We start from the raw sequence: 56158 nt of genomic DNA, 5'->3' as shown, positions 1-56158 counted from the left end.
TCTACGGCGGGCCGGCCGAGCACTGGGTCGGGCGCGGCACGGGCGTGGACGACGAGGGCTTCCGGCGCAAGGTCGCGGCCGTCGAGGCGGCCATCGCCCATCACGGCGGCCACCTCAAGGACCCGCTCGAGGTGCTGCGCCGCCTCGGCGGGCGGGAGATCGCCGCCATGGCGGGGGCGATCCTCGCGGCGCGCCTGCAGCGCATCCCGGTGGTGCTCGACGGCTACGTGGCGACCGCGGCGGCCGCGATCCTCCACGCGATCCATCCCTCGACCCTCGACCATTGCATCGCCGGCCATCTCAGCGCCGAGGGCGCCCACCAGGACGTGCTCGCCCGCCTCGGGAAGGTCCCGCTTCTGGCCCTCGGCATGCGTCTCGGGGAGGGATCGGGCGCGGCGCTCGCCGCGGGCCTCGTGAAGGCCGCGGCCGCCGTGCATCGGGACATGGCCACCTTCGGCCAGGCGGGAGTCTCCGAGCGCCTGTCGTGAGACGGTTCGGCCATCGCCCGCGATCGGGCGGAATCGCCTCCGTGCTCGTCGCGCTGGCGCTGGCCGGCGCGGCCGGGCTCGCCCTGAAGCCGGGCGCGCGCGCTCTCGAGGGCCGGGCCCAGGTGACGGACGGGGACACGATCCGCATCGGCGAGGCGCGCATCCGCCTCAAGGGCATCGACGCCCCCGAGATGGAGCAGCGCTGCTCCCGGGCGGGCCGCTCCTATGCCTGCGGCGAGACCTCCCGCCGGGTGCTGATCGATCTCGTGTCGGGACAGGTCGTGCGCTGCCGCGCCACCGGCCGGGACCGCTACCAGCGCATCCTCGCCCGCTGCACGGTGAACGGCCGCGACATCGGCGCCCGCCTGGTGGAGGACGGCTGGGCGGTCTCCTACGGGCGTGATTACGAGCCCGAGGAAACCCGCGCCCGCAGCCGCTCCGCCGGGCTGTGGGAGGGCGATTTCGAGCGGCCGCAGGACTGGCGCCGGCAGCACAGATAGGCCGGGCGCGACCCAACCCGATGGGCCGGCAGGGCCCGGCTGAGACGTTTCGCCCGACACCTGCGATCTCACCGATTCGGGCCGCGGACCCCATCTTATCGCGATGCATCCCCGGCCGAATTTCGACGAACTCGCCGCCCGATTGAAGGACTGCCGGATCTGCCGCGAGGCGCCGCGCTACGGGGCGGCCCTGCCGCACGAGCCGCGGCCGATCATCCAGGGCAGCGCGACGGCGCGCCTGTGCATCGCCAGCCAGGCGCCCGGCACCCGGGCCCATGCGAGCGGCATCCCGTTCGACGACCGCTCGGGCACGCGGCTGCGGGACTGGCTCGGGCTCGACCGGGCGACCTTCTACGACGCCTCCAAGGTCGCCATCGTGCCCATGGGCTCGTGCTTCCCGGGGCAGGATGCCAAGGGCGGGGACCTGGGCCCGCGCCGGGAATGCGCCGAGGCCTGGCGCCGGCCGCTCTTCGAGGCGCTCCCCGATCTCGACCTGGTCCTGCTCATCGGCCAGTACGCGCAGGCCTGGCATCTGGGCGAGGCGTCCAGGGACGGGCTGACCGAGACCGTCCGGCGCTGGCGCGGGATCCTCGGCCAGCCGCAGAAGCCGCGGATCCTGCCGCTGCCGCACCCGTCCTGGCGCAACAACGGCTGGCTTAAGACCAATGCCTGGTTCGAAGCCGAGCTTTTGCCGGTGCTCCGCTCCGAGATCCGTTCTATGTTCTAGAGCGGGCATCGGACCCAAAAGTGGACCCCACTTTTGGGATCCATCCGATGCTCTAGAGCAAGGACCAGGATCAGCATCAGGAGCCCGAAGCATGAGCCCGACCACCCTGCGCTGCGCCATCGACGGACCGGTCGCGACCATCACGCTCGCGCGGCCCGAGAGGATGAACGCGTTCAATGCCGCCATGCACGCGGAGCTGCGCGACGCGCTGGACCGTTGCGAGCGGGACGAGGCGGTGCGCGTGGTGGTGCTGACCGGGGAAGGGCGGGCGTTCTCGTCGGGCCAGGATCTGACCGTCGACCTGAAGCGCGACGAGCGGGGCCGGATCGATCTCGGTCCCGCGCTCGCCCGCGACTACAACCCGCTGGTGCTGCGGCTCTCGCGCTTCCCGAAGCCGACCGTCGCGGCCCTGAACGGCCCGGCGGTCGGGGCCTCCATGAACATCGCGCTCGCCTGCGACATCGTCGTGGCGGCCCGCTCGGCCTATCTCCAGGAGGCCTTCGCCCGGATCGGCCTGATCCCGGATGCGGGCGGCACCTGGATCCTGCCGCGCCTCGTCGGCCCCAAGCAGGCGCTCGCCCTGATGCTGAGCGCCGAGGCCGTCCCGGCCGAGGAGGCGCAGCAGATGGGCCTGGTCTACAAGGTGTTCGACGACGCGTCCTTCGCGGTCGACGTGGCGGCCTTCGCGGCGCGCCTCGCCGAAGGGCCGGGGCTCGCCTACCGGCTCACCAAGCAGGCGGTGGCGGAAAGCCTCGCCAACAGCCTGGAGACGCAGCTCGAGCTCGAAGCCCGGCTCCAGAGCGAGGCCGGATCGAGCGCGGATTTCATGGAGGGCGTCGCGGCCTTCCGCGAGAAGCGGACGCCCCGGTTCGAGGGACGATGAGGAGACCGCCCCGATGCGCCCCACCTATTGGATTCTCGGCCTCGCCACCCTGAGCGTCGTGATCGGGCTGTTCATGTCGCGGGATCCCGAGCGGGCCGAGCGGCTCAACCAGATGTACCGGGACGCGGCCCTGACCGGCGAGACGCGCCAGATGGTGATCATGGGCCTGGCGGTCGCCATCGGGGCCTTCGTGGTCTACCTGACCATGACCCGGCGGTGAAGGTCCCTGTCCGGTCTCCACCCATCCCACCCTCTCACGTCATGGCATCCTCCACCCTTCCTGCCACCCTCAACACGTCATGGCCGGCCTTGTGCCGGCCATCCCGATACGGAAGAGCGCGGCGCCTCTCGGAAGCGGGATCACCGGCACAAGGCCGGTGATGACGTGGAGAAGGTGGCAAGGGCCGGTGATGACACCCTCCACATGTCATGGCCGGGCTCGTCCCGGCCATCCCGATCGGAAGAGCGCGGCGTTCCCAACAAGCGGGATCACCGGGACAAGCCCGGTGGTGACGTGGAGAATGTGGTCAGGGCCGGTGACGACCCGGAGAGGGGCGGACCCGGTTTCGTCCGCGCGATGCGCTACGTGCCGAGCCGGGCGATCAGGCTCGACGTGTCCCAGCGCTTCCCGCCCATCTTCTGGACGTCGGCGTAGAACTGGTCGACGAGCGCCGTGACGGGCAGGCTCGCGCCGTTCTTGCGGGCTTCGCCCAGCACGATCGACAGGTCCTTGCGCATCCAGTCGACCGCGAAGCCGAAATCGAACTTGCCCTGGTTCATGGTCTTGCCGCGGTTCTCCATCTGCCAGGAGCCGGCCGCGCCCTTGGAGATCACCTCGAGCACCGCCTCGATGTCGAGGCCCGCCTTCTGGCCGAAATGGATGCCTTCGGCGAGGCCCTGCACGAGGCCCGCGATGCAGATCTGGTTGATCATCTTGGTGAGCTGGCCGGCCCCGGCCTCGCCCAGGAGGCGGGACGCGCGGGCAAAGCTCATGATGACCGGCTCGGCCCTCCCGTAGACGTCCGCGTCGCCGCCGCACATGACCGTGAGGACGCCGTTCTCCGCCCCGGCCTGGCCGCCCGAAACAGGCGCGTCGATGAACGAGAAGCCCTTCTCCCGGGCGGCGGCGTAGAGCTCGCGGGCGACCTCCGCCGAGGCCGTGGTGTGATCGACGAAGATGGTGCCCCGGCCCATGCCGTGGAAGGCGCCGTCGGGACCGAGCGTCACCTGGCGCAGGTCGTCGTCGTTGCCCACGCAGGCGAACACGATCTCCTGTCCCTCGGCGGCCTCGCGGGGCGTCCGGGCGGCGCGCCCGCCGTTCTCGGACACCCATTGCTCGGCCTTCGCGGCCGTGCGGTTGTAGACCGTCACCTCGTGGCCCTTCGCCTTGAGGTGGCGCGCCATGGGATACCCCATCACGCCGAGTCCGAGGAATGCGACCTTCGCCATCGTGTGCTCCCTGAATGCTTCGCCGGTTCTAGCGCATCGCGCAAAAAAGTGGACCCGGTTTTTCGCGGTCGACGATGCCGATCCTTACCACCCCCTCCACGTCATCACCGGGCTCGTCCCGGTGATCCCGATGCGAGGGGCGCGGCGCTTTTCCGTTTCGGGATGGCCGGCACAGGGCCGGCCATGACGTGGAGGGTGGCAGGAAGGGCGGAGGGGGCCATGACGTGGGGAGGGTGCCCGTGAGCCGCGGGATGGCCGGGACGAGACCGGCCGGACGCCCCTACTTGATGTCGAAGGAAAAATACCGGGCGCGGATCCGGTCGTAGGTCCCGTCCGCCTTCACCTGCGCGATGGCCCGGTTGAACTGGTCGCGCAGGGCTTCGTCCTCCTTGCGCAGGCCGATGCCGTAGGCCTCGCGCCTGTAGGCGGGCTCCGCCGGCGCGTCGCCGATGATGTGGCAGCAGGCGCCCTCGCGGCTTTCGAGGAACTTCGAGAGCAGCAGCTCGTCGGCGAAGACGGCGTCGATCCGCCCGACGAGAAGGTCGAGATTGGCCTCTTCCGCCTTGGCGAAGAGCACGATCTCGGAATCCTTGTAGAAGGTCCTGAGATAGGTCTCGTGATCGGTGCGCTCGATGGTGCCGATCCTCTTGCCCGCCATGGCGGCCGGCGTGACCTCGCCGGGAGCCGTTTCCTTGGAGCCGATGAACACCGCCGGGATGCGGTAATACGGGTCGGAGAAGGCGATCCGCTTGCGCCGCCGCTCGGTGATCTCGAGCGACGACATGATCGCATCGTATTCGTGGCCGACGAGGCCCTTGAGGATGCCGTCCCAGGCATGGGGCACCAGCTCGCACGTGGCCGTCATGGCGTCGCAGAGGCTCTTGAGAAGATCGACCTCGAAGCCCTGCAGCTCGTTGTTGGCATCGATGAAGTTGAAGGGCGGATAGGCGCCTTCGACGGCGACCCGGATCACGGGCTTACTTGCCGGAGCCGCGTCCTGCGCCGGGCAGGCCTGCCCTCCGAGGGCGACGAGCATGCCGGCGAGAACCGCCAGCCGCCGCCCGAACATCCCGATTTTCTTAACCATGGAAACGCGCTCAGCCCCCTGTCACGCTCATGTGGCGGGCGAGGGCCGGGCGGGCGTGGCGCCGGTCGATGATGAAATCGTGCCCCTTCGGCTTGCGGGCGATCGCCTCGACGATGGCCCGGTCGAGCAGCTCGTTGCTCTCGGAGGCGCGCACCGGCGCTCGCAGGTCGGCGGCGTCCTCCTGGCCGAGGCACATGAAGAGCTGGCCCGTGCAGGTCAGGCGCACCCGGTTGCAGCTCTCGCAGAAATTGTGGGTCAGGGGCGTGATGAAGCCGAGCCGTCCGCCCGTCTCCTTCACGCGCACATAGCGCGCCGGGCCGCCGGTCCGGTGGTCGAGATCCTCCAGGTCGTAGCGGGCGGCGAGGCGCGCGCGCACCTGCGACAGGGGCAGGAACTGGTCGATGCGCTGCCCGTCGATCTCGCCCAGCGGCATCACCTCGATCAGGGTCAGGTCCATGCCGCGCCCGTGGGCCCATCCGACCAGGGACTCGATCTCGTCCTCGTTCACGCCCTTGAGCGCGACCGTGTTGATCTTGACCTTCAGGCCGGCGTTCTGCGCGGCATCGAGCCCCTGGAGGACCTTGGCGAGGTCGCCCCAGCGGGTGATGGCGCGGAACCTGTCGGCGTCGAGGGTGTCGATGGACACGTTGACCCGCTTCACCCCGCAGGCGGCGAGGTCCTTCGCATGGCGGGCGAGCTGCGAGCCGTTGGTGGTGAGCGTGAGCTCGTCGAGCGCGCCCGTGTCCAGGTGACGGGACAGGGACCCGAACAGGGTCATGATGTCGCGCCGCACGAGGGGCTCGCCTCCGGTGATCCGCAGCTTGCGCACGCCCCGGTCCACGAAGGCCGAGCAGATCCGGTCGAGCTCTTCCAGGGTCAGCAGGTCGCGCTTGGGCAGGAAGGCCATGTCCTCGGACATGCAGTAGACGCAGCGGAAGTCGCAGCGATCGGTCACCGAGACGCGCAGATAGGTGATCGCCCGGGCAAACGGGTCCAGAAGGGACCGGCCGGTCATGCTGGACGTCTCGGGGCGGGCCTGGAAGGCTCCCATGGCGGAGAAATCCTCGTTCGCGCGAAGGCTTGCCTTCGGTTTCGTGATCAAGCACTTAGCACATCGGGCCAGAAAGTGGATTCGGTTTTCGCTCACATGGCCTTTGGGGTCCGCAAAGACCACGGGCTTATGGACAACGGGGCGGCGGGCCGCGCGGGGCGCCGGGCCGCGCCCGGCCCGGGGCCGCGGACCAGAACAAGGGACAGGGCCATGACATCCGAGCGCTGGCCGACGGAACTCCGCCTCGCCAGGGACAGGCGCAGCCTGCGCATCGCCTTCGACGACGGCACGGCCTTCGACCTGCCGGCCGAGTATCTGCGCGTGGCGAGCCCCTCGGCCGAGGTCCAGGGGCACGGCCCGGCCGAACGCAAGACCGTGCCGGGCAAGCGGGAGGTGGAGATCGTCGCCGTCGAGCCCGTCGGGAACTACGCCGTCAGGCTCGTCTTCGACGACCGGCACGACACAGGGATCTACGGCTGGGACTTCCTCCACCGGCTCGGGGCCGAGCGGGCGGAACGATGGCAGGCCTATCTCGACGAACTCGCCGCCAAGGGTCTGTCGCGGGATCGGGCGCGGTGACGGGAGGGGCGTGCCCTCTCTCCGCCCGTCATCACCGGGCTCGTCCCGGTGATCCCGCTTCCGAGAGGCGCCGCGCTTCATCGCATCGGGATGGCCGGCACAAGGCCGGCCATGACGTGGAGGGTGGTGTGACCCGGTGCGAACACCCTCCCACTGTCATCACCGGGCTCGTCCCGGTGATCCCGCTTCCGTAGGGCGCCGCGCTTCACCTTATCGGGATGGCCGGCACAGGGCCGGCCATGACGTGCGGAGGGTGTCCGATCGGGATGGCCGGCACAAGGCCGGCCATGACGTGGTGAGGGTGGCAGGAAGGGCGGAGGATGCCATGACGGGGGGAGGGTGACCGGGCCCGCACGACGCGCTAGCGCTGGACGATGACCCGGGCGCCGACCCTGGCGCGGTTGTAGAGGTCGGTCACGTCCTCGTTGGTCATGCGGATGCAGCCCGAGGAGACGGCCTCGCCGATGGTCTCCGGCTCGTTCGAGCCGTGGATGCGGTAGATCGTGCTGCCGATATACATGGCCCGGGCGCCGAGCGGGTTGTCGGGGCCGCCCTTCATGTAGCGGGGCAGGTCGGGACGGCGCTTGAGCATGGCGGCCGGCGGGCGCCAGTCCGGCCATTCGCGCTTCATGGTGATCGAATGACTGCCGGCCCAGGTGAAGCCCGGCCGGCCGACGCCGATGCCGTAGCGCAGCGCCTGGCCGTTGCCGAGGACGAAATAGAGGCGGCGTTCGCTCGTGGAGACCACGATGGTGCCGGGAGCATGACGCCCGTCGAAGGACACGACCTCGCGCGGAACCGGCGAAGCCTGCGCCTTTACGGCCTCCTCGGTGCTGTAGAGGGGCTGGCGGGTCAGAGGATCGAATGCTGTGAATGCCGCAGCCGGCGTCGCAAGGGCGACGAAGGCGCCGACGAGCCCGGAGAGAGCAGCGCGAGTGCGTCCCATTTTTGCCTCGGATAAAACACGGTTGGTGGCGGGTCCTGCATGTCGATAACGCAACAGCCCCGCTTAGGATCCAAGCTCTATCAAGGTTCTGCTATAAAATTCTAGTGCCAAGTTGCCCTATTCCAGCCACATCGTAAGCGGCCGGTTAAAGTCACGGTGCCACAATCCGCCGATCAAAATACTTCGCCGGCCGCATGCTTCTTTGGCTTGACGCCGGGGGTTCCGCGCCTTTAGAAGGCGCTTGTCAGGGCGCGTAGCTCAGCGGGAGAGCATTCGCTTCACACGCGAAGGGTCACAGGTTCAATCCCTGTCGCGCCCACCATTCCTTCCTGACAAGTCAAGCTTCACGATGTCGTGTGCGACGGGTTCGCGCGCGATCCGCGCGGCGCGTCACGCCGCCATGGGTCTCAGGACGGCCCGCACGGCGGCGAACAGGCCGTCGAAATGGTCGACGACGAGATCGGGTCCCAGCTCGCGGACCGGCACGTCCGTGTAGCCGAAGGGCACCGCCACCACCGGAATGCCCGCGTTCTTGGCCGTCACGATGTCGGTCCGCGAATCCCCGACCATCACGGCCCGGCCCGAATGCCCTCCGGCCCGCTCGATGGTGAGCGTCAGGTGGCGCGGATCGGGCTTGAAGTACGGGAAGGTGTCCCGGCCGCAATTGGCCGCGAAGCGGTGGCCGATGCCGAGGGCGTCGAGCAGCTTGACCGAATGCTCCTCGACCTTGTTGGTGCACACCGCGAGGATGAAGCCCGCCGCCTCGAGGCGGTCCAGGGCCGCCTCCACGCCGGGATAGAGCGTCGTGCGGACGCAGATGTTCTCTCCGTAATGGACCATGAACTGGCGGAACAGCTCGTCCAGATGGGCGGGCGCCAGCTCCTTGCCGGCAGCCTCGAAGCCCCGCTCGATCAGGGCCCGGGCGCCCGCGCCGATCATGTCGCGCGCCTGGGCTACGGGCAGGGCGGCGAGCCCCTCCCGTTCGAGGATCACGTTCAAGGTCCCGACGAGATCGCCGGCCGTGTCTGCCAGGGTTCCATCGAGGTCGAAGACCGCGATGGGCGAGACGATGTGCGGGGTATCAATGGCCATGGAGGTCGGCTACCTGCTGGAGGCAAGGGAATCAAGCCTTGGATGATATGGTGCCGATGGTTGATTCGTTCTTACCGGATGGAGTGATGAATGCGGTCACTAGCGCACCGTGCGAAAAAGTGGACCCGGTTTTTCGCGTCGAGCGGTGCGCCGCTTGAAGGCTTGAGCATCGGATTCGATCCCAAAAGTGGGGCCACTTTTGGGTCCGATGCTCGAGCGCACCGTGCGAAAAAGTGGACCCGGTTTTTCGCGTCGAGCGGTGCGCCACTTGAAGGGTTGAGCCTTGGATCGATCCCAAAAGTGGCTTCCACTTTTGGGTCCAAGGCTCGAGGTTCCGCGGGGCTGATTTTGGCCGTCCTGGCGCCGGGAGGTCTTTTGGGCCCCGCCCTGGCCGCCTCCTATGATTTCGTGCCTGCGCCTCAGACCGACCTGAACAGGATTTATAGGATCGATCGGATCACCGGCGAGGTGAGCTCCTGTCAATACGGGCTTCAGGAGGGCACCGTCGGGGTCACCCTCTGCTACAGCGCCGGCGAGGGGGCCGGAGCCCAGGCGCCCGGAGAATATGGCCTGGTCGCCTCCCGCCACGAGCGGGAAGGGGGCGTGTTCCGGGTCAATTACCGGACCGGCCAGATGAGCATCTGCTACGTTTTCGACGAGCGGGTGGTCTGCACGCCCCAGATGACGCCGTCGCCGGCCACCTCGACGGCGGCCCCGACCGGGGCCACCCCGAGCGTCGGGCCGGGCACGGGGGCCTCGCCGCAGCGTCCGTGAAGCGTCTGGAGCCTTCCGGAGGCATTTGGTCGCGCTCCGCGGCCAGCCGGCGATGAAACGTTCTTTCTTCCTGCCGTCCTGCCATGCTAGAGCCGAGCGAAAGGCCATGGGCAAGGCCAAGAGCAAGTCAGGGCGGACGCATTCTCAGAGGATTTCAGTGAGCGACAATCTCAAGCGCGCCGCGGCCGAGAGGGCCGCCGAGCTCGTCACCGACGGCATGAGGCTGGGCCTCGGCACCGGCTCCACCGCGGCCCATTTCGTCGCGGCCCTCGGCGAGCGGGTCCGGGGCGGCCTGAAGGTGGTGGGCGTTCCCACCTCCGAGGCGACCCGCGACCAGGCCCAGCGCGAGGGCATTCCCCTGTCGACCCTCGACGAGACCCCGGACCTGGACCTCACCGTCGACGGGGCCGACGAGCTCGACGACGACCTCCGGCTCATCAAGGGCGGCGGCGGCGCGCTCCTGCGCGAGAAGATCGTCGCCTCCGCGAGCCAGCGGATGATCGTGATCGCCGACGGGTCGAAGCACGTCGCCAGGCTCGGCCGCTTTCCCCTGCCCATCGAGGTCGTGCCCTTCGGCCTCACGGCCACCGAGCGGGCCATCGTCAGGCTGCTCGACAGCCTGAGCATGAGCGGGGAGCTGCATCTGCGGCACGCGCCCGACGGAGCCGCCTACGTGACCGACGGGGGCCACTTCATTCTCGATGCGCATCTCGAGCGCATCGACAAGCCGAACGTGCTCGCCTCGACGCTGAACAACATTCCCGGCGTCGTGGAGCACGGTCTTTTCCTGGGCCTTGCCACCGGGGCGATCCTCGCCACGGGGGACGGGCTCGTCGAACTCGGTCAGCTCTGACCCCTCAAGCCATGACGATTGGAGACACTTCCATGATCCGCAACGCCTCCCGCCTGGCCGCGACCTCGTTCGCGCTGTTCCTCCTCGCCAGCCCGGCCTTCGCCCAGGCCCAGCCGAGCGCGAGCCACCTCGCCGTCGCCCGCGAGGTCGCCCTGGCCTCGGGCATGACCCGCTCGTTCGACGCCATGTCCGAGCCGTTCCTCGTCCAGCTCCAGCAGATGAACGTCACCCGTCCGGAGATCAAGCAGGACCTGGAGCAGGTCGTGGCCATCATCCGGCCGGAACTCGAGCAGCAGAAGCAGAAGATGCTCGACAATGCCGCCCGGGCCTTCGCGCTGCGCCTGTCCGAGTCCGAGCTGAAGGACATCGCGGCCTTCTACAAGTCGCCGGCCGGCGCCAAGTACGTGCAGGTCCAGCCGGGCGTCCTCGACGACATCGTGCGGGACCTGGCGGCCTGGACGCAGCAGACCTCCCAGTTCATCATGACCCGCGCCCGCGAGGAAATGGGCAAGCGCGGCCACCAGCTGAACTGAACCGGGCTCCGCCTTCCTGCCCCCCTCCGCACGTCATGGCCGGCCTTGTGCCGGCCCGCCACCTTCCGCACGTCATGGCCGGCCTTGTGCCGGCCATCCCGATTGCTTCGGGCGCGGCGCCTCTCGTATCGGGATCACCGGGACAAGCCCGGTGATGACGTGGTGTGTGTGTGGTCCGGTGAAGCCACCCTCCGCACGTCATGGCCGGGACGAGCCCGGTGATGACCGGGAGGGGAGTGCCGTCCCTCCCGATCATCCGATGCTTTAGTCCTCGACGGCCTTGAAGCGTCCCAGGCCTTTCAGGAAGAAGGGCAGGATCAGGGCGATCACCGCGATGCCGAGCAGGGTCGCGGAGATCGGGCTCTGGAGCAGCACCATCGGGTCGCCGAGGCTGATCGACAGGGCCCGGCGCAGCTGGCTCTCGGCGATGGGCCCGAGGATCAGGCCGACCACCACCGGGGCGATGGGGAAGTCGAACCGCCGCATCAGGAAGCCGAGCACGCCGAACACGGTCAGCATGACCAGCTCCACCGGGGACGGGTTCGCCGCGATGGTCCCCATGGTGGCGAAGACCAGGATGCCCGCATAGAGCCAGGGCTGCGGGATGGCGAGCAGCTTCACCCAGAGGCCGACCAGCGGCAGGTTGAGCACCAGCAGCATGGCGTTGGCGATGAACAGGCTGGCGATCAGGCCCCAGACGAGGGCGGGCTGCTCGGCGAAGAGCAGGGGGCCGGGATTGAGCCCGTATTGCTGGAAGCCCGCCAGCATCATGGCGGCGGTGGCCGAGGTCGGCAGACCCAGCGTCAGCAGGGGCACCAGGGTGCCGGCCGCGGACGCGTTGTTGGCGGCCTCCGGCCCGGCCACGCCCTCGATGGCGCCCCGGCCGAAATCTTCGGGATACTTGGTCAGGCGCTTCTCGGTCGCGTAGGACAGGAAGGTCGGGATCTCCGCGCCGCCCGCCGGCAGCGCCCCGATGGGGAAGCCGTACAGGGTGCCGCGCAGCCAGGGCTTCCAGGACCGCTTCCAGTCCTCCTTGGTCATCCACAGCGAGCCGCGGACCGGCTCGAGCTTCTCCTCGTGGATGTGGCGGCGCGACGCCACGTAGAGCGCCTCGCCGACCGCGAAGAGGCCCACCGCCAGGGTCGTCACCTCGATGTTGTCGTAGAGCTCCGGGATGCCGAAGCTCAGGCGCGACTGGCCGGACAGGATGTCGATGCCCACCAGGCCGAGGAGCAGGCCGATGAACAGGCTGGTGAGCCCGCGCACCGGGGAATCGCCGAAGGTGGCCGAGACGGTCACGAAGGCCACGCACATGAGGGCGAAGTAATCCTCCGGCCCGAAGCTCACGGCGATCTCCACGAGATAGGGGGCGAGCAGGGTCAGGCCCAGGGTGGCGATGGTGCCGGCCACGAAGGACCCGATGGCCGAGGTCGCCAGCGCCGGGCCGCCGCGGCCGGCCTTGGCCATCAGGTTGCCTTCGAGGGCGGTCGCCATGGAGGCGCTTTCCCCCGGCGTGTTGATCAGGATGGCGGTGGTCGAGCCGCCGTACATGCCGCCGTAATAGATGCCGGCGAACATGATGATCGAGCCCGCGGGATCGAGCTTGAAGGTGATCGGCAGCAGCAGCGCCACGGTGAGCGCCGGGCCGATGCCGGGCAGAACGCCGACGGCGGTGCCGAGCAGCACGCCGATGAGGGCGAAGAGCAGGTTCATCGGCTGGATGGCGACGGCCAGGCCGCTCGCGAGGGACGTGAAGGCTTCCATGATCAGGGCCTCAGAACAGGCGCTCGAGCGGCCCTGCCGGCAGGGACAGGGTCAGGAGCTTGCCGAAGAGCAGATAGATGAAGACGGCGATCACGGCTCCGATCAGGAGATCGGTCAGGAACGCCCGGCGGCCGAAGGCGGCCGACGTGGTGGCGAACAGGATGGCCGTGCCGATCATGAAGCCGCCCCCGATGGCGATGAGGACGATCAGGGCCGCGAGGCCGCCGAGGATCAGGATGATCGGCTTCCAGTCGAGGCTGTCGCGGGGCGGCAGGTCGCCGCGCAGGGCGCCGATGCCGTTGCCGATGGCGAGCAGGGTCAGGCCGACCGAGACCACGATGGGCATGACCTTGGGGCCGAGGTCGTAGGGGGAGAGGATCTGGAGCTTGGTCATGTCCCACCAGACCAGGCCGGCGAGAGCGAGAAGGATGAGCGCGATGACGAGGCCTGCCGCGTCGCGGCGCCGCTGGGGTGATGTGGTCATAGGTGATCCCAAAAAAGAAGCGCCGCGCTCCGGGAACGCGGCGCTTCCAACGGGCTTTAGCTTGAAATTTACGACTTCACCAGTCCCACGGCGGTGAGCACTTCCTTCGTGCGGGCCTGCTCGTCGGCAAGGATCTTGGTGAAGGCGTCGCCGGACACGTAGGAATCCTCCCAGCCCTTGGCCTTCAGGAGTTCCTGCCACTCCTTCGACTTGGCCATCTTGTCCATGGCGTCCGTCAGGGCCTTCTTCTGGTCGGCCGAGATGCCCGGAGGGGCCACGACGGCGCGCCAGTTGGCGATCTCGAGATCGACGCCCTGCGCCTTGATCGACGGCAGGTCGGCGGTGGCCTTGTCGGCCGGGGTGGTCAGGCCGATGAGGCGCAGCTTGCCGGCCTTCACCTGGCTCTCGAACTCGCCGTAACCCGAAATGCCCGCCGTCACCTTGCCGCCGAGGATGGCCGCCAGGGCCTCGCCGCCGCCGGAGAACGGGATGTAGTTGATCTTGGTCGGATCGGCGCCCGCCGCCTTGGCGAAGAGGGCCGCCGCGATGTGGTCGACGCCGCCCGCGGAGCCGCCCGCCCAGGTCACCTTGGCCGGATCGGCCTTGATGGCGGCCGCGAGTTCCTTGGCATCCTTGATCGGCGAATTCGCCGGAACGACGATCGCCTCGTATTCCGCGGTCAGGCGGGCGATGGGGGTCGTCTGGTCCAGGGTGATCGGCGACTTGTTGGTGAGGAGGGCGCCCACCATCACGTAGCCCATGACCATGAGCTGGTTGCCGTCGCCCTTGGAGTTGTTGACCAGCTGGGCGATGCCGATGGAGCCGCCGGCGCCCGGAACGTTGGCCACCTGCACGCTCTTGGCGATGCCCGACTGGGTCAGGGCCTGCTGCATCGAGCGGGCCGTCTGGTCCCAGCCGCCGCCCGGAGCCGCCGGAGCCATGATCTTGAGCTCCATCTGAGCCGCCGCCGATGTCACGAACCCTGCCACGGCCGCCGCGGCGAGAGCGCCGCGCCAAAGACCTTTACGAAACTGGCTCATCGATTTCCTCCGTTGACGCCGACATCCGGTCGGCCTGTCCGCGGCAGACCCTAATGAGGGAACAGCAGGGCGGCAAGCGGCTTGCACCTTTATCCTTATCGTACCTTCGCGTAAGAGCTTCCGCGTCAGAGCTTCCGCGTCAGAGCTTCGCGATTCAGGTGAGCAGCCATGTCTCCGAAGCAGGGCTGGCGGAGGACTTCGGCCAGATGCGTCCTTATATGAATGATCGAGTTGCAGAACCGAGCGGAGACCGCCTCATGTCCACTTCCGGCATGTCCTCTTTCGACGTCGACCTCTTCGTGATCGGAGGCGGGTCCGGCGGCGTTCGTGCCGCCCGCATCGCGGCGGGCTATGGCGCGAGGGTCATGCTGGCGGAGGAATACCGGGTCGGCGGCACCTGCGTCATCCGCGGCTGCGTGCCGAAGAAGCTGATGGTCTATGCCAGCCGCTTCGCCGACGACTTCCACGACGCGGAAGGCTTCGGCTGGAGCGTCGGCGAGACGCGCTTCGACTGGGCGACCCTGATCCGCAACAAGGACCGGGAGATCGACCGGCTCGAGGGCATCTACCGGGCGAACCTGGACAAGGCCGGCGTCGAGGTGATCGACAGCCGCGCCGTGATCGAGGACGCCCATACGGTCCACGTGCTCAAGACCGGCGCGCGGGTCCGCGCCCGCGTCATCCTGGTGGCGGTGGGCGCCCATCCGACCCTGGAGCCGGTCATTCCGGGCGGCGAGCTCGGCATCACGTCCAACGAGGTCTTCCACCTGGAGACCCAGCCGAAGCGCATCCTCGTGGTCGGCGGCGGCTACATCGCGGTCGAGTTCGCGGGCGTCTTCGCCGGGCTCGGCAGCGAGGTCACCCTCCTGCACCGGGGCGACAAGCTCCTGCGCGGCTTCGACGAGGACATCCGGGACGCGCTCGGCGAGGCCTATCTCCAGCGCGGCATCGATCTGGCTCTCGGCACGACCCTCATGCGCCTGGAAAAGACGCCCGACGGCATCGCCGCGACCCTGTCCGACGGCTCGGTCCGGGTCGTCGACCAGGTTCTCGTGGCCACCGGGCGGCGGCCCAACACGACCGGGCTCGGCCTGGAGAAGGCGGGCATCACGGTGGACGAGGTCGGGGCGATCCCGGTGGACGGCTATTCCCAGACCCTCGTGCCGTCGATCTACGCCGTGGGGGACGTGACCAACCGGGCGAACCTCACGCCCATCGCCATCCGCGAGGGACACGCCTTCGCCGACACGGTGTTCGGGGCCAGGCCCACCATGGTCGACCACGACCTCATTCCCACGGCGGTGTTCTCGACCCCGGAGATCGGCGTCATCGGCTGCGGCGAGGCGGCCGCGCGGGCCATCTATGGCGAGATCGACGTCTACAAGACCGCCTTCAGGCCCATGAAGGCCACCCTGTCGGGCGGCAAGGACCGGGTCTTCATGAAGCTCATCGTCGACCGGGACAGCGACAAGGTGGTGGGCGTCCACATCATGGGGCACGACGCGGGCGAGATGATCCAGCTCGCCGGCATCGCCGTCACCATGGGGGCCACCAAGGCCGATTTCGACCGCACCGTCGCGGTTCACCCGACGGCAGCCGAGGAACTGGTCACCATGCGCACGCCCGTGGTGGTCAAGACGCCCGTGGCGGTCGGGTAGGGAGGCCCGAGGGCTCTGTCGGAGGGGGAGGGTGTCGGCACCGGGTCACACCACCCTCCACGTCATCACCGGCCTTGTGCCGGTGATCCCGATTGACTGAAGCGCCGCGCCCTTCCGATCGGGATGGCCGGCACAAGGCCGGCCATGACGTGGGAGAGGGTGGCAGGACCGGCCCTGTCCCGGTGATCCCGGCCGGAAGAGCGCCGCGGCATCCGGTCCCCTGGAGCAGGTCTGTGAACCAGCGCACTCGCCTTTTTGAAGATGTCGTGTATAGGTGCCGTTTCGTGCCGCTTGTTGCGGTGAACGACGAGGACTCTGAGAAAGGACACGGGGGTAAGTGTCATGACCGAGCGGTGGACGCCCGACAGCTGGAGAAACAAGCCGATCCAGCAGGTGCCGGCCTATCCGGACCTTGAGGCGCTCGAGAGCGTCGAGCAGCAGCTCGCCGGCTTTCCCCCGCTGGTGTTTGCGGGCGAGGCCCGCAAGCTGAAGCGGACCCTGGGCAAGGTCGCCAAGGGCGAGGCCTTCCTGCTCCAGGGCGGCGACTGCGCCGAGAGCTTCGCCGAGCATTCGGCCGACAACATCCGCGACTTCTTCCGCCTGTTCCTCCAGATGGCCGTGGTGCTGACCTATGCGGGCGGCTCGCCGGTGGTGAAGGTCGGCCGCGCGGCCGGCCAGTTCGCCAAGCCGCGCTCGGCCCCGACGGAGACCATCGACGGCGTCGAGCTGCCGAGCTACCGGGGCGACATCATCAGCGACATCGCCTTCACGCCGGAGGCGCGCACGCCCGATCCGCGCCGCCAGCTCATGGCCTACCGCCAGTCGGCCGCGACCCTGAACCTGATCCGCGCCTTCGCCACCGGCGGCTACGCCAATCTCGAGAACGCCCATCGCTGGATGCTCGGCTTCGTGAAGGATTCCCCGCAATCCTCCCGCTACAGCGAGCTCGCCGAGCGCATCACCGAGAGCCTGAACTTCATGCGGGCCATCGGGATCGATCCCGAAACGCATCCCGAGATGCGCTCCACGGATTTCTACACCAGCCACGAGGCCCTGCTGCTCGGCTACGAGGAGGCCATGACCCGGGTCGATTCCACGACCGGCGACTGGTACGCCACCTCCGGCCACATGCTCTGGATCGGCGACCGCACCCGCCAGCTCGACCACGCCCACGTGGAATACATGCGCGGCATCAAGAACCCGATCGGGCTCAAATGCGGCCCGTCGCTCACGGCCGACGGGCTGCTCAAGCTCATCGAAGCCCTCAATCCCGAGGACGAGGCCGGCCGCCTGACCCTGATCTGCCGCTTCGGCGCCGACACGGTCGCCGAGCACCTGCCGGGCCTGATCCGGGCGGTGCAGAAGGAGGGCCGCACGGTGGTGTGGTCCTGCGATCCCATGCACGGCAACACCATCAAGGCGGCCTCGGGCTACAAGACCCGCCCGTTCGAGCGCGTCATGGGCGAGGTGCGGGACTTCTTCGCCATCCATCAGGCGGAAGGCACCCATGCGGGCGGCATCCACCTGGAGATGACCGGCAAGAACGTCACGGAATGCACGGGCGGCGCCCGCGCGCTCACCGACGCGGACCTGCGCGACCGCTACCACACCTATTGCGACCCGCGCCTCAACGCCGAGCAGGCGCTGGAGATCGCGTTCCTGACCTCGGAGCTCATCAAGCGCGAGCGCCAGTCAAGGGAACGACCGACCGCCCTGGCGGCGGAATGAACGACTGGGCCATTTAAGAAAAAGGGGCGCTTGGGGCGCCCCTTTTTCTTTACGCATACGCAACTCTACTCGTCGTTGGGCTCAATTCAGCCAGCCCATGAAGAAGAGAATAAGAATGATCGGCAGAGGAATGCCGATAAGCCAGAGCAGGCCGCCTTTCAACATGTCAGTCTCCCAGTGTTTCGTGTGGAAATAACGAACTGGACTGTTGCGGGTTCCACCAGAAACTTGAGCTTTGCAGGAGAGCTGAAAACGGACCACACACACCACGTCATCACCCGCTCACACCACCCTCCACGTCATCACCGGGCTCGTCCCGGTGATCCCGATTGTTGGGAGCGCCGCGCCTCACCGCATCGGGATGGCCGGCACAAGGCCGGCCATGACGTGCGGAGGGTGGCCGGAAGGGCGGAGGGTGCCATGACGTGGAGGGTGTTCGCACCGGGCCATACACACGCCACGTCATCACCGGGCCTGTCCCGGTGATCCCGATCGGAAGGGCACGGCGCTTCACCTTATCGGGATGGCCGGCGCAAGGCCGGCCATGACGTGGGGAGGGGATCATCACCCCCTCACACCACCCTCCACGTCATCACCGGGCTTGTCCCGGTGATCTCGATCGGAAGGGCGCCGCGCCTCACCGCATCGGGATGGCCGGCACAAGGCCGGCCATGACGTGCGGAGGGTGGCAGGGAGGGCGGAGGGTGCCATGACGTGGGGAGGGTGGCCGGAAGGGCGGAGGGTGCCATGACGCCGGAGGGTGCTCGCAGGAGCGTCGGCCCCGATCCCAAAAGTGGATTCCCCTTTTGGGTCCGATGCTCTAGATCCAGGCATCATGCGGAAATCCGGTCCCCGGCTTTCCGCCCGGAACGATGCGTCAGCAGGAAAGGGAGCGTCGGGTGGATCTCGAGCGTGGCCTCCACGGTCGGGTCCGGTGCTCAGGTGTCATGGCTCAGAACACGCTCAAGATCGCCCTCGCGCAACTCAACCCCATTGTCGGCGACGTGGCCGGCAACGAGGAGAAGGCACGCCAGGCCCGCGCCCGGGCGGCCCGTCTCGGCGCCGACCTCGTGATGTTCACGGAGCAGTTCCTCGCCGCCTATCCGGCCGAGGACCTGGTGCTGAAGCCCGCCTTCCAGGATACCTGCCGGGCGGCCCTGGAGCGCCTGGCCCGCGAGACCGCCGATGGCGGCCCGGGGATGCTCATCGGGCTGCCCTGGCGCGAGGGCGACGCCCTCTACAACGCCTATGCGCTGCTCGACAACGGCGCGATCACCGTGCGCTACAAGGTGGACCTGCCGAACTACGACGTGTTCGACGAGAAGCGCAATTTCGACCCCGGGCCGCTGCCGGGCCCGGTCAATTTCCGCGGCATCCGCATCGGCGTCCCGATCTGCGAGGACATCTGGAGCGGCGACGTGGTCGAGTGCCTGGCCGAGACCGGGGCCGAGCTGCTCCTGGTGCCGAACGGCTCGCCCTATCATCGCGGCAAGACGGACGAGCGCTTCAGCATCGCCAGCGCCCGGGTGACGGAAAGCGGCCTGCCGCTCGTCTATCTCAACCAGGTCGGCGGCCAGGACGAGCTCGTCTTCGACGGCGCCTCCTTCATCCTCAACGCGGATTGCTCCCTCGCCGGCCAGCTGCCGGCCTTCGAGGAGGCCCTCGTGCTGACCGTCTGGGAGAAGGGCGAGGACGGCTGGGCCTGCCGCGAGGCCCCCATGGAGACGGTCGAGGAGGGCCGGGAGGCCGATTACGCCGCCTGCGTCCTGGGCCTGCGCGACTACGTGGAGAAGAACCGCTTCCCCGGGGTGGTGCTGGGCCTCTCGGGCGGCATCGATTCCGCCATCTGCGCCGCCATGGCGGTGGATGCGCTCGGGCCCGACCGGGTCCATTGCGTGATGCTGCCCTACCGCTACACCTCGGGCGAGTCGCTCAAGGACGCGGAGGATTGCGCCAAGGCGCTCGGCGTCCGCTACGACATCCTGCCGATCGCCGAGCCGGTCGAGGGCTTCGAGGCGGCCCTGCAGCCTCTCTTCGCCGGCCGGGAGCGGGACATCACCGAGGAGAACCTCCAGAGCCGCGCCCGCGGGACCATCCTCATGGCGATCTCCAACAAGTTCGGCGCCATGGTGGTGACGACGGGCAACAAGTCGGAGATGTCGGTGGGCTACGCCACCATCTACGGCGACATGAACGGCGGCTTCAACCCGATCAAGGACCTCTACAAGATGGAGGTCTACCGCATCTCGGCCCTGCGCAACCGCTGGAAGCCGGACGGCGCCCTCGGGCCCGACGGCATCGTCATCCCGGATAACATCCTGTCGAAGGCGCCGACCGCCGAGCTGCGCGAGAACCAGAAGGACCAGGATTCCCTGCCGCCCTACGAGGATCTGGACGAGATCCTGCGCGGCCTCGTGGAGGAGGAGCTTCGCGTCTCCGACATCGTGGCCAAGGGCTACGACCTGGAGGTGGTCAAGAAGGTGGAGCGCCTGCTCTATCTCGCCGAGTACAAGCGCCGCCAGGCGGCGCCCGGCGTGAAGGTGACGCGCAAGAACTTCGGCCGCGACCGCCGCTATCCGATCGTCAACCGGTTCCGCGACCAGGGGCTCGTCGCCCACCGGAAGGACGAGGCCCTGGAGCGCGCCATGGGCAAGCCGCGGGTCGGCCCGCAGGACGTCTGACGGGCCCGCATCCGGCCCGGCCTCACCGGCCCTTGCCCCCGTCTCCACGTCATCACCGGGCTTGTCCCGGTGATCCCGATCCGAGAGACGCCGCGCCCTACCGATCGGGATGGCCGGCACAAGGCCGGCCATGACGTGCGGAGGGTGGCGGGAAGGGCGGAGGGTGGCAGGAAGGGCGGAGGGTGTTCGCACCGGGCCACACCACCCGCCACGTCATCACCGGGCTTGTCCCGGTGATCCCGATTGTTGGGAACGCCGAGCCTCACCGGATCGGGATGGCCGGCACAAGGCCGGCCATGACGTGGGGAGGGTGTTGTCGCCTGCCATGACCCGGGAGGTGGCGGGACCGGACGACCCGGTCGAAACGCCCGTCACCCCTTGCGCGGCCCGGCGCGCTTCGCCATAGCATCTGCATGTCCAGACCCATCGTCCGCTTCGCCCCGTCCCCGACCGGGCACATCCATATCGGCAACACCCGCGTGGCCCTGCTCAACGCGCTCTTCGCGCGCCGGGAGGGCGGCACCTTCATCCTGCGCTTCGACGACACGGACGTGGCGCGGTCGAAGCAGGAATATGCGGATTCCATCGAGACCGACCTGCGCTGGCTCGGCATTCCTCCCGACGTGATCGTCCGCCAGTCGGACCGGTTCGACCTCTACGACGCGGCCGCCGGGCGGCTGAAGGCGGCCGGCCGCCTCTATCCCTGCTACGAGACGCAGGAGGAGCTGGAGTTCCGCCGCAAGCGCCAGCTCGCCCGCGGCCTGCCGCCGATCTACGACCGGGCCGCCCTCAAGCTCACCGACGAGGACCGGGCCAGGCTCGAGCGGGAGGGGCGCAGGCCCCATTGGCGCTTCCGCCTCGAGCCGACGCATGTCACCTGGGACGATCTCGTGCGCGGGCCCTGCCACGTGGATTGCAGCTCGCTCTCCGACCCGGTGCTGGTGCGCGAGGATGGGACCTATCTCTACACGCTGCCCTCCGTGGTGGACGACATCGACCTCGCGATCACCCATGTGATCCGGGGCGAGGACCACGTGACCAACACGGCGGTGCAGATCCAGATCTTCGAGGCGCTCGGCGCAGCCGCGCCCACCTTCGCCCATCACAGCCTGCTGATCACCGCGAGCGGCGAGGGCCTGTCGAAGCGCCTGGGCCACCTGTCGATCCAGGGCCTGCGCGAGGCCGGCCTCGAGCCGCAGGCGGTGGCCTCGCTCGCCGTGCTGGTGGGCTCGGCGGAGGCGGTGCGGCCCGTGGCCAATCTCGACGACCTCGCCCGCCTGATCGATTTCTCCCACATCTCCCGCGCCCCGGCGAAGTTCGACGAGAGCGAGCTGGAGCACCTGAACGCCCGCCTGATCCACGACATGCCCTACGCGGCCGCCCGCGAGCGGCTGGCGGCGCTCGGGGCCGACGAGGGCGAGGCGTTCTGGAACGCCGTGCGCGGCAACCTGACGAAGCTCCGGGACGCGGCCGAATGGGCCAGGGTGGTGCGCGGCCCGGTGGCGCCGGCGATCGAGGACCGGGCGTTCGCGGAGGCGGCCACGGCCGTTCTGCCCGAGGCGCCCTGGGACGGGACGACCTGGAAGGCCTGGACGGACGCCGTGAAGGCCGCCACGGGGGTGAAGGGCAAGGCCCTGTTCATGCCCCTGCGCCTGGCGCTCACCGGGCTCGACCACGGTCCGGAACTCGGCGCCCTGCTGCCGCTGATCGGACCGGAGCGGGCGAGGGCGCGGCTTTCCGGGCAGGCGGCCTGAACCCGCCCCGTCCCGGCGCTCACCCGGCCCCGGCCTCCGCCCTTCCTGCCACCCTCACCACGTCATGGCCGGCCTTGTGCCGGCCATCCCGATACTGAAAGGCGCTGCGTTTCAGACAAGCGGGATCACCGGGACAAGCCCGGTGATGACGTGGCGGGTGGGATGGGCCGGTGATGACGTGCGCAAGCGCCTACGCCTTGATCCTGTAGCCCGTCCTGAAGATCCACCCGACAACGCCCAGGCAGATCAGCATGAAGACCAGAGTCATGCCGAGGCTGATGCCCACATCCACGTCGGCGACGCCGAAGAAGCTCCAGCGGAAGCCGCTCACCAGATAGACCACCGGGTTGAACAGGGCGATCGTCTGCCAGAAGGGCGGCAGCATGGTGATGGAGTAGAAGCTGCCGCCGAGGAACGCCAGGGGCGTCACGACCATCAGGGGCACGACCTGGAGCTTCTGGAAGCTGTCGGCCCAGATGCCGATGATGAAGCCGAACAGGCTGAAGGTGACGGAGGTCAGCACCAGGAAGGCGACCATCCAGACCGGATGCGCGATGGAGAAGTCCACGAAGAGCCGCGCCGTGACCAGGATGATGGTTCCGATGATCACCGACTTGGTGGCCGCCGCCCCCACATAGCCGATCACCGTCTCGAGGGCCGAGATCGGCGCCGAGAGGATCTCGTAGATGGTGCCGGAGAATTTCGGCATGTAGATGCCGAAGGAGGCGTTCGAGATGCTCTCCGTCAGGATGGACAGCATGATCAGGCCCGGCACGATGAAGGCACCGTAGCTGACCCCGTCGATATCGGCCATGCGCGACCCGATGGCGGAGCCGAACACGATGAAATAGAGCGAGGTGGAGAGCACCGGCGAGGCGATGCTCTGCATCAGCGTGCGCCAGGTGCGCGCCATCTCGAAGAGATAGATGGCCTTGATGGCATAGAGGTTCATGCGCGCTCCCTGACCAGGCTGACGAAGATCTCCTCGAGGGAGCTTTCCGAGGTCTGAAGGTCCTTGAAGTCGATGCCGTGCTCGCTCAGGCGGCGGAGCAGCCCCGCGATGCCGGTCTCCTGCGTCTGGGTGTCGAAGGTGTAGACGAGTTCGGTCCCGTCGGCGGAGAGCTGGAGGCTCCCGGATCGCAGCTCCGGCGGCAGGGCCGCCAGGGGGCTCTGGAGGTGCAGGGTGAGCTGCTTCCGGCCGAGCTTGCGCATGAGAACCGCCTTGTCCTCGACCAGGATGATCTCGCCCTTGCGGATCACCCCGATCCGGTCGGCCATCTCCTCGGCCTCCTCGATGTAGTGGGTGGTCAGGATGATCGTGACGCCGTTCTCGCGCAGGCGCCGCACCATGGCCCACATTTCCCGGCGCAGCTCCACGTCGACGCCGGCGGTGGGCTCGTCGAGGAAGAGGATCTTGGGCTCGTGCGACAGGGCCTTGGCGATCATGACCCGGCGCTTCATGCCGCCGGACAGGGTCATGATCCTGCTGTCGCGCTTCTCCCACAGGGAGAGGTCCTTCAGGATCTTCTCGAGATAGGCCGGATTGGGCGGCTTGCCGAAGAGGCCCCGGCTGAACGTCACCGTGGCCCACACGCTCTCGAACGCGTCGGTGGTGAGCTCCTGGGGCACGAGGCCGATCTTGGTCCGGGCGGCCCGGTAGTCGCGGACGATGTCGTGCCCGTCCGCCGTGACCCGGCCCGTGCTCGGATTGACGATGCCGCACACGATGCTGATGAGCGTGGTCTTGCCGGCGCCGTTGGGGCCGAGCAGGGCGAAGATCTCGCCCCGGCGGATCTCCAGGTCGACCGTCTTCAGGGCCTGGAACCCGGACGCGTAGGTCTTGCCGAGGCCCGCGACGGCAATGATGGGATCGGACGCGCCCGCCGGGCGGGGCATCGCGAGGGAATCGAGCGGTTTCATGCCGGGTTGATAGCATGGGCCCGGGCAGGGCGGAATGGACGCCATTCCTGCCCGAATGGGGAGGCGGCGTCTCCCTCTCCCGTCGTCACCTTCGCCACGTCATCACCGGCCCATGCCACCTCTCCACGTCATCACCGGCCCGTTTCACCTCTCCACGTCATCACCGGGCTTGTCCCGGTGATCTCGATCGTCTGGAACGCCGCGCTTCACCTTACCGGGATGGCCGGCACAAGGCCGGCCATGACGTGGGGAGGGTGGCAGGAAGGGCGGAGGGCGCCATGACGTGGGAGTTTTTCCACCCCGGCCGGGAACGACCGCGGCCTTCAGCCCGTCAGTTCTGCGCGTGCGGCACCGGGACGACGTTGGGGGCGATCACCCGGACGGTCTTCTTCTGGCCGTTGCCCGCCTCGACCTCCTGCTTCGAGCCCTCGCCCTGGCCGACCACGACGCCGGTCTCGATCGATTGCGGCCCGATGCCGGCCGATTCCTTGCTGGCCGTCGGGGCGGCGGCGGCGATCTCGGCCGCCTCCTTGGTCTCCTCGTCGGCCTTCCTGTCGGCGGCCTTGCGGGCGGCCTGCGTCTTCGGCCGGGAGAGCTCCTCGGCCTTCTCGGCGGTCACGATCAGGTCGCCCTTGCGCTGCTGGAGCATGCTCTCGGCCTTGCGCAGGACCACGGCCCAGCTCTCGTCGTGCTTCTTGCAGGCGCAGCTCTCGTCGAAGCTCTTGCGGAACTTGAAGGCGTTCGCCAGCGACGCATAGGGCTGGTTCGTGGACAGGGAGGCGGCGCGGCTGAGGCCCTGATCGCCGCCCGGATAGGCATAGGCCAGGGTCTCCGTGCCGGGGCAGAGGGCCTGGCACATCTCGTTGGCGCTCTGGCCGCCGCCCGGCGGCGTGGTGAGCGGGAAGAACGACCCGTCGCATGTCTTCACGCAGATCAGGCGCCCGCCGCCCATGGACGGGGGGCCGTCATCGGCGATGATCGGCTGGCCCTCGGGCATGATCTCCTGCTGCGGCTGCTGCTGGCGCGGGGCGCCGAACAGGGACTCGAAGAAGCCGCGGGGCTGGTCGGTGGCGCAGGTCTGCTGGACGGCCACCTGGAGCTGCCGGCGGCGCGCCTCGATCTGGCTCTGGTCGACGGCCTGGGACGCCAGGCGGGCATAGCCGGCCTCGAGCTGGCGGATCTGCCCGGCGATGGAGCCGCATTCGGCCGGGGCCGGGCCGGCCAGGAAGCCGAGGGGCCCGCGCTCGCAGCCGATGTTGCGGTAATAGACGACGAGGCGGTTGATCTCCGCCCGCTGCGCCTGCATCTGGCCGGTCGGCGCGCTCCCGCCGCTGCGCTCCAGGGAGGCCAGCTCGGCCTGGAACCGCTGGCATTGCGCCGACTGGGCATAGGCCGCCGGGCCGGCGGCCAGGAAAGCCGCGACGGCGATGAGGGAGCGGAGAAAGGATGTCTTTGCCATTGAGATGTTCGCAGAACCGGTCCGTTGCGGCGTCGAGGCCTGGGGAGGCTTCTCATGTGCCGCTGGAATTTGACCCTATTGTGATTAACGCCTTGCCTGCTTCGGGGGAAGCTGTCCAGCGCATCGTGCGAAAAAGTGGTCCCGGTTTTTCGCACGATCCCCCTCCCCACGTCATGGCACACTCCGCCCTCCCTGCCACCCTCCCCACGTCATGGCCGGGACAAGCCCGGTGATGACGTGGAGGGTGAGGTGATGACGTGGCGGGGGGTGGATCGGCCGGGAGCGGAGCATCGGACCCGGGCCTGGGTCCCTGTTTCACGTCCGATGCTCCGGGGGCTCTCGTCAAAGCCCGGAACCATCCCCACATGGGAGCGTGACCGTGGAAGGTGAATGAACCGATGCTTGCTCGAACTGTCCTGGCCGCCACCCTGGCCCTGGCCTTCGCCCCGGCCGCCGTGACCGGCGCCGCCGCCCAGGAGCCCGACCTGATCTTCAAGAAGTCCACGGTCTGGCGCGCGCTGACGCCGGACGACAAGCTGGCCGTCTACGGGATCGACGACCCGGTGGTCGAGGGGGTGGCCTGCCACTACACGACCCCGGAGCGCGGCGGCCTGTCGGGCACGTTCGGGGTGGCCGAGGAGGTCTCCGACATCTCGCTCTCCTGCCGGCAGGTGGGGCCGGTGACGTTCAAGCAGAAGGTCGGCCAGGGCGACGTGGTGTTCAGCGAGCGCCGGTCCCTGATCTTCAAGAAGATGCAGATCGTCCGCGGCTGCGACGCCAAGCGCAACACCCTGGTCTACATGGTCTATTCCGACCGGCCCATCGAGGGCTCGCCCAAGAACTCCACCTCGACCGTCCCCCTGATGCCCTGGGGCACCGCGATGCCGCCCCGATGCGGCGAATGGGTGAAATAGGAGGGCTTGTCCCGGCCATCCGGCGGCCTCACCCCAACCCTCCACACGTCATGGCCGGGCCTGTCCCGGCCATCCCGATCGTTTGGGGCGCCGCGCTCCACCGTATCGGGATCACCGGGACAAGCCCGGTGATGACGTGGTGTGTGTGGGCCGGTGATGACGGGGAGGGTGGCACGGCCCTGTCCTCATGACGCCCCTGTGCCGAGGAGGAGCCGGGCGGCCGTCGCCCACATGACGATGCCGATGGCGATGTCCAGGATGCGCCAGGTGACCGGCCGGGCGAAGAGCGGCTTCAGCAGGCGCGCGCCGAAGCCCAGCGCGAAGAAGAACGCGAAGGAGGCCGTCATGGCGCCCGCGGCGAACCAGCCCTTGCCCGGGTCGAACTGGGTCGAGATCGAGCCGATCAGCACCAAAGTGTCGAGATAGACGTGCGGGTTGAGCCAGGTGAGGGCCAGGCAGGTGAGCACCACCCGGCGAAGGCTCTCCGGGGCGGTTTGCGACGGCCGCAAGGCGGCCGATCCGAAAGCCGCCCGGACGCTGCGGGCGCCGTAGGCCACGAGAAACGCGACGCCGCCATAGAGCAGAACCGTCCCGACCCAGGGCCATTGCGCGCTGAGCTGCGCGAAGCCCGAGACCCCGGCCAGGATCAGCGCCGCGTCCGAGACCGCGCAGGCGAGGCACACGGCCAGGACATGCTCGCCGCGAAGGCCCACGCGCAGCACGAACGCGTTCTGAGCCCCGATGGGCAGGATCAGGCTGAGGCCGAGCAGGAAGCCGGCGAGCAGGGGAGCGGTCATGAGGAGGGTCCGACTGGGATTCGGCCTTTCCTAGGCCGGCCGGGCGAATTAGAGAAATTAAACCCTCTCACGCTGATTCAGAAACTCTAATCCCATGCTGGATTATGCCCTTCTCTCCGCCCTCGCGGCGGTCGTGCGCAGCGGCAGCTTCGAGCGGGCGGCGCAGCAGCTCAACGTCACGCCGTCGGCGGTCTCCCAGCGGGTCAAGCTCCTGGAGGAGCGGATCGGGGCGGTCCTGGTGGTGCGCGGGCAGCCCTGCCTGGCCACCGAGGTCGGGCAGCGCCTGTGCCGGCATGTGGAGCAGGTCGCCCTGCTCGAAAGCTCGCTCCGCCGAAACCTTCCCGGCCTGCACCCGGAGGACCGTCCCGTCACCCTGCGCATCGCGGTGAACGCGGACAGCCTCGCCACCTGGTTCATCCCGGCCATGGCCGAAACGGAGGGCGTCCTGTTCGATCTGGTTCTGGACGATCAGGATCACAGCGCCGACTGGCTGCGGCGCGGCGAGGTCGTGGCGGCCGTGACCTCCCACGGCCGGCCGATCCAGGGCTGCGACTGCCATCCCCTCGGGGCCCTGCGCTACGTGGCCACGGCCAGTCCCGGGTTCGTGGCCCGGTGGTTTCCCGCCGGGGTGACGGCGGAGGCCGCGGCCCGGGCGCCGTGCCTCGTCTTCAACCAGAAGGACCGGCTGCAGGCGCTCTGGCTGGAGCGGGCGCTCGGCGAGCCGGTGCAGCCGCCCCTCCATGGGCTGCCGTCGTCGCAGGCTTTCGTGGACGGGGCCTTGGCCGGGCTGGGCTGGGGCATGAACCCGGAGCCCCTGGTCGAGGGCCATCTGCGGGCCGGCCGGCTGGCGGCCCTGGAGCCGTCCCGGCCGCTCGACGTTCCGCTCTACTGGCAGCAGAGCCGGATCGTCGGCCCTCTTCTGGCGGATCTGACCCGCGCCGTCCTGACCGCCGCCCGGGCCAGGCTGGCGCCGACGGGCCCGTCCTGAAGCGGCGCATCGTCCGGGCGGCCCTCCCCACGTCATGGCCGGCCTTGTGCCGGCCATCCCGATTGTTTGGGGCGCCGCGCTCCACCGTATCGAGATCACCGGGACGAGCCCGGTGATGACGTGGAGGGGTGGTATGGGCCGGTGATGACGTGGAGGGGGGTGTGAGCGGGTGAGGGGGGGCAAGGGCCCGTGACGGCACCCGGCTGGCGCCGGCCGTCAGTTCGTGCAGGTCACGGAGACCGGCGGCTCCTTGGGGCCCAGGGAGGCTTTCTGGATGTTGCCCGTCACCTCGTCCGGGGTGATCTGCCGGTAGGACACCGCCTTCAGGTAGCCATGGGCCTCGCACCAGGAATCGGCCACAACTTGGCCACAAGCCTGGTTTGTGATCAGGCATTCCGCGACGCCGTAGCCGTCGGCGGCGGGAACCATGAAGGTGGCTTCGGTCGAAGAGGCCTGGGAGCCGTTGGGGAGCAGCGTCAGGGACGCGGCTGCAAGAAACACGACAGTACCCATTCCGAGCATGGTGAATGCGCGGCGCATCGAAGACCTCATTGGTTGAACTCGTGCCATTATGTCACGAGTGTGCGTGAACAAAGCTCTAACGCGCTTGGCCGGAACGCGTTTCATGCGGCCGTGCAAATAAAACATGCTTACCAAATGGGAAACCTTGACGTCCCCGGGCTGAATCGGCATTGATGGCTTCATGAACACGGCAACGGTCCTCATTTCCGGGATTATTTGCGGCTAGCGCATTTCGCTGGCTGGAGCCGTCTCGTTCTCATTCCAAGATCGAAACCACCCTCCGGCCTGCGGCCTGACAGGGATTTGGTTTCATGGCGGCACGCTTGAGGCTCTACAACACGCTGACCCGGTCGAAGGACGCGTTCGTCCCGATCGATCCCCGGAACGTGCGCCTCTACGTCTGCGGACCCACCGTCTACGACTACGCCCACATCGGCAACGCCCGCCCGATCATCGTCTTCGACCTTCTCTTCCGTCTGCTGAGACATGTTTACGGCAGGGAAGCCGTGACGTATGTGCGGAATATCACCGATGTGGACGACAAGATTAACGCCCGGGCGGCCCGGGATTACCCGGACCTGCCCCACAACGAGGCGATCCGGGCCGTCACGGCCAGGACCGAGGCGCAGTTCCACGCCGATATCCGGGCGCTCGGCGTGCTCATGCCGGAGGATGTGAACGAGGCCGGCGCGGCGCCGCGCTTCGTCGAGCCGCGGGCGACCGAGCACATCGCCGAGATGCGCATGATCATCGAGCGGCTGATCGCCCGCGGGGCCGCCTACGTGGCCGAGGAGCACGTGCTCTTCTCCGTGGCCGCCATGGGGTCCCTGCCGAACGTCCCGCGCTACGGGGCCTTCTCGAAGCGCTCCCTCGACGAGCTGCTCTCCGGGGCCCGGGTCGACGTGGCGCCCTACAAGCGCGACCCGATGGATTTCGTGCTCTGGAAGCCGTCGGGCCCGAGGGATCCGGCCTGGCCGTCGCCGGCCGGCATCGCGACGCCGGGCCGTCCCGGCTGGCACATCGAGTGCTCGGCCATGTCCTGGAAGCATCTCGTCCAGGCCTTCGAGACGCGCCTCGCGTGCGCCGACCCGACCGCCCGCGAGATCTTCGACATCCACGGCGGCGGCATCGACCTGGTCTTCCCGCACCACGAGAACGAGATCGCCCAGTCCTGCTGCGCCTTCGACACGCCGCGCATGGCCAATGTGTGGATGCACAACGGCTTCCTGCAGGTCGAGGGGGAGAAGATGTCGAAGTCGCTCGGCAACTTCCTCACCATCAACGAGCTGCTGCGGGACTGGCCCGGCGAGGTGCTGCGCTTCAACATGCTGCGCACCCATTACCGCCAGCCCATCGACTGGACCGTGACGGGCCTGGAGGAAAGCGACAAGACCCTCGACCGCTGGTACGCGCTGGCGGGCCGGGGGGAGGCGGCCTTCCTGTCGGACCACGTGGTCGAGGCGCTGTCCGACGACCTCAACACGCCCAGGATGCTGGCGGAGCTTCACGCCCTGGACGGGCAGGGGGCGCATGCGGAGCTCGGCGCGAACCTGCGGGCGCTCGGCTTCCTGCGCGACGGGTCCGAGGCCTGGACGGCGCGCCGGCAGGCATCCCTCGGGGTCGAGCCCAGCCAGGTCGAGGCGCTGATCGCCGCCCGCAAGGAAGCCCGCGCGGCCAGGAACTGGGCCGAGTCCGACCGCATCCGCGACGAGCTCGCGGCCCTGAACGTGGTCGTGAAGGACAACCGGGACGGCACGACCACCTGGGAGGTGGCGCGGTGAACGTCTCGGGCGCCTCCACCGTCATCACCGGCCTCGTGCCGGTGATCCCGATCCGAAGGGCGTGGCGTTCCTCCGATCGGGATGGCCGGGACAGGCCCGGCCATGACATGGGTGATGACATGGGTGATCGCATGGGTGATGACATGGGTGATGACGGCCGTGACAACATGCGCGCGGCGAAGGGAGAGGGACGCTGATGGGACAGGCCATGCCGAAGCCGGGGCTGCGCCCCTTCCTGCCGGCGGATCTGCCGCTCCTCGTCGACATCTACGAGGAGAGCATCGCCGAGCTGACCGGCGAGGATTACAGCGAGAGCCAGCAGGAGGCCTGGATCGCCCGCGCCGAGGACGATGCCTTCGTCGCGAGGCTCACGAAGGGCCTGACCCTGATCGCCACCGTCGAGGGCTCTCCGGTGGGGTTCATCGCGCTCAAGGACAACGAGCTGATCGATCTGTTCTACGTGCACCCGGCCGCGTCCGGCCAGGGGATCGGCACCCTGCTCTACGACGCGGTCGAGAAGCTCGCCGGCGCGCGCGGCGCCGCGCGTCTCGTGGCGGAGGTGAGCGACAATGCGCTGCCCTTCTTCCAGAAGCACGGCTTCCAGCCGCAGCGGCGCAACACCATGCCGCTCGGCGACGAATGGCTCGGCACCACCACCATGGAAAAGCGTCTGACGCCCCGGGAAGACAGGACCTTGTCGTCATGAGCCGCGAGCGCATCACCCTCTTCGACACCACCCTGCGCGACGGCGCGCAGACCACGGGCGTGGATTTCTCCCTCGAGGACAAGAAGGCGATCGCCGCGCTCCTCGACCGGCTCGGCATCGACTACGTGGAAGGCGGCTATCCGGGCGCGAACCCGCTCGACACCGCGTTCTTCGCCGAGAAGCGCACGACAAGCGCCCGGTTCACCGCCTTCGGCATGACCAAGCGCGCCGGGCGCTCCGCGTCGAACGATCCCGGCGTCGCGGCGCTGCTCGAGGCGGACGCGGATGCGATCTGCTTCGTGGCCAAGTCCTGGGACTACCATGTGCGCGTGGCGCTCGAGACGACCCCGGAGGAGAACCTGGCGGGCATCCACGAGAGCGTCGAGGCGGCCCGGGCGCGGGGCCGCGAGGTGCTGGTCGATTGCGAGCATTTCTTCGACGGCTATAAGGCCAACCCCGATTATGCGCTCGCCTGCGCGAGGACGGCCTACGAGGCCGGGGCGCGCTGGGTCGTGCTCTGCGACACCAACGGCGGAACGCTGCCGCACGAGGTGGCGGCGATCGTCGCGGCGGTCGCGCAGGTCGTGCCGGGCCGCCATGTGGGCATCCATGCCCATGACGATTGCGGCTGCGCGGTGGCCAATTCGCTCGCCGCCGTGGAGGCAGGCGCGCGCCAGATCCAGGGCACGCTCAACGGCCTCGGCGAGCGCTGCGGCAACGCCAATCTCGTCACGCTGATCGGCGCCCTCAAGCTCAAGGACGGCTACGCGGCCCGCTTCGATCTCGGCGTGACGGACGACGCCCTGGGCCAGCTCACCCATGTGTCCCGGCAGGTGGACGAGATCCTCAACCGGCAGCCGAACCGCCACGCGCCCTTCGTGGGCGCGAGCGCCTTCGCCACCAAGGCCGGCATCCATGCCTCGGCGGTGCTGAAGGATCCCCGCACCTACGAGCACGTGGAGCCGGAGGCCGTCGGCAACGCGCGCCGGCTCCTGGTCTCGGACCAGGGCGGCCAGTCCAACATCCTGGCCGAATTGAAGCGCTGCGGCTTCGAACTCGAGAAGGGCGATCCGCGCATCGCGCGCGTCCTCGACGAGGTGAAGCGCAAGGAGGCGCAGGGCTTCGCGTTCGAGGGCGCGGACGCGTCGTTCTACGTGCTGGTCAAGCGGATGCTCGGCGAGGTGCCGGCCTTCTTCGACGTGGAGCGCTTCTCGGTCAACGTGGAGCGCCGCTTCAACGCGGTCGGCGAGCTCGTCACCGCCTCGGAGGCCATCGTGAAGGTGCGGGTCGGCGACGACGTGCTGATCTCCGCGGCCGAAGGCAACGGCCCGGTGAACGCGCTGGACGTGGCCCTGCGCAAGGACCTGGGCAAGTACCAGAACCTGATCCAGGACCTGGAGCTGGTGGACTACAAGGTCCGCATCTACCAGGGCGGCTCGGACGCGGTCACCCGGGTGCTGATCGAGTTCACGGACGGCTCCGGCGAGCGCTGGACCACCATCGGCGTGTCGGCCAACATCATCGACGCCTCGTTCCAGGCGCTCACGGATTCCATGGTCTTCAAGCTGCTGAAGAGCGGCGCGTCGCTTTAGGTCCGCGCCTCCCTGGGCCGGACGGTCCCCCCTTCGTGGTCGCCGGCCCACACACGCACCACGTCATCACCGGCCTTGTGCCGGTGATCCCGATCCGGTGAAGCGCCGCGCCCTTCCGCATCGGGATGGCCGGCACAAGGCCGGCCATGACGTGGGGAGGGTGGCAGGAGGGGCGGAGGGTGGCCGGAAGGGCGGAGGATGCCATGACCCGTGGAGGGTGTTCGCACCGGCCCTGACCACGGTCTCCACGTCATCACCGGGCTCGTCCCGGTGATCTCGATACGAGAGGCGCCGCGCTTCACCGCATTGGGATGGCCGGCACAAGGCCGGCCATGACGGGGCGAGGCGGCATCAGGCGTTCAGCTCCTCACAGAGATCGCGCCAGGTGGGGTTCATCCCGAGGATGAGGTTCGTCTTCCAGGCGCGCGGCCAGCGCTTGATCGAGGTCTCGCGCTGGATGGCGTCGACGATGCTGGGATAGCTCTCGTAGTAGACGAGCCTGTCGATCCGGTAGCGTCGGGAATGACCGCTCCCGCGACCGCTCCTGTGCTCGAAGACGCGCCGGGCCAGATCGTTCGTGACGCCCACATAGAGCGCGCCACCGGGGCGGCTCGCGAGAATGTAGACGTAATAAAGTGTCATGAGAGAAGACTGGCGCATTTCTCCGGGATGCACAAGCCGTCCCGCCCGCTCCCCCGTCATGGCCGGGCCTGTCCCGGCCATCCCGACCCGGTGAGGTGCGGCGCTTCACCGTATCGGGATCACCGGGACGAGCCCGGTGATGACGTGGAGGATGGAATATCGGGATGCACGACCTTTCCCACGTCATGGCCGGCCTTGTGCCGGCCATCCCGATTGTTTGAAGCGCGGCGCTTCACCGTAGCGGGATCACCGGGACAAGCCCGGTGATGACGTGGCGGGTGGGACGAGCCCGGTGATGACGTGAGAGGGGAGCAGGACGGGCGGTGCGGCCCGCTGTCGTCCGCACGATGCCCTAGAACCGGCTCTCGATCGCCGCTTCGTTGCGCACGATCCCGATCCGGCGGGCCGCGTCCTCGATCATCGGGATGACCTCTTCGACTCGCTCGGCCACCAGGTAGTTGAGCTCGAGCCCGGGGCGGATGAAACCCTGTTCGCGCATGTGGGCGATCAGGGTGAGGAGCGGCTTCCAGAAGCCCTTGGTGCTCAGCATCAGGATCGGCTTGGTGTGCCGGCCGAGCTGCGACCAGGTCATCTGCTCGACCAGCTCCTCCAGGGTCCCGATGCCGCCGGGCAGGGCCACGAAGGCGTCGGCCTTCTCGAACATGAGGCGCTTGCGGGTATGCATGTCGGGCACGACGATGGTTTCCTGCACGTCGTCGAGGAGCTTCTCGCGGGATTTCAGGAAATCCGGGATGATCCCTGTGACATATCCGCCGTGATCGAGAACCGATTGGGCGACCGTGCCCATGAGGCCCACATTGCCGCCGCCATAGACCAGCCTGATGCCCTGTTCGGCCATGAGGCGGCCCAATAACGCCGCATTCTCGGCGAAAACGGGGTCGTCCCCGAAGCCTGAGCCGCAATAAACGCAGATGGATGTGATCGGTCTGTTGGATGACATGGGCATTTCGGGGAGGCGGGGAGCCTCCCGCGCTGAGTCGGAGAGCATTAATTGTCCTTTATGGCCGTAGCCTTTTGAAAGATAAACGGTTTAAATGCACGAAAGTGCCGCGTTCGAGAAACACCATGGCGGATCCGAGGGACATCAAAGGTACAATCGCGTTGCTCGGCGCCGCTGCCGCAGCCGTTGTCGCAGTTCTTCTCGGGGTGCTGTACGGGTCCTGGTCCGGCGCGCCCGAGGCGTCCCGGAGCGCCGTCCCGGCCCAGACGGCCCAGGCTCCCGCCGAAGCCGGACCGGGCCCGCAGGCGGCCGCCAACCCGGCCGCTCCCGGCGAGGGCGCCGCGGCCAAGCCCAAGGACGCGCCCAAGGACGCGCCCATCGTGCCGTCCTTCGACCTGGTGCGGGTCGAGCCGGACGGGGAGAGCGTGATCGCCGGCCGCGCCGCCCCCGGGGCGACGATCGAGCTTCTGCGCGGCGATCAGGTCCATGCCCGCGCGGCGGCCGATGCCTCGGGCCTGTTCGCCATCGTGCCGCCGCCCCTGCCGCCCGGCTCCCATCAGGTGGCGCTGCAATCCATCGCCCCGGACGGAACCCGCCAGCGCTCGGCCCAGAGCGTCACGGTGGTCATTGCCGACGCCAGGACCCGGCCCCTCGTGACCCTGACGGCTCCCGACCAGCCCACCGTCGTGCTGTCGAACCCCGAGCCGCCGGCCAAGGGGGCCGGGGAGCCGAAACCCGACACCAGGACGGCGGACGTCAAGTCGGCGGACACCAAGTCGGCGGACGCCAAAGCAACCGACACCCGGACGGCCGACGCCCAGCCGGGCGCGCCGCCGCAGGCGGGCCTCGCCCCGACGGTGTCTCCGCCGCCGGTCCAGCCGGCCCAGCCGGCCCCACGGCCGGAGATCAAGATCGTGACCGTGGAGGCCGAGGAGGGGAGGCTCTTCGTGTCCGGCCAGTCCGCCCCCGGGGCGACCGTGCGGCTCTATCTCAACGAGAGCCTCATCGCGCCGGGCGGGGCGGGCGGCGACGGCAAGGTGTCGTTCTCCATCGGGAGCGGCGTGAGGCCCGGCGACTACCGGATCCGCCTCGACGACGTGGACCCGGTCTCGGGACAGGTCCGCTCCCGCGCCGAGGTGGGCTTCAACGTGCCGGCCCAGGTCGCGTCGGCGCAGCCGCCGGCCTCCGGGTCGTCCCCGGCGGCGGGCGCGCCGGTCCCGTCGTCCCGGGAGGTGGCCTCCGCCCTGCCGGCCGGCCAGATGGCCAGCGTCGGGTCGGTGGTGATCCCCAACATCAACACGGCCATCGTGTCGCGCGGCGACAACCTCTGGCGGATCAGCCAGCGGATCTACGGCAAGGGCCTGCGCTACACGGTGATCTACGGGGCGAACCAGGAGCAGATCCGCAATCCGGACCTGATCTATCCCGGCCAGGTCTTCGTGCTGCCGGGCGACCAGGCTCCCAAGAGCGACTGAGCCGGGCCGCCCCCTCCCCACGTCATGGCCGGCCTTGTGCCGGCCATCCCGATCTTTTCGGGCGCGGCGTTTCGCCGGATCGGGATCATCGGGACAAGCCCGGTGATGACGTGGAGGATGGAATATCGGGATGCACGACCTTTCCCACGTCATGGCACCCTCCGCCCCTCCTGCCACCCTCCACACGTCATGGCCGGCCTTGTGCCGGCCATCCCGATTGCTTCGGGCGCCGCGCTTCACCGGATCGGGATCACCGGGACGAGCCCGGTGATGACGTGGTGGTTGATCGTCCGGTCCTGCCACCCTCCCCACGTCATGACCATCCCGGGCCGAACGGGGAACAATGACCGACGCGGGGTGAATTCGCGCGGCCGATCCCCTATATCGGGACCCGACACCTCGAACGGATTCTCGCGTATGCCTCCCTCCACCGCCGTCCCGACGACGAGCGCTGCTGCGCCAAAGCCCACGGGCCTGGCGGCCACCTGGACGAAGCTCTGGCCCTATCTCTGGCCTCACGGCAGGCCCGACCTCCAGCGACGGGTCTTCCTGGCCTTCGGGCTCCTCCTGGTGGCCAAGGGCGTCACCATGGTGACGCCCTTCGCGTTCAAATGGGCCACGGACGCCCTCGTGGCGGTCACGGGCGGCCCGGCCCAGGGGGCCGAGGCGGCCGCGACGGCGGGCTCCTGGCTCTGGAAGGCGCCGATCCTGCTCACGGCGATCTACGGCCTGACCCGCATCCTCATGGCGGTCCTGACCCAGATGCGCGACGGCCTCTTCGCCAAGGTGGCCATGCACGCGGTCCGCAACCTGGCGCTCCAGACCTTCGAGCACATGCACCGCCTGTCCCTGCGCTTCCACCTGGAGCGCAAGACCGGCGGCCTGACCCGCGTGCTGGAGCGCGGCCGCGAGGGCATCGAGGAACTGTCGCGCCTCGTGGTGCTGACCCTGGTGCCGACGATCCTCGAGTTCATCCTGGTCCTGGGGCTGCTCGCCTGGGAGTTCAACTGGCTCTATTCCGCCGTCGTGTTCGTCATGGTGGTCGTCTACCTGGCCTATACCTACAAGGCGACCCAGTGGCGGATCTCGATCCGCAAGCAGATGAACGATTCCGACACGGACGCGAACACCAAGGCGGTCGATTCGCTGCTGAACTACGAGACGGTGAAGTATTTCGGCGCCGAGCAGCGCGAGGCCGCCCGCTACGACCGCTCCATGGCGGGATACGAGAAGGCCTCGACCCAGACCTATACGTCGCTGGCCGTGCTCAATGCCGGCCAGGCGGTGATCTTCTCCATCGGCATGGCCGTCGTCATGGTGCTGGCCGCCCGGGACATCATGGCCGGGCGGGCCTCCATCGGCAGCTTCGTGCTCGTCAACGCCATGCTGGTCCAGCTCTACATTCCCCTGAACTTCATGGGCATGCTCTACCGGGAGATCAAGCAGGCGCTCATCGACATCGACGACATGTTCGCGATCATCGAGCGCAATCCCGAGATCCAGGACAGGCCCGGCGCCAGGCCGCTCCAGGTGCCGCAGGGCGTGGTGCGGTTCGAGGACGTGCATTTCGCCTACATCCCCGAGCGCCCGATCCTCAAGGGCGTGAGCTTCGAGGTGCCGGCCGGCCACACGGTGGCCATCGTCGGCCCCTCGGGGGCCGGCAAGTCGACGATCTCGCGCCTGCTGTTCCGCTTCTACGAGCCCACGAGCGGGCGCATCCTGATCGACGGGCAGAACATCGCGGAGGTCCAGCAGGCCTCCCTGCGCAAGGTCATCGGCATGGTCCCCCAGGACACGGTGCTGTTCAACGACACCATCGGGTACAACATCCAGTACGGCCGCTGGGACGCGACCCCGGACGAGGTCCGGGAGGCCGCGCGCCTCGCCCAGATCGACCGCTTCATCGGGCTCCTGCCGGAGGGCTACGACACCCCGGTGGGCGAGCGCGGCCTGAAGCTCTCGGGCGGCGAGAAGCAGCGGGTGGCGATCGCCCGCACGATCCTCAAGAGTCCTCCGATCCTGGTCCTGGACGAGGCCACCTCGGCCCTCGACACCTTCACCGAGAAGGAGATCCAGGACGCCCTCGACCGGGTCAGCCGCGGCCGCACCACCCTGGTGATCGCCCACCGGTTGTCCACAGTCATCGGGGCCGACGAGATCATCGTCCTCGATCAGGGCCGGGTGGTCGAGCGCGGCGATCATGCGAGCCTCCTGGCCCATGGCGGGGTCTATGCCGCCATGTGGAACCGCCAGCGCGAGGCCGATCAGGCGCGCGAGACCCTCAAGCGGGCCGAGGCGGAGGAGCGCAGCCCCGAGAGCGTGGCAGGTTGACGGGAGCGTGTCCGCCTGCCATCCCCTGGCAAACCTTCTCAAGGCTGTGAAAGAATGACCGATATCCTGGAATCGATGCGCCGCATCTTCGTGCCGATCCACAAGGAGGGCTATCCCTTCATCCTGATCGCGCTGTTTGCGACGATCGTGCTGGCGTGGCTCTGGTCGCCCCTGGGCTGGATCGGGGCGATCCTGACCGTGTGGGTCTGCTACTTCTTCCGCGACCCCCCGCGGGTGACGCCGATCCGCGAAGGGCTCGTGGTCTCGCCGGCCGACGGGCGGGTGAACCTGATCACCACGGCGGTCCCGCCCGCCGAGCTCGACCTGCCGGCCGAGCCGATGACCCGGATCTCGGTGTTCATGAACGTGTTCGACTGCCACGTGAACCGCTCGCCCGTGACCGGCCGCATCGCCCAGATCCTCTACACGCCGGGCCTGTTCCTCAACGCCGAGCTCGACAAGGCGAGCGAGGACAACGAGCGCAACGCCCTCGTGATCGAGACGGCGGGCACCAAGATCGGCGTGGTCCAGATCGCCGGCCTCGTGGCGCGGCGCATCGTCTCCTTCGTGAAGATCGGCGATCACCTGAGCACCGGCGAGCGCTTCGGCCTGATCCGCTTCGGCTCCCGGCTCGACATCTTCGTGCCGCTCGACGCCCAGGTGCTCGTGGGCCTCGGCCAGACGGCGGTCGCCGGCGAGACGGTGCTGGCCGACCTGACCGCCAACGAGCCCGCGCGCCAGTACCGGGTGGGCTGACGCCGTTCCGCCCGCCGGGCCGGAGTCCTGGTGGCGCACCGTCGACTGCGACAAACCGGGTCCACTTTTCCGCACGATGCGCTAGGTTGTTGCCATGAGTGACCTTTTCCCGCCCTTCGCCCCGGACCCGAACGAGCCGCGCAAGCGCCTGTTCAAGCCGGTTCCGTTCCGGATGATCGCCCCCAACATCATCACCTTGATCGCCCTGTGCCTGGGGCTGTGGGCGATCCGGCTGGCCTTCGACGGGCAATACGAGAAGGCCGTGGTGGCGGTGATCGTGGCGGCCTTCCTGGACGGGGTCGACGGGCGCATCGCCCGCCTGCTGAAGGGGACGTCCCGCTTCGGCGCCGAGCTCGACTCCCTGGCCGACTTCCTGAACTTCGGCGTCACCCCGGCGCTGATCCTCTACAGCTTCGTCCTGCACGAGCTCGGGCGGGTCGGCTGGATCGGCTCCCTCGTGCTCGCCATCGCGGCGGCGCTTCGGCTGGCCCGCTTCAACGTGATGATCGACGATCCCAACCGGCCCGAATGGAAGAAGAACTTCTTCGTCGGCATGGCGGCCCCCATGGGGGCCATGAGCGCCCTGCTGCCGCTGTACCTGTCCTTCCTCGGCATTCCCATCCAGGACGCGTCGGTCGGCCCGGTCATCCTGATCTACGTGGTGGGCATCGCGTTCCTCATGGTGTCGACGATCCCGACCTATTCGGGCAAGACCATGGGCAAATACGTGCCGCGCCAATGGGTCCTGCCGATCTTCGTCCTGTCCGTGGCGGCGTTCGGCCTCCTGGTCAGCTTCCCCTGGGAGATGCTGAGCCTGATCACGGTGGCGTTCCTGCTGCTGATCCCGGTCAGCGTGGTGCGCTACCGCAAGCTCGAGCGGCTCGATGCCAAGAGCGACCCGGCCAAGAGCGACCCGACGAAGAACGACCCGCACGCGAAGGCGGCGCCGGCCGGCACCGAGCCGCCCCCGATCGCGTGATCGGCCCGGTCGCGTGACCGGCTTGATTCGCCCGCGCCCGGTGCCATCTTGTGCCCCAGCGTGGCTATGGCCTTGACGAAATCCTTGAAGGGGCCCGAAGGGGCCCGGAGCGTGGAGAGAAAAGTGGCGTCTTCTTCCGAGGTGTCGAATCCCAGCTGGCGTCCGAAGCTCGTTCTCGCGTCCGCGTCGCCGCGCAGGCTCGGCCTCCTGCAGCAGGCCGGCATCGAGCCCGACGCCCTTCTGCCGGCCGATGTGGACGAGACGCCCCTGAAGAACGAGGGCGCCAAGGAGCTGGCCAAGCGCCTCGCCCGCTCGAAGGCCGAGGTGGCCCGGAAGGTGGCCCGGGCGCGGGAGGACCTGAAGGAGTCCTACATCCTGTCGGCCGACACGGTCGTGGTGGTGGGCAAGCGGGTCCTGCCCAAGGCGGAGCTCGTCGACGAGGCCGCCGGCTGCCTGAGGCTGCTCTCCGGGCGCGCCCACCGGGTCTATACCTCCATCTGCCTGATCACGCCGCGGGATTCCGTCCGCGAGCGCCTGGTGGAGACCCGCGTGCGCTTCAAGCGTCTGTCCCGGGACGAGTTCGAGCGCTATCTCGCCTCGGGGGAGTGGCGCGGCAAGGCGGGCGGCTATGCCATCCAGGGCCTGGCCGGCACCTTCGTGGTCAAGCTGGTGGGCTCCTATTCCAACGTGGTGGGCCTGCCCCTGTACGAGGCCGCGGCCCTGCTCGACGGGGAGGGGTATCCGGTCCGCTTCGGCTGGCTCGACGCGGCCTGAATGGAAAGGACGTGTCCGTGAACGCCGCCAACGAGAACAAGCCCCTGGCTTCATCCGGCAAATGCCCGATCTGCGGAAAGCCCGCACAGGAGGAGGTCCGGCCGTTCTGCTCGAAGCGCTGCGCCGACGTGGACCTCAACCGCTGGCTGTCGGGCACCTACGCGATCCCGGCGGTCGAGAACGAGGAGGACGACAAGGACGAGGACGGGCAGGACGCCTGAGAGGACGCCTGAGCGGACGCCCGAGCGACGATTTCCCGGCATTTTGTCGTCCGAGGCGCTGGACATGCGGCCCCGGTCTGACTATACACCCCTCCACGACGCGCACGGCTCCGCCGCGCATCGGATGCCCAGGTAGCTCAGTTGGTAGAGCATGCGACTGAAAATCGCAGTGTCGGTGGTTCGATTCCGCCCCTGGGCACCATTCTCAAAGGTTCGACAGCTCCAAGGCTTTCCGCAAGCGCTCCCCTCGGGGCGCTTTCCGTTTTGCGCCCTGGGGGCACAACCGTAGCCGGTGTCTCACGGTCTCTTTCGAGCTTTCCCTCGAACCTGTGCGCGACGAGAGTTGCTCCCACCGGCGTGGCATCGCGGCTCGTCCTGGCCGCGCCGCTCATCACCCGCCTTGTGCCGACCGTCCTGCGGTCTCACTGCCACCCTCCCACGTCATGGCCGGCCTTGTGCCGGCCATCCCGATCTTTTGGGGCGCGGCGCTTCAAACAATCGGGATCACCGGGACAAGCCCGGTGATGACGTGCGAGGGTGGTGTGGCCGGGTGATGACACCCTCCCCACGTCATGGCACCCTCCGCCCTTCCTGGCACCCTCCCCATGTCATGGCCGGCCTTGTGCCGGCCATCCCGATTGGAAGAGCGCGGCGCCTCACAGAAGCGAGATCACCGGGACAAGCCCGGTGATGATGTGGAGGATGATGTTGGCCGCCTGGTCTGACACCCTCTCGCGTCATGGCCGGGCCTCTCGCCGGCCATCCCGATCCGAAGAGCGCAACGCCTCCCGGAAGCGGGATCACCGGGACAAGCCCGGTGATGACGGGGTGAGGGTCAGAGTCCGTATGCTCAAGCCCTTGAGCGGCGCACCGTTGACTGCGCAAAACCGGGTCCCCTTTCTCGCACGGTGCGCTAGAGCATTTTCCGGTGAAGTGGATCCGGTTGACCGTCAAAACATGCGGCTTTGCAAAGACAAGCGATGATTTCACGTGAGGGGAAGCAGCTCTCGACTGCCGACAGGTATCGATGGACGGAAAAAGTCTCCGGTTGGAGCCTATGTTCAAAGAATATCGAGCGTGGTATGCTCATTTGGACTTTTAGTCTGCACGCTATTCTCCGTCTGCAGCCAGTTTCCGGGCCGCTCTGCGTACGCTCGGCTGTACCCTCCTTGAGTTGATGTCGGTGCTCTTGCCAAAGGAAGGCACACCCATGCCAAGGACCAATCCCCGCTGGCCCATTCATCGGTCTTGTCATCAACCCATGTGGAAGCGGCTCTCGCGGCTGGCAGAGGTTGCACTCGTCTGTTTCGCAGCGATGCTCTCCTTTGCGTCGGCGGCTACGGAGTTCACGCCGAGTGGGAGCTCGGGCGGGAATGCGTTTCGCGACGATTGCCCTGCGGGTCAGTTCGTGGTTGGCGCCCGCTACCGGTCGGGGGCATGGCTGGACCAGTTCGCCATTCTGTGCGCGCCGGTGGATGCAGCCGGCATGACGGGTGCGCCAACGCCGGGAACGCCATTCGGAGGAGGTGGAGGAGGCCCAGGCGAGAAAGTCTGCAATCCAGGCTACATCGTCACCGGTGCATTGATCTTGCTGCATCCGGGAAACCAGTTCGTGCACATGATGGACCTCAACTGCCGCTCCACGGTCAGCACGGCACGATACTCGCTGACCAACGTTGGCTCACCCTCCAGCCTGTTCGGCGACGTCGGCCAGTTCTGCCCGGAAGGAGAGGCCGTCACCGGAATCAAGGGCCGGGCCGGCCTGTACCTCGATGCCATCGGAATGATCTGCGGCCCGATCGCCCAGGCGGCTCCCGCGCGCCCGGAGCCGCGCCCGGAGGCCTGTCTCCGGCTGAAGGAGGATCCCGTTCCGGCGCAATGGAAAGACATGCTCGACGCCCATAACGCGCGGCGGGCTCAGCACTGCGTGGCACCGCTCATCTGGTCCAATGAATTGGCGGCGGCGGCCCAGGAATATGCTGGAAAGTGCATCCTCGACACCCATGGCTCGGACGGGGAGAACATGGCGGACGCTTGGGCCGTTGAGAACGGCAGCCCCAAACTGCCCGCCCTATCCGACAAGGAGGCCTTCGAGAGAACCTGGTACTGCGAAGTCAAGAACTATGATTTCGACAATCCCGCGTTCAAGGGCGGGTTCACCTTCGAGTGCAAGGATGTCAATGGACATTTCACGCAGGTCGTCTGGAAGGACACATGCCAGTTGGGGTGCGGTCGCGCGGACTGCGATATCACCGACGCCCAGGGCGTCAAGCATAAGGGAACGCATTGGGTCTGCCGATACAAGCCTCCGGGGAACATGAATACGTCCGATGTCGAGGTTCTGAAGAGCCAGGTGAAGCCGCCGCTTTGCGCGCCTAAACAAGACGGCTGAACAGAAAACCGGTGGGTTGCGATTGTTGATGATTCGCAGGAGGGACCCATCCGGACATTCGTCGCGACAACAGTTTGAGTATGTGGGATTCTGATGACGTGGCACGTAGCAATTGCTCAAGGCTCAGCCTTTGAGGTTTGCAAGACCTTGGCTCATAACCGTGATCCAATCATTAGAGCTGCTTCCCCTCACGTGGAATCATCTCTTGTCTTTGCCGAGCCGCATCTTTTGACGGTGAACCGGATCCACTTCACCGGAAAATGCTCTAGACTGTTTCCGGTTGGTCAGATCTTTGGCCTTCCGCGACGATCTCCAGCAGGTCATCGGGGAGGGGGCGCTGCAGCTTCAATGCTTCCTCCGCGGGTGCGGTCAGCCAGACCTCGTATTCCTCCGGGCTGGTGAGGATCACAGGCATCGCCTTCGGGTGAATCGGCTCGACGACACTGTTTGGCTCACAGGTCAGGAAGGAGTAGAGCAGGTGCTCGCCCTCGACCGGATCGGCCTTCGTGCCGCGCACGCCCGTCCAGGGGCGCCAGATCCCGGCGAAGGCCGCCAGGGGGCGCTCCTTCGACAGGGCGAACCAGATCGGCGTTTTGCGGGGCCGGGTGTCCTTGTATTCGCTGAAGCTGGTGAGCGGCACGAGGCAGCGGTACTGGGGCTTGAGCCAGGCGCGCCAGAAGGGGGACGAGACGTTGCGGACGTTTGTCACCGGCTGGGTGCCGACCTTCGGCGGGGGCGGAAAGCCCCAGCGCATCTGGATCAGTTCGCGCTCGCCATCGTGCATCCTGACCACCGGCGCCATCTGGTCCGGGAAGATCCCGGGAAGGGGCGGCACGTTGCCGGATCTGTCGCGGGCGGCAGCGAAGGCCTTCGCCATGGAGGCCTGGGTCGCGAAGTTGCTATAGAGATTGCACACACGCCGCACTCCGTCCTGATTCCTGAATCTGGATCTTAGCCCTTCTTGGCGGCCTGGGCTTCCTGTAGCCCGCGACCCTTAGGCTTGGCGTCGGTGTCATCGCCGGACCGGTCGCTGGCGAACTCGGCCAAGTCGGAGCAGAGCTGCTGCACCCGCTTCCACTTGCGCGCGGGAATTTTACGGTAAGCGACAAGGAGTTGATGAAGGTCCGCATCTTCGAAGATGGCAGCGTCGACGGATGGGCGATCGAGATCGAGGAGGGTGTCGACGGTCGTGCCGAGCACATGGGCGATTCCGACGAGGCGAGCGGCCGTCACCCGATTGATGCCCTTCTCGTACTTCTCGACCTTCCGAAACGTAATTTCCAACGCGCCTGCGAGCCGTTGCTGGCTCATGCCGACGGCAATGCGCCGGGCCCGGACCCGGGTGCCGATCGTCTGGTCCATTGGGGTGGCAGCCTTCTTTCCCCTTAGCCGAGCATGGCAGAGGTTCCACCGAGAAAGCAACAGAATTGCAGAGAGATCTATTATCGGGCGGTCCGGGCTACTTGGAGCCCTCGTGCCGCCTCAAGGATGGCCTCAGCCGCCACCGCGTCCCGGATCCCGACGAACCAGCTCGCTACCGTTATTCGTTCTCGTTACTAGTACCATTGCGGATCTGCTTCGTGCTCGTGACAGTCCCACGTCCACTTTCAATTCTTGAGGCTTGTTCGTTCGGCCTTCGAGCTTGAGTGCCGTCCCGGTTGAGGTAGCTCCTAAGGTTTTGGCTGCACGACCCCTAACCCATTGGGGTAGATGCTTTGATCAAAAGATACGATAAGCTGGAAACTTCGGACGGGAGGAAGGCCGATGGCTGACTATACTTGGTCCTTTGGTTCGTATACCGCCCGCCAAGTTGGCGACTGGATATCCGATATTGACGACGACGGATATGAGATTAATACCCTTGCCACGTTACAGTACACGGCGGACGGAACTAACTATGTTACCGTTTCGGACGACGTAATCTGGTCTGCATCTGTTAACGGACGATATCTTTTATACTGGACTACTGACGACCGCTGGCTGCGGTGGGGTGTAATTGGTCGGCCCGCCGGCGAAGATCCTTTAGGCTGGCACTCAACCTCTTATTATTATGATTTTCCGGACAAGCTGTGGCTCTACGATACGAGTACCGAGACAACAACCCAAGTCGGCACTCTACAAGTATCGAACCGATATGAAGAGGATTGGCTGCTCGCGAAATATCGTACATGGGCTGACAACGGACAGTCGATGTTAATTGAACATCAAGATAATTCTGCAGAGATCATTGGTTATTACGGAGATTCTGATAATAGGCCCCATGTTTACGATCATTATTTCAACTATAAGGCTGGCGGAGTATATTGGTCAGAGTTGGAAGAGTGGGAGACAAATCAGTCTCTTGTAAGACAGGAGATCGTAGTAGGAGCAAGCCTATTTACTGACAAAGACAATATTAGTGATAACGTCGATTTCAACAACCTCACCGAACCTCAGAAGAAAGCCATCGCCGAAGGGGCAGACGCCTATAGTGCCCTTAGAGGTAACGATAGTGTACGGCTTCCTAACACCCCGGCGGCAGCGGCTAGCGCAAAATTCGCCTTGGGAAGCTTGTTCACGGGCGGTGCAGGAAACGATACTGTAATTGGGGGAGCCCTCGATGATTGGATTGAGGGCGGTGAGGGCAACGACAGTCTGTCAGGTGGATTAGGCAAGGACACAGCTTCGCTAAAGGGACGACCAAGCGACTATCGATTCGTCGATGATCTTGCGTCCGGGACAACTACGATAAACCATGATGCGACAGGTGATGTTGACATCATTGATACTTTCGAAAGCTTCAAGTTCGACGATCCACTGGGCACCAATAGTGTTGTCATCAAAAATGTCTATCTAGAGATGGCCCGGCTTTCGGTACAGGCTTACCGAGATACTCCGATTAGTTCAGCATGGCGACCGCTTCATGCGCACGAAATGGATCTGCCGATTAAAGACGAGAATGGTCGGTGGACTCTAGCCAACGGGATATTCAAGTCAGGCGATGGATCCGCAGTCGCTCATATTTACGCAGCGAAGGTTGATGGTAAAGATGTTATAGCACTGGCATTCCGTGGCACTGATGGATTGAACGCTAAAGATATTGCTGCTTGGAACCGCTTCGGGATTGAAAGCTATTACTCGAAATTTAGACCCTTGGTCGACGCGCTAAAATCCTACGTTGTGAAGAATGACATTGATCAGGTATTTGTGACTGGACACAGCCTTGGAGGAGCTGTTGCGCAGCGTTTTATGATTGAGTCGGCTGTTACAGACGAAAAGTACGTCGCAGCTACATTCGGATCGATCGGATTCGCGTCATCGCGCAATGATCCTCGCATCATTCATTTTGAGCATACCGATGACGTCGCCCGTAACATCGTAAATCCGTCGAAAGAACTGCAGGGAGAGATTGTCCGCATCTCTTCTGACGTCGGAGATGGTCGCTTCAGTGTCGCCGAACATGATAAACTTCTCTACCTAGAGAGTATGGCGAACTTCGTCCTGGCTGGATCTGAAATGCCAGACTTTATGAATCTCAAGAAGCATCGCCCGGATCACTCCTCACAATGGGCAGTCGGCGACGAACAAAATAACCGCTTGGCTGGGGACGATGACGAGAAAGATAATCTCAATGAGACACTTCTCGGCCTCGCCGGGAACGATCGCCTTGACGGTGGACTGGGTCGCGACACCTTGAGCGGCGGTGCAGGTAAGGACATGTTCCGTTTTGACGACAAGGACACCGGCGCCACTAGAAAAGCAGCCGACTATATTTTGGACTTCGATGGCAGGCTTGGAGATCGTCTCGACCTCCGTCCTATGGATGCCAACATTGCAGTGAAGGGCGACCAGAAATTTACGTTTATTGGGGAGAAGACTTTTTCGGGGGCGGGCCAAGTGCGTTACACGAACACCAAGGCAGATACGTGGGTGTATCTAAATACTGACATAGATCTGCAGCCTGAAGCCATCATCCATATCAAGGGCGGTATGGACTTGTCCAAGGGCTGGTTCATGCTTTGAGGGCTATGTAGCCTCAATTGATAGAAGCCATGAATGACAATAGCATATTGTCAAGCTCAACAAGGTTGACTGTCGCTAGCTGATTTGGACTCGAACCTGTTAATTCTGAGGATAACGTTGACAGTTTAGTCGCTAGCGCAACCTGGTGAGGGGAACCCCCAAAAGCCCAAGTAGTTCAGCGGGCCAAGATTGCCCCCGGTGCGCTCTCAACTTATTGATTTCATTGGCATAGGCAGTCCCGCCCCTGGGCACCACTTTTCCCTTCAGCTCGCTGGTTCTAAGTTACTTCTCGAAAGTGGGACCCGGCTTCGACCCCCGAAGCCCTGGCAGCCAGCCGCTTTTGCTCCGCCGCGCGTATCGCGATCCCCCTCTTTCGACATCGAGCGTCCGCGCTCCGCCGGCCGTGCCGCCGTGCCAACCGCCACGTCATCACCGGGCTCGTCCCGGTGATCCCGCTTCCGTAAGGCGCCGCGCTTCACCTTATCGGGATGGCCGGCACAAGGCCGGCCATGACGTGCGGAGGGTGGCGGGAAGGGCGGAGGGTGTTGTGACCCGCTCACACCACCCTCCACGTCATCACCGGGCTTGTCCCGGTGATCCCGCTTCTGTAGGGCGCGGCGCTCTTCCGATCGGGATCGCCGGCACAAGGCCGGCCATGACGTGAGAGGGTGGCAGGATGGCCGGCACAAGGCCGGCCATGACGGGGGGAGGGTGTCAGTGGTGAACCGTCCGCTTCTTGGTCTTGGCGTGCTGGCGGTGGACCGAGCCCGTGTTCTGCGGGATCCCGAGCACACCCTTCACGCCGCCCGCGACACCGCCCGCGACGCCGCCGACCGCGCCGCCCACGGCGCCGCCGACGGGACCGGCGGCCCGATTGCCGACGGCCGCGCCTTGCTCAGCCCCCCGGACGATGCCTTGCGCTTGCACGGCGGCGGGCATCGACAGGGCGGCGAAGCCGATCGCGGAAAACAGAACATAGGCTTTCATGGCGTTTGCTCCTCGTCTTGCAGAGGAAACAAACCCCATCGGGGAGGGAGGTTCCCTGAGGGAGGTTCCACAAGCCTGGCCCCGACGGGATGCGGCCGGGCGCGCGGGGCGCCGCCGTCACTCCGCCGCGTCATCCCTGAAGGCGATGCCGTTCTGCCAGAGCAGCCGGGCGACCGGCTCGCAGGGCGGCGTCCCGGCGCGGTCCAGGTGCCGGGCGACCCGCTCGAGGACCGCCTGGGTCTCGTCCTCCATGATCCGGCTGTCCGGGTCGCAGCGGTAGATCGCCGTGACGTCGCCGGTGTCGTACTGGCCCTCGGCGATCATCCGCACGACGGTGTCGAGATCCGCCTGCGCCAGGTCCGTCTCGTGGATGAAGGTCTGCCGCTTCCACCGGCTCTCGACCAGGTAGAAGCCGGCGCGCCAGGGCGGCGGCGCCACGGGGCCGAGGGCGGCGGCGAGGACCGGATGAGGGGTGCTGGGCATGGGGCCGTCCCGCGTGAGGAGGATTTATGCATAATGCATCAACGGTCCCTGGTCAATGCGCAGTGCATCGGACCTGTTGCGCAGGGCCCGGGCGCCGGGCCACGCCCTGTGGAGAAGTGTGGATCGTTATCATATGACTCGACTCCTGGTTGATCGCCGGCCAACATGAACGCAACAGGAACAAGAGGTCCCCATGCAGCATCGGAAAGGGGCCGGCGAACTGCGCCGCGCCTGGGCCCTGGACATCTTCTGCGAGGATTGCGGCCACACGCGGCGCTTCCAGCGGCGCGACCTGCTGGAGCTGGAGACGGAGGGTTTCCGCACGTTCCAGCACCTCGCCGCGAAGCTCGTGTGCAAGCACTGCCGGGAGCGGCAGGGGCATGGGCCAGGGCAGGGGCAGGGGCGCTGGCAAGGGCAAGGGCAAGGGCAGGGGCAAGGGCGCTGGCAAGGGCAGGGCCACAACGTCACCCTCAGGCCGCGCTGGTTCAAGCCCGCGCGGCCTGAGGGTGACGCCCGCAGGAGCCTGCCTCACCTCGTCCCGTCCTGAGCGGCACCCTCCTCGTCATGGCCGGCCCTGTGCCGGCCATCCCGATGCGGTGAGGCGCGGCGCCGCTCATATCGGGATCACCGGGACGAGCCCGGTGATGACGTGGAGGGTGGTGTGAACCGGTGATGACGTGGAGGGTGCGGCGGGCCGGTGCTGCTCCCTCCACATGTCATGGCACCCTCCGCCCTTCCCGCCACCCTCCGCACGTCATAGCCGGGCTTGTCCCGGCCATCCCGATCGGAAGGGCTCGGCGCCTCTCGTATCGGGATCACCGGGACAAGCCCGGTGATGACGTGGAGGGTTGTATAGGCGGGTGATGACTCCCTCCCACGTCATGGCCGGCCTTGTGCCGGCCATCCCGATTGTCTCGAGCGCGGTGCTTCACCGTAGCGGGATCACCGGGACAAGGCCGGTGATGACGGGGAGGGGGTGGCCAGGGCCGGAGCGAACACCCTCCACGTCATGGCACCCTCCGCCCTTCCCGCCACCCTCCGCACGTCATGGCCGGCCTTGTGCCGGCCATCCCGATTGTCTTGAGCGCCGTGCTTCACCGGATCGGGATCACCGGCACAAGGCCGGTGATGACGTGAGAGGGTGGTGTGAGCGGGTGCGAACACCCTCCGGCGTCATGGCACCCTCCGCCCTTCCTGCCACCCTCCGCACGTCATGGCCGGCCTTGTGCCGGCCATCCCGATAAGGTGAGGCGCGGCGCCCTACGGAAGCGTGATCACCGGCACAAGGCCGGTGATGACGTGGAGGGGGTGGCCAGGGCCGGTGATGACGTGGAGGGGGTGGTCAGGGCCGGCCTTGGGGCGGGCGGCACGAGGCCGGCGGTGGGGCGGTCGGCGGGTCAGATGCCCAATAGCTCGTCCGTCGGAATGACCCGGTGCAGGCTCTTGATCTCCTGCCGGTCGAACTCGATCTCCTTCCGGGGATTGAACTGCTCCACGATCACCTTGGTGGGCGTCTGGCGCACCAGGCGCTTGATGAAGCCCTTGCCGGGCTCGCCGTCGTCGCCCTGGAGCTCCACGACCACGTAATCCATGGGGCGCGGCGGCCGGTGCGGATCCACGTAGAGGCGCTCGCCGGGCTCGTATTTGGGGTCCATGCTGTCGTTCTGCACATAGAGCACATAGACGTCCTTCCGGCCCTGGATGCCGGGCGGCCGGGGCTCGTACCCGATGGTCTGCCCGTTGAACCGGAAATCCCCGTCCCGGTCGCCGCCGCCGACCGCCGTGCCGTAGGCCGGCACGTTGCGCGGCCCGCCGAAGCCCTTGAAGTGGGGCAGGTCCTCGGCCTTCGAGAGGTCGGTGTCGGGCGGGAGCGGCTCCGCTCTCCCGCGGACGGGCGCCCGGTCCTCGGCCCTGTCCGGACCCGGGATTCCGGCCCGGGGTTCGCCTCTCCCGTAGAGTAGCCATTCCGCCGAGACCTTGTAGAAATCGGCATAGCGCCGCGCCGCGTCGGACGTGATCCCCCGGCTGCCGTTCTCGTGCCCGGCATAGGTCGGAACCGCCATCCCCATCGCGCGCGCCGCCTCGGAGGCGGACGGATAGGCGCTCAGGGTCGCGCGCGCCCAGGCCAAACGTTCGTGTCTTTCCATGGCGGCCATGATGCATGACGCATTTATGCATGTGGCGTTGACTTTTAATGCATTATGCATTTAGATGCGGACCCCAAGCGGACCCCGCGAACCTGCGCGATCCCCGATCCACGCACCACCGGTCGCACAAGCCCATGGCCAACATCCTCTCCTTCGAGCCCTCCCGCCCCGCCGACCGGCATGACCGCCTCCCGCCGGTCAACACGGACGTGGAGATGGAGGTGCTGGCGGCCCTGCTGGCGGCGCCGGCGGAGATCGGCCGGGTTCAGGCCGTCCTGAAGCCGGACTATTTCTTCGAGCAGATCCACCAGGTCACCTACGCGGCGATCCTCGCGATCGCCGAGGCGGACGGCCGGCCGACGGCCGGGCAGCTCTACCAGCGCCTGGGGCCGGCGATCAGCGCCACCGCGGTCGCGGCTGACGTGACCGTGCGCCGGTACCTGGCCGAGCTCGCCCGCATCGGCGGCATGACGGGCGCGCCGCTCCTGACCCATGCCCGCGTGATCCGGGACCTCTACCTGCTCCGGCACGTGGAGGCGATCGGCGCGGAGATCGGGCAGAGGCAGGGCTACGACCCGTGCGCGTTCCTGGACGAGCGCTTCGAGCGGCTCGACGAGCTCCGGGCCCTGCGGATGGACCGGCAGCTCACGACCGCCACCCTGGCGGCCGCGGGAGCCTCCCTCATGGGGCAGATCGACGCCGACCTGACGGGACAGCGCCGCCTCCCGGCGACGACCGGCCTCGCGCGCCTCGACAAGGCGCTCGGCGGCGGCCTGCGCCCCGCGACCCTCACCACGCTGGCGGCCCGCACGAGCATGGGCAAGTCCATCCTCGGCTGCGAGGTGGCGCTGAACGCGGCGCGCCAGGGGCTGGCCGGCCTCTACCACAGCCAGGAAATGGACAAGGACCAGGTCATGGCGCGGTTCGCCTCGTCCTGGCTCGAGCGCCAGGGCCTTCAGATCTCGTTCGCCCGCATGCTGGCGCCGGGCGGGTTGACCGTGGAGGAGGCCGGGCATGTGGCCCAGGCGGTGCGCGAGCTCTCCGGCCTCAGCCTCACGATCGAGGACGGGGGCGGCCGCACGATCCGGGAGATCGCCGCCGCGTCGGAGCGGCTCATGAACGCCTATCTCCGCAAGGGGCTGCGGCCCGGCCCGATCGTCATCGACCACGCCCACATCGTCCGGCCCGGCCGCTCCTACAACCGCGAGGACGAGGGGCTGAAGGAGGTCGCCGACGGGGCGCTGGCGCTGGCCAAGCGCCTGGACGCGCCGGTGCTGCTGCTGGCGCAGTGCAACCGCAACACCGAGAGCCGGGAGGACAAGCGCCCGTCGCTGGCGGACCTGCGCGGCGCCGGCGCCTTCGAGGAGAACTCCGACGCGGTCGTGTTCCTCTACCGGCCGGCCTATTACATCGAGCGCTCGGCCAGGTACCGGGACGGGGACATCGCCACCCAGGACGATTACGAGGCCTGCAAGCACAGCCTCGAGATCATCGTCGACAAGAACCGCGCCGGGCGCTCCAACCAGGTCGTGCGGGCCTGGGTGGACCCCGCCCTCAACGCGGTCCGGGATCTCGACAGCCGGTCGGGGAGGCCCGCATGAAGGGGGAATTCTACCGGATGGAATACGAGGCCTGGGACGAGGGGACGGACGCGCTGACCCTCGAGCAGGAGGCCGCCTACCTGCGTCTGTGCCATCAGATGTACCGCCGTCGGGGGGCCGTCCCCGACAATCCGGCCACCCTCGCGCGCCTCTGGCGCTGCCACCCGAACAAGGCGCGCAAGCTCCTCGGCGACCTCCTGGCCCTGGGAAAGGTCACGCGGACGGAAGGCGGCCTCGCCAACGCCCGGGTGGCGCGGGAGCTGCACCACCGGGGGATCGCCTCGGCGCACAGGGCGGAGGCGGGCAGGACAGGCGGATTGCGCAGCGGCGAGACCCGGCGCAAGTCCCTGACAGGCCACGACCCGGACGAAGCCCCTGCTTCGAGCGGAGCGAACCAGAGAAGAGAAGAGAAGAGCAGAGAAGAGCCGCATCACGCTGAGGGTCCCGAGACGTCGCAACAGCCGCCGGCGCTCGACGACCGAACCTTGGAGGCCGCGCTGCGCGAGGCCGCCGGATTCGACAACGACCCCAGCCCGGGTCTCTTCGTTGTGGGCCCGGTCCATGCCCTCATGGCCGAAGGCTACGACCTCGACCGGCACATCCTGCCGGTGGTGCGCAGCCTGAAGGCGCAGGGGAAGCGCTGGTCGAGCTGGCGCTACATCGTGCCGGCCGTCCGGGAGCACAAGGCCGGGCCGGCCGCCCCGGGGGCCGCGTCGGCCCCGGAGGACCCGGCCAGGATCCGCCGCGGCCTGCTCGCGATGGCCCGGGGGTTCGTCCTCGAGGAGCGCTGGTCGGATGCCTGGGGCCCGCGCCGCGGCGAGCCCGGCTGCCGGATCCCGGACGCGGTCTGGCGCGAGGCGGACGACGCGGCGGACGCGGAGCGGGCCGCCCGGGAGGAGCGACGCCGTGCCGCCGAACCCGCCCATCCCTGACGCCCCGCCGCGCCGGACGCCGGAGCGGGACCACCCTCTCCACGTCATGCTCCACGTCATGGCCGGCCTTGTGCCGGCCATCCCGATCGGAAGGGCGCCGCGCCTCTCGTATCGGGATCACCGGGACAAGCCCGGTGATGACGTGGTGGGTGGCATATCGGGATGCACAACCTTTCCACGTCATGGCCGGGCCTGTCCCGGCCATCCCGATCCGGAAAAGCGCCCCGCCTCAAACCATCGGGATCACCGGCACAAGCCCGGTGATGACGGGGAGGGGTGGGACAGGCCCGGTGATGACGTCGAGGGTGGTGCGCGGCGGATCGGTCCCGAACCCGGGTCCCCTTTTCGCTCACGCGGCCCTTCGGGTCACTGGCGTGGCCCTCCGGGTCACGTCCCATGCACGAGGAACAGACGATGAAGGCGCGGAAGATCGCGAAGCTCGGTCGGCAGCGGGCCAAAGGGGAACGCGAGCCCAACGGGCGCTTGAGCCGCGCCGTCAAGGCGGAGCTGGACGCCCGGAGCCCGAACGAGGTGAAGCGCCTGCGGGACGCGGCTCTGCTCGGGATGCGCGACCCCCTGTGGGGCACGGAGATCGGGCGGCTCTTCCTGGGCAACCGCATCGACGCCCGGCACTACGAGGCCGGCAAGCGGTGGGCGAACCTGGTGGAGAGCTGGCGCCGGGACCAGGGGCTGGCCGCCCTGGCGCCCCGGTCGGGCCTCGCCGCGCTCCCCATCGGGGCCCGGGGCCCGGACCGCAGCCAGGATCCGACCGCGGCCGCCCGGTCGCGGCGGCTCGCGGACGCGCTGAGCGACGCCCGGGACGCCCTCGACGCCGCCGGCTTCCTGGAAAGCCGCATTGTCCGGGATTGCTGCGAGCAGAACGCCCCGGTGGTGGGCCTGAGCGAAATCCGCCGGCTCCGCGACGGGCTCGACGCCCTGGCGGAGCACTGGCGCATCTCCAGCGCCTAGCGCGTCGGGCAACGGGAGGGGGCCATGACGGGGAGGGTGGCAGGACCGGCCTTTGCCACCGTCTCCCCGTCACCACCCGCTCACACCACCCTCTCACGTCATCACCGGGCTCGTCCCGGTGATCCCGATTCGGAGAAGCGCCGCGCTTCACCTTATCGGGATGGCCGGCACAAGGCCGGCCATGACGTGGAGAGGGTGGCGGGATGGCCGGCACAAGGCCGGCCATGACGTGGGGAGGGTGGCGGGACGGGCGGTGGGGGCCATGACGTGCCCCTCCCTCGACTCTTACGCGGCCTTCACGCCGTGGAGGAAGGTGGCGACCTCCCGGCCGAGATCGTTGGAGTGGCGCGCCAGTTCCTGCGCGGCTCCCAGCACCTGGGACGCCGCGGCGCCTGTCTCGCCGGCGCCCTGCTGCACGTCCGCGATGCTGCCGGTGACAGCTTCCGTGCCCCGCGCCGCTTCCTGCACGTTGCGGGCGATCTCCGCGGTGGCGGCGCCCTGCTCCTCCATGGCGGCGGCGATCGAGGTCGAGATCTGGCTCATCTCGGTGATGGTGCGCGCAATCTCCTGGATGGCCGCCACCGTCTGGCCGGTCGCCTGCTGCACCGAGCCGATCTGCTGCGAGATCTCCTCGGTGGCCTTGGCGGTCTGCGTCGCCAGATCCTTCACCTCCGAGGCCACGACCGCGAAGCCCTTGCCGGCTTCGCCCGCGCGCGCCGCCTCGATGGTGGCGTTGAGCGCCAGCAGGTTGGTCTGGCCCGCGATGGTGTTGATCAGCTGCACCACGTTGCCGATCTTCTCGGCGGAGGCTGCGAGCTCCTGCACGGTGGCGCTGGTGCGCTGGGTGCCGGCCACCGCCTTCTCGGCCACCGCCGAGGACTGCGCCACCTGGCTGGCGATCTCGCGGATCGAGATCGACAGCTCCTCGGTGGCGGCCGCCACCGTCTGCACGTTGGCCGAAGTCTGCTGCGCCGCCGAGGCCACGGTGACAGACCGGTTGGTGGTCTGATCGGCCACATGGGTCATGCTCTCGGCCGTCGCCTCCATCTCGGTGGCGGCCGAGGACAGGCCCTGGGTCAGCGACGAGACGTTGAGCTCGAAGCGCCTGGTGAGTTGGTCCAGAGCCTCGGCACGGCGTGTCTTGGCATCGGCCTCGAGGGCGGCGCGGGCATCGGCGTCCTTCTTGGCGATCAAGGCATCCTTGAACACCTGCACGGCCGCCGCCATGGCGCCGATCTCGTCCTTTCGCTCGCCGCCCGGCACCCGAACGTTCAGATCGCCGTCGGCCAGCTGCTTCATGGCCCCGGTCATCTGGTTGATCGGGCGCGCGACGAGACGATGGATCAGGACGCCGAGGAGGGCGAGCATCAGAGCCACTGCGCAAACCGTCGCGATGGCGGCCGACATCCGGAACGCCGCGAGATTGGCATAAGCCTTGGCGCTGTCGATGGACAGGCCCACGTACCACTTCACCGACGGCAGGCCGGAAATCTCGAGGAACGTGACGATCTGCTCGTGCCCGTCCTGAATCGTCTCGCTGAGCTGGCTCGAGATCCGGGGCGTCCCGGCCGGGTAGATCTCGTTCAGCGTCTTGTTGATGAGATCCTTGTTCGGGTGAACGAGGATCTTGCCGTCGGCGCTCATGAGGAAGGCCTTGCCCATGCCGCCGAGATCCATGGCGCCGATCATCTGCACCAGGGCATCGAGGTTCATGTCGGCGCCGGCAACGCCCACGAAGGCGCCGCTTTTCTGAACC

51 protein-coding genes, 2 tRNA genes and 1 pseudogene (2 of these 54 only partly in view) are annotated in these 56158 nt (G+C 67.6%); 32 read left to right on the top strand and 22 right to left on the bottom strand.

Annotated elements, in window-relative coordinates; translation table 11 throughout:
* From cobT to OCW50_RS17460, 5 genes are all read left to right on the top strand, one after another.
* A protein-coding gene (cobT, locus tag OCW50_RS17480) for a nicotinate-nucleotide--dimethylbenzimidazole phosphoribosyltransferase (protein WP_262298446.1) crosses the window boundary here: on the top strand, positions 1-488 show its end. It extends 538 nt beyond the left edge of the window; 488 of the gene's 1026 nt are visible here — the last part of the coding sequence; its start codon lies beyond the left edge, outside the window; the stop codon is at positions 486-488.
* Entirely contained in the window at positions 485-988 is a 504-nt protein-coding gene (locus OCW50_RS17475) for a thermonuclease family protein (protein WP_262298445.1), read from the top strand. Before cobT ends, OCW50_RS17475 begins: the two co-directional genes overlap by 4 nt.
* A 103-nt stretch (positions 989-1091) precedes the next feature.
* Positions 1092-1715 carry a uracil-DNA glycosylase family protein gene (locus tag OCW50_RS17470; protein WP_262298444.1) on the top strand — a complete coding sequence of 208 codons (624 nt, stop codon included), beginning with the start codon at positions 1092-1094 and terminating at the stop codon, positions 1713-1715.
* 91 nt (positions 1716-1806) lie between these two features.
* Entirely contained in the window at positions 1807-2598 is a 792-nt protein-coding gene (locus tag OCW50_RS17465; protein ID WP_262298443.1) for an enoyl-CoA hydratase-related protein, read from the top strand.
* A gap of 13 nt (positions 2599-2611) precedes the next feature.
* Positions 2612-2818 carry a hypothetical protein gene (locus OCW50_RS17460; protein ID WP_262271320.1) on the top strand — a complete coding sequence of 69 codons (207 nt, stop codon included), beginning with the start codon at positions 2612-2614 and terminating at the stop codon, positions 2816-2818.
* 362 nt (positions 2819-3180) lie between these two features.
* Here the strand turns inward: OCW50_RS17460 and OCW50_RS17455 are convergent.
* The 3 genes and pseudogenes from OCW50_RS17455 to moaA all read right to left on the bottom strand — a co-directional run.
* Positions 3181-4053, bottom strand: a pseudogene (locus tag OCW50_RS17455) (NAD(P)-dependent oxidoreductase); the annotation flags it as partial.
* Between the two features lie 274 nt (positions 4054-4327).
* On the bottom strand, positions 4328-5134 hold the full coding sequence (locus tag OCW50_RS17450) for an ABC transporter substrate-binding protein (protein ID WP_262298442.1): 807 nt from the start codon (positions 5132-5134) through the stop codon (positions 4328-4330).
* Positions 5135-5144: 10 nt separating this feature from the next.
* The gene (moaA, locus tag OCW50_RS17445; RefSeq protein ID WP_262298487.1) at positions 5145-6185 is read right to left on the bottom strand and encodes a GTP 3',8-cyclase MoaA; all 1041 of its coding nucleotides are present in this window, start codon (positions 6183-6185) and stop codon (positions 5145-5147) included.
* A 210-nt stretch (positions 6186-6395) separates the two neighbouring features.
* On the opposite strand from moaA, the gene OCW50_RS17440 reads away from it, so the two are divergent.
* On the top strand, positions 6396-6764 hold the full coding sequence (locus tag OCW50_RS17440; protein ID WP_262271318.1) for a gamma-butyrobetaine hydroxylase family protein: 369 nt from the start codon (positions 6396-6398) through the stop codon (positions 6762-6764).
* Between the two features lie 361 nt (positions 6765-7125).
* Here OCW50_RS17440 and OCW50_RS17435 read toward each other — a convergent pair whose 3' ends face one another.
* Positions 7126-7710 (bottom strand): L,D-transpeptidase, encoded by a 585-nt coding sequence (locus tag OCW50_RS17435; protein ID WP_262298441.1) that lies wholly within the window; start codon positions 7708-7710, stop codon positions 7126-7128.
* A 247-nt stretch (positions 7711-7957) separates the two neighbouring features.
* On the opposite strand from OCW50_RS17435, the gene OCW50_RS17430 reads away from it, so the two are divergent.
* A tRNA-Val gene (locus tag OCW50_RS17430) sits at positions 7958-8032 on the top strand.
* Between the two features lie 68 nt (positions 8033-8100).
* On the opposite strand, the gene OCW50_RS17425 is transcribed toward OCW50_RS17430, so the two are convergent.
* Complete coding sequence (locus tag OCW50_RS17425; protein WP_262298440.1) at positions 8101-8802, bottom strand: HAD family hydrolase; 702 nt, start codon at positions 8800-8802, stop codon at positions 8101-8103.
* Positions 8803-9177: 375 nt separating this feature from the next.
* On the opposite strand from OCW50_RS17425, the gene OCW50_RS17420 reads away from it, so the two are divergent.
* The 3 genes from OCW50_RS17420 to OCW50_RS17410 all read left to right on the top strand — a co-directional run bounded on the left by OCW50_RS17420 (position 9178) and on the right by OCW50_RS17410 (position 10962).
* Positions 9178-9576, top strand: a complete 399-nt coding sequence (locus OCW50_RS17420) for a hypothetical protein (RefSeq protein ID WP_315974443.1) — start codon at positions 9178-9180, stop codon at positions 9574-9576.
* 157 nt (positions 9577-9733) lie between these two features.
* On the top strand, positions 9734-10429 hold the full coding sequence (gene rpiA / locus OCW50_RS17415) for a ribose-5-phosphate isomerase RpiA (protein ID WP_262271315.1): 696 nt from the start codon (positions 9734-9736) through the stop codon (positions 10427-10429).
* Positions 10430-10461: 32 nt separating this feature from the next.
* Positions 10462-10962 (top strand): DUF2059 domain-containing protein, encoded by a 501-nt coding sequence (locus OCW50_RS17410; RefSeq protein ID WP_262298439.1) that lies wholly within the window; start codon positions 10462-10464, stop codon positions 10960-10962.
* Positions 10963-11226: 264 nt separating this feature from the next.
* On the opposite strand, the gene OCW50_RS17405 is transcribed toward OCW50_RS17410, so the two are convergent.
* The 3 genes from OCW50_RS17405 to OCW50_RS17395 all read right to left on the bottom strand — a co-directional run bounded on the left by OCW50_RS17405 (position 11227) and on the right by OCW50_RS17395 (position 14250).
* Positions 11227-12726 (bottom strand): tripartite tricarboxylate transporter permease, encoded by a 1500-nt coding sequence (locus tag OCW50_RS17405; RefSeq protein WP_262298438.1) that lies wholly within the window; start codon positions 12724-12726, stop codon positions 11227-11229.
* A gap of 10 nt (positions 12727-12736) precedes the next feature.
* Positions 12737-13210, bottom strand: a complete 474-nt coding sequence (locus OCW50_RS17400; protein ID WP_262298437.1) for a tripartite tricarboxylate transporter TctB family protein — start codon at positions 13208-13210, stop codon at positions 12737-12739.
* 68 nt (positions 13211-13278) lie between these two features.
* Positions 13279-14250: a Bug family tripartite tricarboxylate transporter substrate binding protein gene (locus tag OCW50_RS17395; RefSeq protein WP_262271311.1), complete on the bottom strand. Its 972-nt coding sequence runs from the start codon at positions 14248-14250 to the stop codon at positions 13279-13281.
* A gap of 257 nt (positions 14251-14507) precedes the next feature.
* Here OCW50_RS17395 and gor point away from each other — a divergent pair, with 257 nt between their 5' ends.
* Positions 14508-15908 (top strand): glutathione-disulfide reductase, encoded by a 1401-nt coding sequence (gene gor / locus OCW50_RS17390; protein WP_373371459.1) that lies wholly within the window; start codon positions 14508-14510, stop codon positions 15906-15908.
* A gap of 342 nt (positions 15909-16250) precedes the next feature.
* Entirely contained in the window at positions 16251-17636 is a 1386-nt protein-coding gene (locus OCW50_RS17385) for a class II 3-deoxy-7-phosphoheptulonate synthase (RefSeq protein WP_262298436.1), read from the top strand.
* Positions 17637-17717: 81 nt separating this feature from the next.
* Here the strand turns inward: OCW50_RS17385 and OCW50_RS17380 are convergent, their stop codons facing one another.
* Positions 17718-17897, bottom strand: a complete 180-nt coding sequence (locus OCW50_RS17380) for a hypothetical protein (RefSeq protein ID WP_262298435.1) — start codon at positions 17895-17897, stop codon at positions 17718-17720.
* A 686-nt stretch (positions 17898-18583) separates the two neighbouring features.
* Here OCW50_RS17380 and OCW50_RS17375 point away from each other — a divergent pair.
* Entirely contained in the window at positions 18584-20317 is a 1734-nt protein-coding gene (locus OCW50_RS17375) for an NAD+ synthase (RefSeq protein ID WP_262298434.1), read from the top strand.
* A gap of 413 nt (positions 20318-20730) precedes the next feature.
* Entirely contained in the window at positions 20731-22071 is a 1341-nt protein-coding gene (gltX, locus tag OCW50_RS17370) for a glutamate--tRNA ligase (protein WP_262298433.1), read from the top strand.
* Positions 22072-22261: 190 nt separating this feature from the next.
* On the opposite strand, the gene OCW50_RS17365 is transcribed toward gltX, so the two are convergent.
* From OCW50_RS17365 to OCW50_RS17355, 3 genes are all read right to left on the bottom strand, one after another.
* On the bottom strand, positions 22262-23023 hold the full coding sequence (locus OCW50_RS17365) for an ABC transporter permease (RefSeq protein WP_262298432.1): 762 nt from the start codon (positions 23021-23023) through the stop codon (positions 22262-22264).
* Entirely contained in the window at positions 23020-23991 is a 972-nt protein-coding gene (locus OCW50_RS17360) for an ABC transporter ATP-binding protein (RefSeq protein ID WP_262298431.1), read from the bottom strand. The genes OCW50_RS17365 and OCW50_RS17360 overlap by 4 nt, the downstream gene beginning before the upstream one ends.
* 331 nt (positions 23992-24322) lie before the next feature.
* On the bottom strand, positions 24323-25450 hold the full coding sequence (locus tag OCW50_RS17355) for a DUF2865 domain-containing protein (protein WP_262298430.1): 1128 nt from the start codon (positions 25448-25450) through the stop codon (positions 24323-24325).
* Between the two features lie 398 nt (positions 25451-25848).
* Here OCW50_RS17355 and OCW50_RS17350 point away from each other — a divergent pair, with 398 nt between their 5' ends.
* On the top strand, positions 25849-26364 hold the full coding sequence (locus OCW50_RS17350) for a CreA family protein (protein ID WP_262298429.1): 516 nt from the start codon (positions 25849-25851) through the stop codon (positions 26362-26364).
* Between the two features lie 185 nt (positions 26365-26549).
* On the opposite strand, the gene OCW50_RS17345 is transcribed toward OCW50_RS17350, so the two are convergent.
* Positions 26550-27161 carry a LysE/ArgO family amino acid transporter gene (locus OCW50_RS17345; protein ID WP_262298428.1) on the bottom strand — a complete coding sequence of 204 codons (612 nt, stop codon included), beginning with the start codon at positions 27159-27161 and terminating at the stop codon, positions 26550-26552.
* A 94-nt stretch (positions 27162-27255) separates the two neighbouring features.
* Between OCW50_RS17345 and OCW50_RS17340 the strand changes: the two genes are divergently transcribed.
* Positions 27256-28149 (top strand): LysR family transcriptional regulator ArgP, encoded by an 894-nt coding sequence (locus tag OCW50_RS17340; protein ID WP_262298427.1) that lies wholly within the window; start codon positions 27256-27258, stop codon positions 28147-28149.
* Positions 28150-28365: 216 nt separating this feature from the next.
* Here the strand turns inward: OCW50_RS17340 and OCW50_RS17335 are convergent, their stop codons facing one another.
* Positions 28366-28689 carry a hypothetical protein gene (locus OCW50_RS17335; RefSeq protein ID WP_262271300.1) on the bottom strand — a complete coding sequence of 108 codons (324 nt, stop codon included), beginning with the start codon at positions 28687-28689 and terminating at the stop codon, positions 28366-28368.
* Positions 28690-28982: 293 nt separating this feature from the next.
* Here OCW50_RS17335 and cysS point away from each other — a divergent pair, with 293 nt between their 5' ends.
* The 3 genes from cysS to cimA all read left to right on the top strand — a co-directional run bounded on the left by cysS (position 28983) and on the right by cimA (position 32750).
* Positions 28983-30452 (top strand): cysteine--tRNA ligase, encoded by a 1470-nt coding sequence (gene cysS, locus OCW50_RS17330; protein ID WP_262298426.1) that lies wholly within the window; start codon positions 28983-28985, stop codon positions 30450-30452.
* A gap of 196 nt (positions 30453-30648) precedes the next feature.
* Entirely contained in the window at positions 30649-31158 is a 510-nt protein-coding gene (locus OCW50_RS17325) for a GNAT family N-acetyltransferase (protein WP_262298425.1), read from the top strand.
* Positions 31155-32750: a citramalate synthase gene (gene cimA, locus OCW50_RS17320; protein ID WP_262298424.1), complete on the top strand. Its 1596-nt coding sequence runs from the start codon at positions 31155-31157 to the stop codon at positions 32748-32750. Before OCW50_RS17325 ends, cimA begins: the two co-directional genes overlap by 4 nt.
* Positions 32751-33101: 351 nt before the next feature.
* Here cimA and OCW50_RS17315 read toward each other — a convergent pair whose 3' ends face one another.
* The gene (locus OCW50_RS17315) at positions 33102-33410 is read right to left on the bottom strand and encodes a GIY-YIG nuclease family protein (RefSeq protein WP_262298423.1); all 309 of its coding nucleotides are present in this window, start codon (positions 33408-33410) and stop codon (positions 33102-33104) included.
* Between the two features lie 334 nt (positions 33411-33744).
* Positions 33745-34353 (bottom strand): LOG family protein, encoded by a 609-nt coding sequence (locus OCW50_RS17310; RefSeq protein WP_262298422.1) that lies wholly within the window; start codon positions 34351-34353, stop codon positions 33745-33747.
* A 125-nt stretch (positions 34354-34478) separates the two neighbouring features.
* Between OCW50_RS17310 and OCW50_RS17305 the strand changes: the two genes are divergently transcribed.
* The 8 genes from OCW50_RS17305 (at position 34479) to OCW50_RS17270 (ending at position 43281) form a co-directional block, all read left to right on the top strand.
* Positions 34479-35828: a LysM peptidoglycan-binding domain-containing protein gene (locus OCW50_RS17305; protein ID WP_262298421.1), complete on the top strand. Its 1350-nt coding sequence runs from the start codon at positions 34479-34481 to the stop codon at positions 35826-35828.
* A gap of 417 nt (positions 35829-36245) precedes the next feature.
* The gene (locus tag OCW50_RS17300; protein ID WP_262298420.1) at positions 36246-38159 is read left to right on the top strand and encodes an ABCB family ABC transporter ATP-binding protein/permease; all 1914 of its coding nucleotides are present in this window, start codon (positions 36246-36248) and stop codon (positions 38157-38159) included.
* A 54-nt stretch (positions 38160-38213) separates the two neighbouring features.
* Positions 38214-38915, top strand: a complete 702-nt coding sequence (locus OCW50_RS17295) for a phosphatidylserine decarboxylase (RefSeq protein ID WP_262271292.1) — start codon at positions 38214-38216, stop codon at positions 38913-38915.
* A 94-nt stretch (positions 38916-39009) separates the two neighbouring features.
* A complete protein-coding gene (locus tag OCW50_RS17290) occupies positions 39010-39894 on the top strand; it encodes a CDP-alcohol phosphatidyltransferase family protein (protein ID WP_262298419.1) in 885 nt (294 codons plus the stop codon).
* 66 nt (positions 39895-39960) lie between these two features.
* A complete protein-coding gene (locus tag OCW50_RS17285; protein ID WP_373371456.1) occupies positions 39961-40668 on the top strand; it encodes a Maf-like protein in 708 nt (235 codons plus the stop codon).
* Between the two features lie 17 nt (positions 40669-40685).
* Positions 40686-40889, top strand: a complete 204-nt coding sequence (gene yacG, locus OCW50_RS17280; RefSeq protein WP_262298418.1) for a DNA gyrase inhibitor YacG — start codon at positions 40686-40688, stop codon at positions 40887-40889.
* Between the two features lie 126 nt (positions 40890-41015).
* Positions 41016-41091: transfer RNA gene (locus tag OCW50_RS17275), tRNA-Phe, on the top strand.
* 975 nt (positions 41092-42066) lie between these two features.
* Complete coding sequence (locus OCW50_RS17270) at positions 42067-43281, top strand: CAP domain-containing protein (RefSeq protein ID WP_262298417.1); 1215 nt, start codon at positions 42067-42069, stop codon at positions 43279-43281.
* Positions 43282-43546: 265 nt separating this feature from the next.
* Here OCW50_RS17270 and OCW50_RS17265 read toward each other — a convergent pair whose 3' ends face one another.
* Positions 43547-44197: an SOS response-associated peptidase gene (locus OCW50_RS17265; protein ID WP_262298416.1), complete on the bottom strand. Its 651-nt coding sequence runs from the start codon at positions 44195-44197 to the stop codon at positions 43547-43549.
* A gap of 35 nt (positions 44198-44232) precedes the next feature.
* Positions 44233-44643 (bottom strand): helix-turn-helix domain-containing protein, encoded by a 411-nt coding sequence (locus OCW50_RS17260; RefSeq protein ID WP_262298415.1) that lies wholly within the window; start codon positions 44641-44643, stop codon positions 44233-44235.
* Between the two features lie 402 nt (positions 44644-45045).
* Here OCW50_RS17260 and OCW50_RS17255 point away from each other — a divergent pair, with 402 nt between their 5' ends.
* Entirely contained in the window at positions 45046-47283 is a 2238-nt protein-coding gene (locus tag OCW50_RS17255) for a Tle-like phospholipase domain-containing protein (protein ID WP_262298414.1), read from the top strand.
* Positions 47284-47997: 714 nt separating this feature from the next.
* Here OCW50_RS17255 and OCW50_RS17250 read toward each other — a convergent pair.
* Positions 47998-48270 carry a hypothetical protein gene (locus OCW50_RS17250; protein WP_262298413.1) on the bottom strand — a complete coding sequence of 91 codons (273 nt, stop codon included), beginning with the start codon at positions 48268-48270 and terminating at the stop codon, positions 47998-48000.
* Positions 48271-48387: 117 nt separating this feature from the next.
* The gene (locus OCW50_RS17245) at positions 48388-48753 is read right to left on the bottom strand and encodes a hypothetical protein (protein ID WP_262298412.1); all 366 of its coding nucleotides are present in this window, start codon (positions 48751-48753) and stop codon (positions 48388-48390) included.
* A gap of 193 nt (positions 48754-48946) precedes the next feature.
* On the opposite strand from OCW50_RS17245, the gene OCW50_RS17240 reads away from it, so the two are divergent.
* Positions 48947-49300, top strand: coding sequence for a hypothetical protein (locus OCW50_RS17240; RefSeq protein ID WP_262298411.1), 354 nt, complete (start codon positions 48947-48949; stop codon positions 49298-49300).
* 850 nt (positions 49301-50150) lie between these two features.
* Here the strand turns inward: OCW50_RS17240 and OCW50_RS17235 are convergent.
* Positions 50151-50900 (bottom strand): LexA family transcriptional regulator, encoded by a 750-nt coding sequence (locus OCW50_RS17235; RefSeq protein WP_262298410.1) that lies wholly within the window; start codon positions 50898-50900, stop codon positions 50151-50153.
* 134 nt (positions 50901-51034) lie between these two features.
* On the opposite strand from OCW50_RS17235, the gene OCW50_RS17230 reads away from it, so the two are divergent.
* The 3 genes from OCW50_RS17230 (at position 51035) to OCW50_RS17220 (ending at position 54402) form a co-directional block, all read left to right on the top strand.
* Positions 51035-52501 (top strand): replicative DNA helicase, encoded by a 1467-nt coding sequence (locus OCW50_RS17230; RefSeq protein ID WP_262298409.1) that lies wholly within the window; start codon positions 51035-51037, stop codon positions 52499-52501.
* Positions 52498-53433 (top strand): DUF1376 domain-containing protein, encoded by a 936-nt coding sequence (locus OCW50_RS17225; protein ID WP_262298408.1) that lies wholly within the window; start codon positions 52498-52500, stop codon positions 53431-53433. Before OCW50_RS17230 ends, OCW50_RS17225 begins: the two co-directional genes overlap by 4 nt.
* 414 nt (positions 53434-53847) lie before the next feature.
* The gene (locus tag OCW50_RS17220) at positions 53848-54402 is read left to right on the top strand and encodes a hypothetical protein (protein WP_262298407.1); all 555 of its coding nucleotides are present in this window, start codon (positions 53848-53850) and stop codon (positions 54400-54402) included.
* Positions 54403-54687: 285 nt separating this feature from the next.
* On the opposite strand, the gene OCW50_RS17215 is transcribed toward OCW50_RS17220, so the two are convergent.
* Positions 54688-56158: the 3' portion of a methyl-accepting chemotaxis protein gene (locus OCW50_RS17215; RefSeq protein WP_262298406.1), read on the bottom strand. Its footprint extends 455 nt past the window's final position; the window shows 1471 of its 1926 coding nt (coding positions 456-1926); the start codon falls outside the window, past its right edge; the stop codon is at positions 54688-54690.

Origin of the sequence: Microvirga sesbaniae (assembly GCF_025460805.1) — a bacterium.
GTDB classification, from domain to species: domain Bacteria; phylum Pseudomonadota; class Alphaproteobacteria; order Rhizobiales; family Beijerinckiaceae; genus Microvirga; species Microvirga sesbaniae.
Note: the sequence above shows the minus strand (reverse complement) of the source record. Positions and strands in the feature narration are given on the sequence as shown.

Bases quoted from the DNA above. Each gene is read 5' to 3' on its own strand.
- OCW50_RS17470 (WP_262298444.1), top strand. From the start codon at position 1,092: ATGCATCCCCGGCCGAATTTCGACGAACTCGCCGCCCGATTGAAGGAC.
- OCW50_RS17465 (WP_262298443.1), top strand. From the start codon at position 1,807: ATGAGCCCGACCACCCTGCGCTGCGCCATCGACGGACCGGTCGCGACC.
- OCW50_RS17460 (WP_262271320.1), top strand. From the start codon at position 2,612: ATGCGCCCCACCTATTGGATTCTCGGCCTCGCCACCCTGAGCGTCGTG.
- OCW50_RS17450 (WP_262298442.1), bottom strand. From the start codon at position 5,134: ATGGTTAAGAAAATCGGGATGTTCGGGCGGCGGCTGGCGGTTCTCGCC.
- moaA (WP_262298487.1), bottom strand. From the start codon at position 6,185: ATGGGAGCCTTCCAGGCCCGCCCCGAGACGTCCAGCATGACCGGCCGG.
- OCW50_RS17440 (WP_262271318.1), top strand. From the start codon at position 6,396: ATGACATCCGAGCGCTGGCCGACGGAACTCCGCCTCGCCAGGGACAGG.
- OCW50_RS17435 (WP_262298441.1), bottom strand. From the start codon at position 7,710: ATGGGACGCACTCGCGCTGCTCTCTCCGGGCTCGTCGGCGCCTTCGTC.
- OCW50_RS17425 (WP_262298440.1), bottom strand. From the start codon at position 8,802: ATGGCCATTGATACCCCGCACATCGTCTCGCCCATCGCGGTCTTCGAC.
- OCW50_RS17410 (WP_262298439.1), top strand. From the start codon at position 10,462: ATGATCCGCAACGCCTCCCGCCTGGCCGCGACCTCGTTCGCGCTGTTC.
- OCW50_RS17405 (WP_262298438.1), bottom strand. From the start codon at position 12,726: ATGGAAGCCTTCACGTCCCTCGCGAGCGGCCTGGCCGTCGCCATCCAG.
- OCW50_RS17400 (WP_262298437.1), bottom strand. From the start codon at position 13,210: ATGACCACATCACCCCAGCGGCGCCGCGACGCGGCAGGCCTCGTCATC.
- OCW50_RS17395 (WP_262271311.1), bottom strand. From the start codon at position 14,250: ATGAGCCAGTTTCGTAAAGGTCTTTGGCGCGGCGCTCTCGCCGCGGCG.
- gor (WP_373371459.1), top strand. From the start codon at position 14,508: ATGTCCACTTCCGGCATGTCCTCTTTCGACGTCGACCTCTTCGTGATC.
- OCW50_RS17385 (WP_262298436.1), top strand. From the start codon at position 16,251: ATGACCGAGCGGTGGACGCCCGACAGCTGGAGAAACAAGCCGATCCAG.
- OCW50_RS17375 (WP_262298434.1), top strand. From the start codon at position 18,584: ATGGCTCAGAACACGCTCAAGATCGCCCTCGCGCAACTCAACCCCATT.
- gltX (WP_262298433.1), top strand. From the start codon at position 20,731: ATGTCCAGACCCATCGTCCGCTTCGCCCCGTCCCCGACCGGGCACATC.
- OCW50_RS17365 (WP_262298432.1), bottom strand. From the start codon at position 23,023: ATGAACCTCTATGCCATCAAGGCCATCTATCTCTTCGAGATGGCGCGC.
- OCW50_RS17360 (WP_262298431.1), bottom strand. From the start codon at position 23,991: ATGAAACCGCTCGATTCCCTCGCGATGCCCCGCCCGGCGGGCGCGTCC.
- OCW50_RS17355 (WP_262298430.1), bottom strand. From the start codon at position 25,450: ATGGCAAAGACATCCTTTCTCCGCTCCCTCATCGCCGTCGCGGCTTTC.
- OCW50_RS17350 (WP_262298429.1), top strand. From the start codon at position 25,849: ATGCTTGCTCGAACTGTCCTGGCCGCCACCCTGGCCCTGGCCTTCGCC.
- OCW50_RS17345 (WP_262298428.1), bottom strand. From the start codon at position 27,161: ATGACCGCTCCCCTGCTCGCCGGCTTCCTGCTCGGCCTCAGCCTGATC.
- OCW50_RS17340 (WP_262298427.1), top strand. From the start codon at position 27,256: ATGCTGGATTATGCCCTTCTCTCCGCCCTCGCGGCGGTCGTGCGCAGC.
- OCW50_RS17335 (WP_262271300.1), bottom strand. From the start codon at position 28,689: ATGCGCCGCGCATTCACCATGCTCGGAATGGGTACTGTCGTGTTTCTT.
- cysS (WP_262298426.1), top strand. From the start codon at position 28,983: ATGGCGGCACGCTTGAGGCTCTACAACACGCTGACCCGGTCGAAGGAC.
- OCW50_RS17325 (WP_262298425.1), top strand. From the start codon at position 30,649: ATGGGACAGGCCATGCCGAAGCCGGGGCTGCGCCCCTTCCTGCCGGCG.
- cimA (WP_262298424.1), top strand. From the start codon at position 31,155: ATGAGCCGCGAGCGCATCACCCTCTTCGACACCACCCTGCGCGACGGC.
- OCW50_RS17315 (WP_262298423.1), bottom strand. From the start codon at position 33,410: ATGCGCCAGTCTTCTCTCATGACACTTTATTACGTCTACATTCTCGCG.
- OCW50_RS17310 (WP_262298422.1), bottom strand. From the start codon at position 34,353: ATGTCATCCAACAGACCGATCACATCCATCTGCGTTTATTGCGGCTCA.
- OCW50_RS17305 (WP_262298421.1), top strand. From the start codon at position 34,479: ATGGCGGATCCGAGGGACATCAAAGGTACAATCGCGTTGCTCGGCGCC.
- OCW50_RS17300 (WP_262298420.1), top strand. From the start codon at position 36,246: ATGCCTCCCTCCACCGCCGTCCCGACGACGAGCGCTGCTGCGCCAAAG.
- OCW50_RS17295 (WP_262271292.1), top strand. From the start codon at position 38,214: ATGACCGATATCCTGGAATCGATGCGCCGCATCTTCGTGCCGATCCAC.
- OCW50_RS17290 (WP_262298419.1), top strand. From the start codon at position 39,010: ATGAGTGACCTTTTCCCGCCCTTCGCCCCGGACCCGAACGAGCCGCGC.
- OCW50_RS17285 (WP_373371456.1), top strand. From the start codon at position 39,961: ATGGCCTTGACGAAATCCTTGAAGGGGCCCGAAGGGGCCCGGAGCGTG.
- OCW50_RS17270 (WP_262298417.1), top strand. From the start codon at position 42,067: ATGTCGGTGCTCTTGCCAAAGGAAGGCACACCCATGCCAAGGACCAAT.
- OCW50_RS17260 (WP_262298415.1), bottom strand. From the start codon at position 44,643: ATGGACCAGACGATCGGCACCCGGGTCCGGGCCCGGCGCATTGCCGTC.
- OCW50_RS17255 (WP_262298414.1), top strand. From the start codon at position 45,046: ATGGCTGACTATACTTGGTCCTTTGGTTCGTATACCGCCCGCCAAGTT.
- OCW50_RS17250 (WP_262298413.1), bottom strand. From the start codon at position 48,270: ATGAAAGCCTATGTTCTGTTTTCCGCGATCGGCTTCGCCGCCCTGTCG.
- OCW50_RS17245 (WP_262298412.1), bottom strand. From the start codon at position 48,753: ATGCCCAGCACCCCTCATCCGGTCCTCGCCGCCGCCCTCGGCCCCGTG.
- OCW50_RS17240 (WP_262298411.1), top strand. From the start codon at position 48,947: ATGCAGCATCGGAAAGGGGCCGGCGAACTGCGCCGCGCCTGGGCCCTG.
- OCW50_RS17235 (WP_262298410.1), bottom strand. From the start codon at position 50,900: ATGGAAAGACACGAACGTTTGGCCTGGGCGCGCGCGACCCTGAGCGCC.
- OCW50_RS17230 (WP_262298409.1), top strand. From the start codon at position 51,035: ATGGCCAACATCCTCTCCTTCGAGCCCTCCCGCCCCGCCGACCGGCAT.
- OCW50_RS17225 (WP_262298408.1), top strand. From the start codon at position 52,498: ATGAAGGGGGAATTCTACCGGATGGAATACGAGGCCTGGGACGAGGGG.
- OCW50_RS17220 (WP_262298407.1), top strand. From the start codon at position 53,848: ATGAAGGCGCGGAAGATCGCGAAGCTCGGTCGGCAGCGGGCCAAAGGG.